The 56,186-nt window shown below is 71.7% G+C and carries 54 protein-coding genes, 1 tRNA gene and 3 pseudogenes (2 of these 58 cut by a window edge); 32 read left to right on the top strand and 26 right to left on the bottom strand.

The window, feature by feature from the left end:
- Positions 1–1,246, top strand: partial view of an FG-GAP repeat domain-containing protein gene (locus tag D7223_RS10825; protein ID WP_158610857.1) — the 3' portion only. It extends 683 nt beyond the left edge of the window; only the last 1,246 of its 1,929 coding nucleotides appear in the window; its start codon lies beyond the left edge, outside the window; the stop codon is at positions 1,244–1,246.
- 137 nt (positions 1,247–1,383) lie between these two features.
- Here D7223_RS10825 and D7223_RS10820 read toward each other — a convergent pair whose 3' ends face one another.
- Entirely contained in the window at positions 1,384–2,730 is a 1,347-nt protein-coding gene (locus D7223_RS10820; protein WP_120727723.1) for an extracellular catalytic domain type 1 short-chain-length polyhydroxyalkanoate depolymerase, read from the bottom strand.
- Positions 2,731–2,967: 237 nt separating this feature from the next.
- Between D7223_RS10820 and D7223_RS10815 the strand changes: the two genes are divergently transcribed.
- On the top strand, positions 2,968–3,945 hold the full coding sequence (locus tag D7223_RS10815; protein ID WP_120727721.1) for a PaaX family transcriptional regulator: 978 nt from the start codon (positions 2,968–2,970) through the stop codon (positions 3,943–3,945).
- 39 nt (positions 3,946–3,984) lie between these two features.
- Here the strand turns inward: D7223_RS10815 and D7223_RS10810 are convergent, their stop codons facing one another.
- Entirely contained in the window at positions 3,985–4,944 is a 960-nt protein-coding gene (locus tag D7223_RS10810; RefSeq protein ID WP_120727719.1) for a zinc metalloprotease, read from the bottom strand.
- 226 nt (positions 4,945–5,170) lie between these two features.
- Here D7223_RS10810 and D7223_RS10805 point away from each other — a divergent pair, with 226 nt between their 5' ends.
- Positions 5,171–5,560 carry a hypothetical protein gene (locus D7223_RS10805; protein WP_120727717.1) on the top strand — a complete coding sequence of 130 codons (390 nt, stop codon included), beginning with the start codon at positions 5,171–5,173 and terminating at the stop codon, positions 5,558–5,560.
- A 6-nt stretch (positions 5,561–5,566) separates the two neighbouring features.
- Here D7223_RS10805 and D7223_RS10800 read toward each other — a convergent pair whose 3' ends face one another.
- Complete coding sequence (locus tag D7223_RS10800; protein WP_238161798.1) at positions 5,567–6,316, bottom strand: TIGR03089 family protein; 750 nt, start codon at positions 6,314–6,316, stop codon at positions 5,567–5,569.
- Positions 6,317–6,461: 145 nt separating this feature from the next.
- Between D7223_RS10800 and D7223_RS10795 the strand changes: the two genes are divergently transcribed.
- Positions 6,462–7,505 (top strand): hypothetical protein, encoded by a 1,044-nt coding sequence (locus D7223_RS10795; protein WP_120727713.1) that lies wholly within the window; start codon positions 6,462–6,464, stop codon positions 7,503–7,505.
- 45 nt (positions 7,506–7,550) lie between these two features.
- On the opposite strand, the gene ligD (D7223_RS10790) is transcribed toward D7223_RS10795, so the two are convergent.
- Positions 7,551–8,462: a non-homologous end-joining DNA ligase gene (ligD, locus tag D7223_RS10790; protein WP_120727711.1), complete on the bottom strand. Its 912-nt coding sequence runs from the start codon at positions 8,460–8,462 to the stop codon at positions 7,551–7,553.
- Positions 8,452–9,393 (bottom strand): non-homologous end-joining DNA ligase, encoded by a 942-nt coding sequence (gene ligD / locus D7223_RS10785; protein ID WP_120727709.1) that lies wholly within the window; start codon positions 9,391–9,393, stop codon positions 8,452–8,454. The genes ligD (D7223_RS10790) and ligD (D7223_RS10785) overlap by 11 nt, the downstream gene beginning before the upstream one ends.
- Positions 9,394–9,478: 85 nt before the next feature.
- Between ligD (D7223_RS10785) and ku the strand changes: the two genes are divergently transcribed.
- The 7 genes from ku (at position 9,479) to D7223_RS10750 (ending at position 14,930) form a co-directional block, all read left to right on the top strand.
- Positions 9,479–10,489, top strand: coding sequence for a non-homologous end joining protein Ku (gene ku / locus D7223_RS10780; protein ID WP_120727707.1), 1,011 nt, complete (start codon positions 9,479–9,481; stop codon positions 10,487–10,489).
- Between the two features lie 101 nt (positions 10,490–10,590).
- Positions 10,591–10,983, top strand: coding sequence for a MerR family transcriptional regulator (locus D7223_RS10775; protein ID WP_120727705.1), 393 nt, complete (start codon positions 10,591–10,593; stop codon positions 10,981–10,983).
- Positions 10,953–11,300, top strand: a complete 348-nt coding sequence (gene trxA, locus D7223_RS10770; protein WP_120727702.1) for a thioredoxin — start codon at positions 10,953–10,955, stop codon at positions 11,298–11,300. The genes D7223_RS10775 and trxA overlap by 31 nt, the downstream gene beginning before the upstream one ends.
- Before the next feature lie 203 nt (positions 11,301–11,503).
- A complete protein-coding gene (locus D7223_RS10765) occupies positions 11,504–12,163 on the top strand; it encodes an FKBP-type peptidyl-prolyl cis-trans isomerase (protein WP_120727700.1) in 660 nt (219 codons plus the stop codon).
- Between the two features lie 151 nt (positions 12,164–12,314).
- A complete protein-coding gene (locus tag D7223_RS10760; protein WP_120728171.1) occupies positions 12,315–13,139 on the top strand; it encodes an SCO6745 family protein in 825 nt (274 codons plus the stop codon).
- 32 nt (positions 13,140–13,171) lie between these two features.
- Positions 13,172–13,837, top strand: a complete 666-nt coding sequence (locus tag D7223_RS10755) for an HAD family hydrolase (protein WP_120727698.1) — start codon at positions 13,172–13,174, stop codon at positions 13,835–13,837.
- A 76-nt stretch (positions 13,838–13,913) separates the two neighbouring features.
- Entirely contained in the window at positions 13,914–14,930 is a 1,017-nt protein-coding gene (locus D7223_RS10750; protein ID WP_120727696.1) for an NADPH:quinone reductase, read from the top strand.
- Positions 14,931–15,117: 187 nt separating this feature from the next.
- On the opposite strand, the gene D7223_RS10745 is transcribed toward D7223_RS10750, so the two are convergent.
- Positions 15,118–16,752 carry a fatty acid--CoA ligase gene (locus D7223_RS10745; protein WP_186832427.1) on the bottom strand — a complete coding sequence of 545 codons (1,635 nt, stop codon included), beginning with the start codon at positions 16,750–16,752 and terminating at the stop codon, positions 15,118–15,120.
- Between the two features lie 98 nt (positions 16,753–16,850).
- Here D7223_RS10745 and D7223_RS10740 point away from each other — a divergent pair, with 98 nt between their 5' ends.
- The gene (locus D7223_RS10740; protein WP_120727692.1) at positions 16,851–17,342 is read left to right on the top strand and encodes an NUDIX domain-containing protein; all 492 of its coding nucleotides are present in this window, start codon (positions 16,851–16,853) and stop codon (positions 17,340–17,342) included.
- Between the two features lie 186 nt (positions 17,343–17,528).
- Here the strand turns inward: D7223_RS10740 and D7223_RS10735 are convergent, their stop codons facing one another.
- Positions 17,529–19,193 (bottom strand): MDR family MFS transporter, encoded by a 1,665-nt coding sequence (locus D7223_RS10735; protein WP_120727690.1) that lies wholly within the window; start codon positions 19,191–19,193, stop codon positions 17,529–17,531.
- Between the two features lie 103 nt (positions 19,194–19,296).
- The gene (locus tag D7223_RS10730; protein WP_120727688.1) at positions 19,297–19,848 is read right to left on the bottom strand and encodes a type 1 glutamine amidotransferase domain-containing protein; all 552 of its coding nucleotides are present in this window, start codon (positions 19,846–19,848) and stop codon (positions 19,297–19,299) included.
- A 114-nt stretch (positions 19,849–19,962) separates the two neighbouring features.
- Here D7223_RS10730 and rfaE2 point away from each other — a divergent pair, with 114 nt between their 5' ends.
- Positions 19,963–21,726: a D-glycero-beta-D-manno-heptose 1-phosphate adenylyltransferase gene (rfaE2, locus tag D7223_RS10725; protein ID WP_120727686.1), complete on the top strand. Its 1,764-nt coding sequence runs from the start codon at positions 19,963–19,965 to the stop codon at positions 21,724–21,726.
- Positions 21,723–22,601, top strand: coding sequence for a glycosyltransferase family 2 protein (locus D7223_RS10720; RefSeq protein ID WP_120727684.1), 879 nt, complete (start codon positions 21,723–21,725; stop codon positions 22,599–22,601). Before rfaE2 ends, D7223_RS10720 begins: the two co-directional genes overlap by 4 nt.
- A 35-nt stretch (positions 22,602–22,636) precedes the next feature.
- On the opposite strand, the gene D7223_RS10715 is transcribed toward D7223_RS10720, so the two are convergent.
- From D7223_RS10715 to D7223_RS10705, 3 genes are read right to left on the bottom strand one after another with little or no spacing between them, the layout of a single operon-like run.
- Positions 22,637–23,761 (bottom strand): glycosyltransferase family 9 protein, encoded by a 1,125-nt coding sequence (locus tag D7223_RS10715; protein WP_120727682.1) that lies wholly within the window; start codon positions 23,759–23,761, stop codon positions 22,637–22,639.
- Between the two features lie 7 nt (positions 23,762–23,768).
- The gene (locus D7223_RS10710; RefSeq protein WP_120727680.1) at positions 23,769–24,320 is read right to left on the bottom strand and encodes an Hsp20/alpha crystallin family protein; all 552 of its coding nucleotides are present in this window, start codon (positions 24,318–24,320) and stop codon (positions 23,769–23,771) included.
- The gene (locus tag D7223_RS10705) at positions 24,317–24,826 is read right to left on the bottom strand and encodes a DUF2231 domain-containing protein (RefSeq protein ID WP_120728170.1); all 510 of its coding nucleotides are present in this window, start codon (positions 24,824–24,826) and stop codon (positions 24,317–24,319) included. The genes D7223_RS10710 and D7223_RS10705 overlap by 4 nt, the downstream gene beginning before the upstream one ends.
- A gap of 148 nt (positions 24,827–24,974) precedes the next feature.
- Here D7223_RS10705 and D7223_RS10700 point away from each other — a divergent pair, with 148 nt between their 5' ends.
- The 4 genes and pseudogenes from D7223_RS10700 (at position 24,975) to D7223_RS10685 (ending at position 27,297) form a co-directional block, all read left to right on the top strand.
- Positions 24,975–25,592, top strand: coding sequence for a pyridoxamine 5'-phosphate oxidase family protein (locus D7223_RS10700; RefSeq protein ID WP_120727677.1), 618 nt, complete (start codon positions 24,975–24,977; stop codon positions 25,590–25,592).
- A gap of 100 nt (positions 25,593–25,692) precedes the next feature.
- Complete coding sequence (locus tag D7223_RS10695) at positions 25,693–25,974, top strand: DUF4190 domain-containing protein (protein WP_120727675.1); 282 nt, start codon at positions 25,693–25,695, stop codon at positions 25,972–25,974.
- A gap of 168 nt (positions 25,975–26,142) precedes the next feature.
- A pseudogene (locus D7223_RS10690) lies at positions 26,143–26,592 on the top strand (SRPBCC family protein); the annotation flags it as partial.
- Between the two features lie 336 nt (positions 26,593–26,928).
- Positions 26,929–27,297, top strand: a complete 369-nt coding sequence (locus D7223_RS10685) for a hypothetical protein (RefSeq protein ID WP_120727671.1) — start codon at positions 26,929–26,931, stop codon at positions 27,295–27,297.
- A gap of 91 nt (positions 27,298–27,388) precedes the next feature.
- Here the strand turns inward: D7223_RS10685 and D7223_RS10680 are convergent, their stop codons facing one another.
- Positions 27,389–27,673 carry a hypothetical protein gene (locus D7223_RS10680; protein WP_120727669.1) on the bottom strand — a complete coding sequence of 95 codons (285 nt, stop codon included), beginning with the start codon at positions 27,671–27,673 and terminating at the stop codon, positions 27,389–27,391.
- Positions 27,674–28,020: 347 nt separating this feature from the next.
- On the opposite strand from D7223_RS10680, the gene D7223_RS10675 reads away from it, so the two are divergent.
- The 4 genes from D7223_RS10675 to D7223_RS10660 all read left to right on the top strand — a co-directional run bounded on the left by D7223_RS10675 (position 28,021) and on the right by D7223_RS10660 (position 29,962).
- Positions 28,021–28,563 carry an alpha/beta fold hydrolase gene (locus D7223_RS10675; RefSeq protein ID WP_120727666.1) on the top strand — a complete coding sequence of 181 codons (543 nt, stop codon included), beginning with the start codon at positions 28,021–28,023 and terminating at the stop codon, positions 28,561–28,563.
- Between the two features lie 256 nt (positions 28,564–28,819).
- On the top strand, positions 28,820–29,335 hold the full coding sequence (locus D7223_RS33005) for a hypothetical protein (protein ID WP_186832292.1): 516 nt from the start codon (positions 28,820–28,822) through the stop codon (positions 29,333–29,335).
- Positions 29,336–29,415: 80 nt separating this feature from the next.
- Positions 29,416–29,652 (top strand): winged helix-turn-helix transcriptional regulator, encoded by a 237-nt coding sequence (locus tag D7223_RS10665; protein WP_147252613.1) that lies wholly within the window; start codon positions 29,416–29,418, stop codon positions 29,650–29,652.
- A 106-nt stretch (positions 29,653–29,758) separates the two neighbouring features.
- On the top strand, positions 29,759–29,962 hold the full coding sequence (locus D7223_RS10660) for a hypothetical protein (protein ID WP_120727662.1): 204 nt from the start codon (positions 29,759–29,761) through the stop codon (positions 29,960–29,962).
- Positions 29,963–29,966: 4 nt separating this feature from the next.
- On the opposite strand, the gene D7223_RS10655 is transcribed toward D7223_RS10660, so the two are convergent.
- Entirely contained in the window at positions 29,967–31,931 is a 1,965-nt protein-coding gene (locus D7223_RS10655) for a multicopper oxidase family protein (RefSeq protein ID WP_120727659.1), read from the bottom strand.
- Entirely contained in the window at positions 31,928–32,356 is a 429-nt protein-coding gene (locus D7223_RS10650) for a DUF6220 domain-containing protein (protein ID WP_202864613.1), read from the bottom strand. Before D7223_RS10650 ends, D7223_RS10655 begins: the two co-directional genes overlap by 4 nt.
- Positions 32,357–32,497: 141 nt before the next feature.
- Here D7223_RS10650 and D7223_RS10645 point away from each other — a divergent pair, with 141 nt between their 5' ends.
- The 3 genes and pseudogenes from D7223_RS10645 to D7223_RS33455 all read left to right on the top strand — a co-directional run.
- Positions 32,498–33,733: a sensor histidine kinase gene (locus D7223_RS10645; protein ID WP_120727657.1), complete on the top strand. Its 1,236-nt coding sequence runs from the start codon at positions 32,498–32,500 to the stop codon at positions 33,731–33,733.
- 11 nt (positions 33,734–33,744) lie between these two features.
- A complete protein-coding gene (locus D7223_RS10640; protein WP_238161841.1) occupies positions 33,745–34,407 on the top strand; it encodes a response regulator transcription factor in 663 nt (220 codons plus the stop codon).
- 169 nt (positions 34,408–34,576) lie between these two features.
- Positions 34,577–34,764: pseudogene (locus D7223_RS33455) on the top strand (site-specific integrase); the annotation flags it as partial.
- Between the two features lie 356 nt (positions 34,765–35,120).
- On the opposite strand, the gene D7223_RS10630 reads toward D7223_RS33455, so the two are convergent.
- Together D7223_RS10630 and wrbA are read right to left on the bottom strand one after the other, a co-directional pair.
- Positions 35,121–36,545, bottom strand: a complete 1,425-nt coding sequence (locus tag D7223_RS10630) for an MFS transporter (protein WP_120727653.1) — start codon at positions 36,543–36,545, stop codon at positions 35,121–35,123.
- Positions 36,546–36,573: 28 nt separating this feature from the next.
- A complete protein-coding gene (wrbA, locus tag D7223_RS10625; protein ID WP_120727650.1) occupies positions 36,574–37,200 on the bottom strand; it encodes an NAD(P)H:quinone oxidoreductase in 627 nt (208 codons plus the stop codon).
- A gap of 95 nt (positions 37,201–37,295) precedes the next feature.
- Between wrbA and D7223_RS10620 the strand changes: the two genes are divergently transcribed.
- Entirely contained in the window at positions 37,296–37,736 is a 441-nt protein-coding gene (locus D7223_RS10620; protein ID WP_120727648.1) for a MarR family winged helix-turn-helix transcriptional regulator, read from the top strand.
- 175 nt (positions 37,737–37,911) lie between these two features.
- On the opposite strand, the gene D7223_RS10615 is transcribed toward D7223_RS10620, so the two are convergent.
- Positions 37,912–39,357 carry a DHA2 family efflux MFS transporter permease subunit gene (locus D7223_RS10615; RefSeq protein WP_158610856.1) on the bottom strand — a complete coding sequence of 482 codons (1,446 nt, stop codon included), beginning with the start codon at positions 39,355–39,357 and terminating at the stop codon, positions 37,912–37,914.
- A 98-nt stretch (positions 39,358–39,455) separates the two neighbouring features.
- Here D7223_RS10615 and D7223_RS10610 point away from each other — a divergent pair, with 98 nt between their 5' ends.
- From D7223_RS10610 to D7223_RS10600, 3 genes and pseudogenes are all read left to right on the top strand, one after another.
- A complete protein-coding gene (locus D7223_RS10610; protein WP_120727645.1) occupies positions 39,456–40,082 on the top strand; it encodes a TetR/AcrR family transcriptional regulator in 627 nt (208 codons plus the stop codon).
- The gene (locus D7223_RS10605; protein WP_120727643.1) at positions 40,079–40,657 is read left to right on the top strand and encodes a hypothetical protein; all 579 of its coding nucleotides are present in this window, start codon (positions 40,079–40,081) and stop codon (positions 40,655–40,657) included. The genes D7223_RS10610 and D7223_RS10605 overlap by 4 nt, the downstream gene beginning before the upstream one ends.
- A gap of 108 nt (positions 40,658–40,765) precedes the next feature.
- A pseudogene (locus D7223_RS10600) lies at positions 40,766–42,027 on the top strand (IS701 family transposase).
- Between the two features lie 154 nt (positions 42,028–42,181).
- Here D7223_RS10600 and D7223_RS10595 read toward each other — a convergent pair.
- Positions 42,182–42,255: transfer RNA gene (locus tag D7223_RS10595), tRNA-Thr, on the bottom strand.
- Positions 42,256–42,401: 146 nt separating this feature from the next.
- Between D7223_RS10595 and D7223_RS10590 the strand changes: the two genes are divergently transcribed.
- On the top strand, positions 42,402–44,186 hold the full coding sequence (locus tag D7223_RS10590) for a metallophosphoesterase family protein (protein WP_238161795.1): 1,785 nt from the start codon (positions 42,402–42,404) through the stop codon (positions 44,184–44,186).
- Between the two features lie 107 nt (positions 44,187–44,293).
- On the opposite strand, the gene D7223_RS10585 is transcribed toward D7223_RS10590, so the two are convergent.
- From D7223_RS10585 to tmk, 6 genes are all read right to left on the bottom strand, one after another.
- Complete coding sequence (locus D7223_RS10585) at positions 44,294–45,133, bottom strand: PSP1 domain-containing protein (protein ID WP_120727641.1); 840 nt, start codon at positions 45,131–45,133, stop codon at positions 44,294–44,296.
- 69 nt (positions 45,134–45,202) lie between these two features.
- Entirely contained in the window at positions 45,203–45,889 is a 687-nt protein-coding gene (locus D7223_RS10580) for a hypothetical protein (RefSeq protein WP_120727638.1), read from the bottom strand.
- Positions 45,889–46,194, bottom strand: coding sequence for a hypothetical protein (locus D7223_RS10575; RefSeq protein ID WP_120727636.1), 306 nt, complete (start codon positions 46,192–46,194; stop codon positions 45,889–45,891). The genes D7223_RS10580 and D7223_RS10575 overlap by 1 nt, the downstream gene beginning before the upstream one ends.
- A 1-nt stretch (position 46,195) precedes the next feature.
- Entirely contained in the window at positions 46,196–46,525 is a 330-nt protein-coding gene (locus D7223_RS10570; RefSeq protein ID WP_120727634.1) for a YbaB/EbfC family nucleoid-associated protein, read from the bottom strand.
- A gap of 122 nt (positions 46,526–46,647) precedes the next feature.
- Complete coding sequence (locus D7223_RS10565; protein ID WP_120727632.1) at positions 46,648–47,856, bottom strand: DNA polymerase III subunit delta'; 1,209 nt, start codon at positions 47,854–47,856, stop codon at positions 46,648–46,650.
- On the bottom strand, positions 47,856–49,919 hold the full coding sequence (gene tmk, locus D7223_RS10560; RefSeq protein WP_238161840.1) for a dTMP kinase: 2,064 nt from the start codon (positions 49,917–49,919) through the stop codon (positions 47,856–47,858). The genes D7223_RS10565 and tmk overlap by 1 nt, the downstream gene beginning before the upstream one ends.
- 414 nt (positions 49,920–50,333) lie before the next feature.
- Here tmk and D7223_RS10555 point away from each other — a divergent pair, with 414 nt between their 5' ends.
- Positions 50,334–51,542, top strand: a complete 1,209-nt coding sequence (locus D7223_RS10555; protein WP_120728166.1) for an amino acid deaminase/aldolase — start codon at positions 50,334–50,336, stop codon at positions 51,540–51,542.
- A 139-nt stretch (positions 51,543–51,681) separates the two neighbouring features.
- On the opposite strand, the gene D7223_RS10550 is transcribed toward D7223_RS10555, so the two are convergent.
- Positions 51,682–52,287, bottom strand: a complete 606-nt coding sequence (locus D7223_RS10550; protein WP_120727628.1) for a TetR/AcrR family transcriptional regulator — start codon at positions 52,285–52,287, stop codon at positions 51,682–51,684.
- Between the two features lie 225 nt (positions 52,288–52,512).
- On the opposite strand from D7223_RS10550, the gene D7223_RS10545 reads away from it, so the two are divergent.
- Positions 52,513–53,829, top strand: coding sequence for a D-arabinono-1,4-lactone oxidase (locus D7223_RS10545; RefSeq protein WP_120727626.1), 1,317 nt, complete (start codon positions 52,513–52,515; stop codon positions 53,827–53,829).
- 74 nt (positions 53,830–53,903) lie between these two features.
- Here the strand turns inward: D7223_RS10545 and topA are convergent, their stop codons facing one another.
- On the bottom strand, positions 53,904–56,186 hold the 3' portion of the coding sequence (topA, locus tag D7223_RS10540) for a type I DNA topoisomerase (protein WP_120727624.1). It continues 564 nt past the right edge of the window; only the last 2,283 of its 2,847 coding nucleotides appear in the window; its start codon lies off the right edge, out of view; the stop codon is at positions 53,904–53,906.

The following is a 56,186-nucleotide window of genomic DNA, read 5'->3' as shown; positions in this document are numbered from 1 at the left end:
CGCCGAGCAGCTCGCCACCGCCAAGAAGTCCCTGTTGCAGTTGCTCCTGCTGGCGGTGACCGACGAACTGGTCGCCGCACCCAACCGGCAGTTTGTGCTCCACGTGCACAACAACGCCAAGGGTGTCGAGGTGAAGCTGGCGTCGCAGGTCGCGCTGAACGCCCCCGACGAGCAGCTCGACCAGGCGTTGAAGGACTTCATCTTCACCGGTGGCGCGGCGGCCAACAAGCGTGACGAGGACATCGCCGCGGCCAAGGAGCTGGCCGGATACGTGACGCAGATCACCAAGATCCGCGATGACGCCAGGACCGACGGTTACTCACCGAACCTGCTGGCCGCGGCCGAGCGGGCGCTGGCCGACAACACCCTGGTGGCGACCCAGACCTTCCTGCTCAAGGGGCAGGAGGATGCCCGGGCACTGGACGTCGTGTTCCGGCAGAAGCGCACCTGGGACTTCGACGGGAACAAGAAGCCGGACATCGTCGCGGCCGACTCCGCCACCGGCATCCTCTGGCTCTACAACGGCAAGGGCGACGGCACGCTTCTGGGCACCCGGACGAACATCGGCACCGGTTGGGCCAAGTGGACCGCGGTCTTCTCGCCGGGCGACTTCAACGGTGACGGTCTCAACGACGTGATCACCCGGAGCGCCGCCGGGGAACTGCTCCTCTACCGGGGCAACGGCACGGGCCGGTGGCTCAACGGCACGGCACCCGACAAGATCGGCAGCAGCGGCTGGCAGGCGTTCACGTCGATCTTCTCACCCGGTGATTTCAACGGCGACGGCTTCGCCGACGTGATCGTCCGCAACTCGGCCGGCCAACTGAAGCTCTACCGCGGCAACGGCCGGGGCGGCTGGCAGAACGGCACCGCACCCGACACGATCGGCACCAGCGGCTGGAACCAGTACACCGCGATGTTCTCGCCGGGCGACTTCAACGGTGACGGCTTCGCCGACCTGATCGCTCGCAACTCGGCGGGCGAGCTGAAGCTCTACCGCGGCAACGGCCGGGGCGCCTGGCTGAACGGCACCGCACCCGAGACCATCGGCACCGGCTGGAACAAGTGGAACATGATCTTCTCCTCCGGTGACGTGAACAGCGACGGCCGCGCCGACGTTATCGTCCGTAACTCCGCCGGCGAACTGCGTCTCTACCGCGGCAACGGCAAGGGCGGTTGGATCGACCCGACCTCCAACATCCTGATCGGTCGCAGTGGCTGGAGCGCCTTCAAGTTCGTCTTCTGATCGACGAACACGCCCGGACGCCGCCACCCCCGAGCAGGGGGTGGCGGCGTCCGTCCTTTGGGTGGTTGGCGGATGAGTCGTAGGCCCGACCACCCGCCGGCTGGATGACCACCGGGGATGGGTCGGGGCCGGCGGCGTCAGGCGACGGTGCAGGGCGCGCCGTTGAGGCTGAACGACGCTGGGCGGGCGGGGTTGCCGGTGTGGTTGGCCTGGAAGCCGATGGTCACCGAGCCGTTGACCGGGATGGCGGCGTTGTAGGCGACGTTGCGGGCCGTCACCTGGCCGGAGTTCGGGGAGTAGGAGGCGTTCCAGCCCGAGGTGATGGTCTGCCCGCCGGGCAGGGTGAAGACCAGGGACCAGCCGTTCACCGCGCTGCTACCGGTGTTGGTGACGGTGATGTTCTCGGTCAGCCCGGTGTTCCAGGCGTTGACCGCGACGGTCACCGCGCAGGCGCCCGAGCCGGGCGGCGGCGTGGTCGGGTTCGGCGGCGGCGTCGTGGGGTTCGGCGGCGGCGTGGTCGGGTTCGGCGGCGGCGTGGTGGGGCCGGGCGGGCTGGTCAGGCCGAAGAACTGGATGGCGGACAGCGCCATGCCGGCGGACGGCAGGCTGTGCCCGGCGCCCTGGATGCTGTACGCCTCGACCTGGACGGTGCCGGTGGAGTCGGCGTACCTGCGCCGGTTCCAGTTGGCCTGGGGCGTGTCGGTGGAGGTGGGTGTCTGACTCAGCCCGAACACGTTCGTCCACTGCTCGATGGTCTCCTGCAACAAGGAGTACGGCACCAGCGTGTCGTTGGTGCCGTGCCACACCTGCACGCGCGGGCGGGGTCCGGAGTAGCCCGGGTACGCCTGGCGGACCGCGTCACCCCACTGCTGCGGGGTGCGGTTCATGGTCCCGCCGGTGCACTGGCTGCCTCCGGGCGCGTAGTCCGCGGCGTTGAGAAAACAGTTGTACGGCACTCCCATGAACGCGGCACCGGCCTTGAACAGGTCGGGGTAGAGGGCCAGCATGTGGTTGGTCATCATGCCGCCGGACGAGCTGCCGGTGGCGTAGACCCGGTCCGGGTCGGCGGCGTACTGCTGTTGCACGTGGCGGACCATCGAGACGATCGACACCGGGTCGCTGCCGCCGCCCCGACGTTTGGCGGCGTCGGACCAGACGTCGAAGCAGTTGCCGAAGCCGGCCTGCTGGGTCGCGGACGGGTAGATCACGATGAATCCGTACTGGTCGGCCAGCCGGGCGAACTCGCTGCCCGAGTAGAAGCCGGGACCCGATCCGCCGCAGCCGTGCATGGCCACCACGGTCGCCGGCCGGGCCGGGCGGTTGTCCGGCACGTAGACGTGCATCCGCATCCGGCCCGGGTTGTCCCCGAAGCTGGTCACCTCGGCCAGCGAGGCCGCGTACGCGGGTCGGAACGCGGGCACCACCAGGCCGGCCGCCACCAGCGACCCGGCCAGGGCGAACAGCAGTTTCCTTCTGATTCTCAACGGACGACTCCTTCGATCACCTGCACGGGGTGCGCGATCCGCTCGCGGGGCGCCCGACTCCCGCGGTGATCACGCCTCTGGCTCTGGCTCGCCCTGCCCGGCTCGGTGCGGCGTCGTATGGCACTTAGTTTCCCCCTGGGTCACACAAGTGTCAATCGATGTAATTCGATCAAGGTGTATGGGCCGCGCCCTCCGTCTACAGTCGGCACACCGTCCCCGAGGCCAGCAGGAGCGCCGGTGGCAGGCCCGTTCGACATCGAGGAGATCTACCCCGACGGCGGGGACCAGCCGCTCCGGCTGCCCCGGCGGCAGGTCGGCAACTCGTCCCAGGGCGTCACGGTGACCCTGCTGGCGGACTACACCGTGCGGACCCGTGCCGTGCTCCCGTCCGCCGCACTCGTCGCGCTGCTCAGCGAGATGGGGGTGACCCCGGCCGGCGCGCGCACCGCGATCAGCCGGCTGGCCCGGCGGGGCGTACTGGAGGGCAGCCGGCAGGGCCGGCACAGTTCCTACCGGCTCAGTCGCGTCGCCGCCGCCAACCTCTCCGCCGGAGGCAACTGGATCGTCGCCTCCACCACCTCGGCGACGGCCTGGGACGGGCGCTGGACGATCGTCGCCTTCTCACTGCCCCAGGACCGGAGCACGCAGCGGCGGGCCCTGCGCGGGCAGCTCCGCTGGCTCGGCTACGCGCCGCTGTACGACGGGCTGTGGATCTCGCCGTACGAGCTGACCCCACTCGCACGGGCGCAGCTCGACCAGCTCACCGACGGCGCCGTCACGGTTTTCCGCGGCGAGCAGGTCCCGGTGGCCGCGGCCGGCCACCGTGCCCCCATCGACGCCTGGGACGTCGCGGCGATCGACCGGCACTACCAGGACTTCCTGCACCGCTGGACACCGCTGGCGCCCCGGGTGCGAGCCGGCCAGGTCGACGGCGCGGCGGCGGTACGGGCGCGTACCGAGGTGATGGACACCTTCCGGCGCTTCCCCATCCTCGATCCGCGACTGCCCCTGGAACTCCTTCCGGCGGGCTGGCTGCGGGAACCCGCCCGGGAGCTGTTCGCGGCGGTCTACGACGGCCTCGCCGCGCCGGCCGAACAGCACGTGCGGGCGGTCGTCGCGCGGTTCACCGACCGCGCGACGACCGGCATCCGGGCGCACAGCACCGCCGACCTGCTCGCCGGCGTACGCGACGACGCCGACGCGAAGGGGCGCTGACGGGCCGCCGCGTGCGACCCGTCAGCGCCCCGCCGGGAACTACTTGCCGCCGCCGGCCCGGAAGGCCACCCAGGCGTCGCTCATCCGGTCCGCCTGCCCCGGGGTGAACATGTTCATGCAGGAGTCCTGCGTGTAGTCCATGAAGTTGTGGATCGGGTCCAGCCCCGGCGCGGCGCAGCTGTCCGCACCGACCGGGCAGTCGAAGTTCGGTGCCGCCTCGCGCGGGGTGTCCGCGACGAAGTCGCCAGCGGCCGAGCAGCCGTGCGCGAAGGTGTGCTCCAGCATCAGCCAGTGCCCGACCTCATGGGTGAGCGTGTCACCAAGGGCGTACTTGCCGGCGGTGCCGCCCGGCATCGACTCGTCCAGCAGCACCACGCCGTCGATGTAGTCCCGGCCGTTGTTGTAACCCTTCGGGAAGTACGCCCAGCCGAGCAGGCCACCACCGATGTTCGCCGCGTACACGTTCAGGGTGCGGGCGTCGCCGGTGTACAGCGCCTTCTTCATGTCCCGCTCGTTCTTGCCGGGCACCACCGTGTACCAGTCGCTGTTCACCGTCCAGGTGGTGTCGACCAGGTCGAACCGGAACGGCGTGTCGGCGGCGTCCGGGGCCGTGGCGCCCGAGAACGAGTCGTTGAGCACCGTCATCTGGTCGGCGATCAGCGTGCTCCACCGGGCCTTCTCGGCGTCGGTGAACTCGTTCTCGCCAATCATGTGGAAGACCGTCGGCACGGTGACGCTGCCGTCAGGCAGCCGCGGCGCGTCCTTGATCACGCCGTACGCGTTGGCCTCGTTCTTCGAGTACAACTCCGGCTCGTTGACAGTGGCGCCCTCGGCCACCCGGGCCACGTCGTGCCCGTGCGGGTCCGGCTCGCACTCCGCGACGCCGGACGGGACGGTGACCGGCGCCGCCGCCACCGCGCCGTACGCGCCGCCGGAGGAGAGCAGCGTCGCGGCGGTGGCGGTGAGCACCGCCATTCGGAAGAGGGGTCTCCTGTGCATCGGTGCACCTTTCGGAGGAGGGAGGCGGTGCGGGGTCGACGCGGGGTCGCCACGGTGCGGATCGATGGCGTCGTCTCTCGGTATGAGAACACGTGCCGAGCACCGGCAAAAGGGCCTACGAGCAGGGCTTTTACCCGTGTAACGGCAGGGCTTCCAGGGACGCTGTTGAGGGGTTCGAGCACCGAATGGGATTGCCGCGCGGGGGTCCTGCTGCTTGGGTGTCCCCATGGCGGGCTTCATCATCCTGGAGGACGGCCGCGCGTTCGCCGGCGGCAACCGGGGCATCGACCTGGCGCTGGAATACCTGGCCGCCGAACTGCCGGACGGGCCGTTCCGCAGCTGGCTGCTCGACCAGCGGGCGAAAATCCGGGGCATGGGCCTGACCAGCGTGGACCTCCGGGAGCTGGCACCGGACAACCGCGAGGTCTTCTACCGCGCGGTCCGTGCTGCGGCGGTAGGGGTGCGCGACCGCGACCCGGAGTTCGCCGAGTTCTTCGACCATCTGCCGGAGATGATCCGCCGCTGGGAGGCCGGCGAGCCGCCGGAGGAGTACAACCCGCACATGCGGGCCCTCATCCCACCCACCGGTGACCGACGCGGGCCCGGCTGGGAGTAGCGCCGCTCAGAGCACGTGGGTGGCCCGCTCGGCGGCCCGGTGGGCGGCGGCGGTCGCGGCGTCCGCGCAGAGGACCACCGACGCGCCGGCGGACAGCGGGGCGAGCAGCCACTTCAGTGGTTGCTCGTGCTCGGTCGCGTCGACCAGCAGCCGGTCACCGGCCCGCAGGCCGATCTGCCCGGCGACCTCGGCGGCGAGACTCCCCCACGCGCCGTAGCTGGTGCCGTCCGGGGTCGCCGGGTCCGACGCGCGGACGGCGGCGTACGCGGGTGCGTCGTCGCCGTGCCGCAGCACCTCGGTCGACCAGTCCAGCCACCCGGCCGGCACGTCGGCGCGCGGTACCGGCCCGGTGCCGACCAGGTAGCGGTGCGCCCCCTCGGGTACGTCCTCCAACCAGTCGTCCAGCCGTTCCGGCGTCACGAACACCGCGTCGTACGGCCGGTCACCGCCCGGCTCGAGCACCGGCAACCCGGCGGTGGCGCGCGGCCGGAACGACACGGCCATCCCGACCGACCAGGCACCCAGCAGGACCGCGGCGGTACGCCAGTGCGGCGGCAGCAGCACCGCCACCCGGCTGCCAGGGGCCAGGCCGCAGCCGTCACGCAGCAGCCCGGCGCAACGGGCCGCCCAGTCGCCCAACTCGCTCGCGCCCAGGTCGACGCGCTCACCGGTGGCGTCGTCCAGGTAGGTGAGCAGCGGCTCGACGGTCGCGGTGATCCCGTCGGGACCGGCGGGCACGGGAACGTGAGTGGTCACGGCACATCTCCCCACAGGCGGTACGGCCAGTTCACCCTATCGGTGCCACCCGTCGACTTTGGTCGACGTCCGGTAGTCCGACAGCCGTATCGCCGCCGCCACCCGGCCCGGCACGGTGGGGGAACCCGGGGGGAGGAACACGACGATGACCGATCCACACGGCGCTCCGGCCGGCTGGCGACGGCTCGCACCGGCGGTGACGCTCCTCTTCCTCGCCCCGTGGGCGGCCGAATGCTCGTGGGGTGGCTTCGCGGTCACCGACATGCTCTTCGTGATCGTCGTGCTGGCCCCGATGTACGGCGGCGCGGCGCTGCTGATCCGGGAGGCGGCCCGGCGTACCGGCGGCGGGTGGCCGATGATCGTGCTGCTCGCCGCCGCCTTCGGCGTGGCGCAGGCCGGTCTGGTCGACCAGTCCCTGTTCAACCCCGACTTCCTCGCCGACACCGAGTTCGCCGACCTCCAGGCGGCGGACCGGACCCGGGTGCCGGTGCTCGGCATCAGCGCCCAGGAGGCGCTCAGCTACCTGGGCAACCACGTCGCGCTCACCATCTGCGCGCCGATCGCGGTCGTCGAGTCGTACCTCTCCCCGGCCCGGCGGCAGCGGCCCTGGCTGCGGACCCCGGGCCTGGTCGGGACGGTCGCCCTCTACCTGGCGGGCAGCCTCTTGATCTTCTCCGACGACTCCGGGCGGAAGGGTTTCGTGGCCGCACCCGGGCAACTCGTCGGCGCCGCGGTGGTGGTGCTGGCCCTGGTCGCGGCGGCGGCGCTGCCCCGCTGGCGTCGCCGGCCGCCGCGGGCCGGGGCCCGTCCGGCGCCGCGGGCCCGGTGGGTGGTGACGGCCGTGCTGATCGCGTACGTCGGCGTGAACCTGGTCTCCGGCTGGCCCGCGGTGGCCGGGTGGGTCGCCGTCGCGGCCCTGCTGGTGACGGTGCTGGCCCGGTGGTCCGGGCGCACCGGATGGCGGCAGCGACACGTGCTGGCCGGTGCCGGCGGGGCGCTGCTGGGGGCGTCCACGCTGGCCTACCTGATCCCGCCGTACGCGGCGGCCTCCCGCACCGAGGCACTGGTCAGCGACGTGGCCGTGAGTGTGGTCGCGCTGGCCCTGCTCACCGGCGCGTCCGCCCGCCTGCACCGCCGCCCGCCGTCGTCGCGCGCGGGCACGCCCGCACCGGCGGAGTGCGGGCGTTAACAAGGGGCCCTTCCTCTACCGGAGGCGTTAAGAAGGGGCCCTTCCTTACGCCGGGAGCTGCGGGCCGGCGGTGAGCAGCGGCGCGAGCAGGTCGCCGTCCCGCTCCACCCGCTTCAGCACCTCCGAGGCGGTGTACGGCTTCGTCGCCGGTCGCTTCCCGGCCGCCCCGGCGGCCACCTCGTCCCAGGTCAGCGGCGTCGACACCGAGGGTGCCGCCTGGGCCCGCAGCGAGTACGGGGCGACCGTCGTCTTCGCCGCGTTGTTCTGGCTCCAGTCGATGAAGACCTTCCCGGGCCGCAGGTTCTTCGCCATCCGCGACACGATCAGCTTCGGGTGTTCCTTCTCCAGCTCCTGGGCGATCCGCCGGGCGTAGCCGGAGACGAGATCGGCGTCCTGGGTGCCGCTGATCGGGCAGCAGAGCTGCATGCCCTTCTTGCCGGACGTCTTCGGGTACGAGTCGATCCCGTCGGCGGCCAACCGGTCCCGCATCAGCACCGCCACCTGGCAGCACTGCCGCAGCGTGGCCGGCGCACCCGGGTCCAGGTCGACCACCATCAGGTCCGGGTGCTCGCCGACCTTCCACTGCGGCGTGTGCAGTTCCAGCGCGGCGAGGTTCGCCAGCCAGACCAGGGTGGGCAGGTCGTCGGCGACGACGTAGTCGATGGTCTCCCGCCCCTTCGTCGAGCCGGGCGCGGGCAGGGTCTCCACCCGTACCCAGTCGGGGGTCGCGGCCGGGGCGTTCTTCTCGAAGAACGACCCGCCGGTGACCCCGTTGGGGAACCGGATCCGGGTCAGCGCCCGGTCGGAGAGGTGCGGCAGCAGCACCGGGGCGATCCGGGTGTAGTAGTCGATCACCTCGCCCTTGGTGAAACCCACCTCCGGGAAGAGGACCTTGTCCAGGTTGGACAGCTCCAGGGACCGGCCCTGCACGTCCACCCTCAGCCGCTCACCCGGCATCCTCGACCTCCTCGGCGGGCTTGTCCGGCCGCAGCCGCAGCACCCGGGGGAAGCGCAGCCGGCCGTCCGGGGTGCGCTGGCCGTACTTCACCTCCACCACCACCCGGGGAGTTACCCAGATCGCCCCCCGGGCATCCTCGCGCGGCACGTCCCCGGCGAACGGCGACGCGCCGGTCCGCAGCGGCTCCAGCTCGCGCAGCAGTTCCCGCTCGATCGCCGCGCCGATCCCGCCGCCCACCCGTCCCCGGTAGGTGAGCCGGCCGGCCGGGCCGGGCACGCCGACCAGCAGACCGCCGATCTTCCGCGCGCCGGGTCGCCAGCCCCCGACCACGAAGTCACCGGTGACCTCCAGCTTGACCTTCACCCAGTCCGGCGAGCGCACCCCGGGCCGGTACACCGAGTCGACGCGCTTGGCCATCACCCCCTCCAGGCCGTGCTCGCCGGCCGCGGAGTAGGTGGCCGGGCCGTCCGGGAAGACCGGCGGCACCGCCCACCGGGCCGCGCCCAGTCCAAGGCCGTCCAGCGCCGCCCGCCGCTCGTGGTACGGCCGGCCGGTGAGGTCCGTACCGCGCAGCCGCAGCACGTCGAAGATCATGTACGTGACGGGGATGCTCGCCGCCAGCCGGGCCGCCTTCGCCGCGTTCCGCACGTGCATCCGCTCGGCCAGGGCGGTGAACGACGGTTGGCCGGTCTGGTTGAACAGCACCACCTCGCCGTCGAGCAGCACGTCGTCGACCTGCTCGGCCAACGGCACCAGCTCCGGGTACGCGGCGGTGATCTCCACACCCGAACGGGCGTACAGGTGGGGGTGGCCGCCGGAGATGTCGGCGATGGCCCGGACCCCGTCCCACTTGAACTCGAATGCCCAGCCGGCACCCGCCGGGAGCTGCCCGGTCATCGCGAGCATCGGCTTGAGCGGCGCGCCGGGCACGATCCGACTGTAGTAGCCGGCCGAACACCTCGCGTGGAGTTCGATCGGATGCGAGCATGGTCGATACCGGGGAAGGGAGTACGAGATGCGGGCGATCTGGAAGGGGGCGGTCTCGTTCGGGCTGGTCTCGATCGCGGTGAAGCTCTACTCCGCGACCGAGGAGAAGGACATCCGTTTCCACCAGGTGCACCGCGAGGACGGCGGTCGGATCCGCTACAAGCGCACCTGTCAGATCTGCGGCGAAGAGGTCACCTACGACGACATCGCCAAGGGGTACGACATCGGTGGCGGCGAGATGGTGATCCTGACCGACGACGACTTCGCCGACCTGCCGCTGACCAGTTCACGGGCGATCGACGTGTTGGAGTTCGTGCCCGCCGAGCAGGTCGACCCGATCCTCTACAACAAGGCGTACTTCCTGGAGCCGGAGGGCACCGCCACCAAGCCGTACGTGCTGCTGCGTGACGCGCTGACCGACTCCGAGCGGGTGGCGATCGTCAAGGTGGCGCTGCGCCAACGGGAACAGTTGGCCACCCTGCGGGTCCGCGAGGGCGTGCTGCTGCTCAACACGATGCTCTGGCCGGACGAGATCCGGAAACCGGACTTCGGTTTCCTCGACGAGGACCTGAAGGTGCGCCCGCCGGAGCTGGCGATGGCCAGCTCGCTGATCGACTCGATGGCCGGCGAGTTCGAGCCGGACGCCTTCACCGACGACTACCGGGCCGCGTTGCAGGAGGTCATCGACGCGAAGGTGGAGGGCCGCGAGGTCGTCCAGCCGGAGGAGGTCGAGGAGGCCCCGGCGGCGGCGGTGGACCTGATGGCGGCCCTGAAGGCGTCCGTGGAACGGGCCCGGGCGGCGCGCGGCGAGGCACCCGAGCGCACCGGTGGCGGTGGCGGCGAGCCGACGCCGATCTCGTCGGCGCGCTCGGCGCAGAAGAAGGCCGCCGAGAAGAAGGCCGCCAAGGCCCCGGCGAAGAAGACCGCGCCGAAGAAGACGGCGGCGAAGAAGGCCGCCCCGAAGAAGACCGCCGAGGCGGAGAAGAAGGCCCCGGCCAAGAAGGCCGCCCCGAAGAAGGCCCCCCGCAAGACCGCCTGAGGTGTCCGGAAGGTCCCCGCGGTCGCGCGGCGACGACGGTTGCCTTGACGCCGGTGGCAAGGTCTAGCGTCGGTCGCGACGCCACCGGCGAGGGAGGTCGGATGCTGATCGGCGAGTTGGCGGAGCGGGCGGGTACGAGCACCCGCGCGCTGCGCTACTACGAGACGCACGGGCTGGTCCGGGCGGCCCGCTCCGCGAACGGCTACCGGGTCTACGACGAGGCCGAGCTGCACGTCGTACGTGAGATCCGGGCGCTGCTCGCGGTGGGCTTCGGCCTCGACGACATCCGCCCGTTCGTGGCGTGCCTGCGCGCCGGAAACACGTCCGGGCACGTCTGTCCCGATTCGGTGGCGGTGCTCCGCCGGAAGCTGGCCGAGGTCGACGCCGGCATCGAGCGGCTGCACGCGGTCCGGCAGGAGTTGCGGGACCAGCTCACCCACGCCATCGCCCTTCGGGAGGAAACATGCTTGAGACTGCGCGGACCGGCTCGCTGACCGTCGTCACCGACGACACCTTCGCCTCGGTGGTGCTGGCCGCCGACCGGCCGGTGGTGGTGGACTTCTGGGCGGAGTGGTGCCCGCCCTGCACGGCCATCTCCCGCAGCCTGGCCGAGCTCGCCGAGGAGTTCGCCGGCCGGATGATCGTGGCGACCCTCGACACGGACGAGAATCCGGAGACCACCCGCGCCCACGGTGTCATGTCACTACCCACCCTGCTGGTGTTCCACCGGGGCGAGGTCGTCGGGTCGATCGTGGGAGCCCGCCCGAAGCACCACCTGCGCCAGTCCCTGAGCCGGCACCTGGCGGGCTGAGCCGCCGGCCGAGCGACCCGTCAGGCAATGTTCTGCCGGGCGGGTGGCTCGGCCGCCCGGCCGGGCGTGATCCCGGGGCGGGAAGCGGACATTCGGCGGTGGCCGGAGCGGCACGAAGGGCGTCCGGCCGGGTACCGTGTGCGTCGGCCTTTCCCCCGGCACCCGGATGCCGGTCACCCACCTTCGAGCAGGGAGTCGACGCCGTGAGCGAGCGTACGCAGAACCGGGCCCAGAAGTCGGAGCGGCGACTGGCCGCCCAGCTCGCCGAGCAGAAGGCGGCCGAGGCGAAGCGCCGCCGGCAGGCGTGGGCCGGTGGACTCGCCGGTGTCGCGGTGGTGGCCGTACTGATCACCGTCTTCGTGATCGTCGGCCGTGGCGGCGACGACGACGCCGCCGACCAGGCCGGGTCCGCTCCGACGGGCGCCCCGTCGGCGTCGGCGTCGGCGTCGGCCGCCCCCGCGGGTGCGGGTGCGCCGCTGCCGGAGGGTGCCGACCCGGCGCTGAACACGCAGCCGACGGTCGAGGCGGGCGAGGGTGAGCTGTCCAAGCTGGTCGTCACGCCGCTGATCAAGGGCACCGGCCCGGCCGTGAAGAAGGGCCAGACGATCACCACCAACTACGTGGGCGTGTTCTACGCCGACGGCAAGGAGTTCGACTCCTCGTGGAGCCGGGGCGAGCCGGCCAGCTTCCCGATCGGCGTCGGCCAGGTCATCCCGGGCTGGGACCAGGGCCTGGTCGGGGTGAACGTCGGCAGCCGCGTGCAGCTCGACATCCCGGCCGAGCTGGCGTACGGCAAGGACGCCTCCGGCGGTCGCCCGGCCGGTCCGCTGCGCTTCGTCGTGGACATCCTCGCCGCGCAGTGACTCCGCCCGACGCGCCGGTTCCCGTCGTCGGGGCCGGCGCGTCGGCCGATCGTGATGCAGTTGCCCACAGAGGGCTTCCGGCCCGTCACCCGGCGGCAGTAGGTTGGGCGACGTGACGGCGCTGGACGACCTGGGGCAGACCGCCCGGCTGATGTGGACGCACTACGAGCCGGTGCACGCGGTCACCTATTTCCACCCGCGTTCCCGCGCGGCGACCGAGGCGATCGGGCTGCGAGGCTACTGGCGGGGCTACTTCGCCGGCCGCGCCGCGCCGCTGGGCGCGGTCGACGCCGCGCCGGTGGTCGCCGCGTTCTTCAGCTTCGCCCCGCCGATGGTCGCCCGCGCACTGCCGTCGGTGTGGAGCCTGGCCACGCCCGAGGAGGCGCTGCGGGCCCGGCTCACCGGGGCGGTGCAGGCGCTCGCCGAGTTGACCTACGAGCTGCCCGAGGCGCACCTGGTCGAGGCCGCCGAGCTGCTGGAGGCCGCCGCCGGGGAGGTGGACACCGCCGGCCGGGTGCTCGGTGCGGCGAACGCCGCCCTGCCGCGCGGTGAGTACCCGCTGGCCCGGCTCTGGCAGGCCGCCACCACGCTGCGCGAGCATCGGGGCGACGGGCACATCGCGGCGCTGGTCGCCGCCGGCCTCGACCCGGCGGAGACGCTGGCCTGGAAGGTCGCGCTGGGCACCGATCCGGTGAATCTGCTCGGCCGGGGCTGGACCGAGGAGCAGTGGACGGCGGCCCGTGACCGGCTCACCGGGCGGGGCTGGCTGACCGCCGACGGCGAGCCGACCGCCCACGGTCGGACCACGTTCGACGCGGTCGAGGACGCCACCGACGTCGCCGCCGCGCGACCGTGGCGGGTCCTCGGCGCGGACCGCGTCGACCGGCTGCGGGAGCTGCTGGAGCCGATCGCCCGCGCCGCGCACACCGTCATCCCGGCGGACAGCCCGATCGGTCTGCCCGCGCTGCGGAGCTGACCGGAGGACGCCGGTCGGGCAGGATGGGTCCCGTGGCGGATGCGGTGATCTTCGACCTGGACGGCGTGATCGTGGACTCCGAGCCGGTCTGGGAGGAGGTCCGGCGCGCGTACGTGGCGGCACACGGCGGCACCTGGCAACCGGACACCCAGCGCCGGCTGATGGGCATGAGCACCGGCGAGTGGGCCGAGTACCTGAGCGGGGAGCTGGGCGTCGACCGGACCGCCGAGCAGGTCGCCGCCGAGGTGGTCGAGGAGATGACCCGACGGTACGCGGCCCGCGTACCGCTGATCGACGGCGCGGACGACGTGGTGCGCCGGTTGGCCGTACGGTGGCCGCTGGGGTTGGCCAGTTCGTCGCCGACCCGGCTGATCGCGGCGGCGCTGCACGCGACGGGCCTGACCGACGCGTTCGGCGCGACCCTGTCGACCGAGCAGACCGCGCGGGGTAAGCCGGCGCCGGACGTCTACCTGGAGGTGGCGGCCCAGCTCGGGGTGGACCCGACCCGCTGCGTCGCCGTGGAGGACTCCTCCAACGGGGTCCGCTCGGCCGCCGCGGCCGGCATGGTGGTGGTGGCGGTGCCGCACGGGGCGTACCCGCTGGACCCGGACGCCGAGGACGCGGCGACGGTGGTCCTCGGCCGGATCGGCGAGCTGACCCCGGAGACGGTGCACGATCTCCGGGTGCCCCGGGCATGAGCGCGAGCGGGCCGGGTACCGCAGCCGACGGCGGACCGCGCAACGGCCCCGCCGGGTCGCAGGTGAGGGGACTCCGATGAAGGCGATCGTGTACGAGCGCACCGGCGACGCCTCGGTGCTGCAACTGGTGGACCGGCCGGTACCCGAGCCGGGCCCGGGTGAGGTGCTGGTCCGGATGGCCGTGTCGGGGGTGAACCCGACGGACTGGAAGGGCCGCCGCCAGTGGCCGTTGCCGGCCGGGTGGCAGATCCCCGGGCAGGACGGCGCCGGCGTGGTCGAGGCGGTCGGCGCGGGCGTCGACGCGCAGCTCATCGGCGAACGGGTGTGGATCTGGGAGGCCGCCTGGCAGCGGCCGTGGGGCACCGCCGCCGAGTACACGGTGGTCCCGGTCCGTCAGGCGGTACGCCTCGGTGACGCCTCGTTCGACCTGGGCGCGTCCCTGGGCATCCCGTTCCTGACCGCGCACCGGTGCCTGACCGCCGGTGAGTACATGCCGGAGAAGCTGCACGCCGGCGCGCTCGGTGACCACACGGTGCTGGTGCAGGGCGGGGCGGGTGCGGTGGGCAACGCCGCGATCCAGCTCGCCCGCTGGGCCGACGCCTGTGTCATCGCCACGGTCAGCAGCGCGGAGAAGGCACAGCTCGCGGCGGCGGCCGGCGCCGACTTCGTGATCAACTACCGGGAACAGGACGTGGTCGAGGAGGTCCGCAAGATCGCCCCCGACGGGGTGCACACCATCGTCGAGGTGGCCGCCACCCAGAACGCCGCCGCCGACGCGCAGCTGCTGCGGCACGGCGGCGCGGCCTGCGTGTACGCCGACGACGGCGGCGACACGGTGACCCTGCCGATCCGGCCGCTGATGACGCACAACGCACGGTGGCAGTTCGTCCTCGTCTACACCGAACCGAAGGCGGCGAAGGCGCAGGCCCTCGCCGACGTGGCCGCGGCGGTCGCCCAGGGCGCGGTACGGGTCGGGGAGGATGCCGGCCTTCCGCTGCACCGCTACCCGCTGGCGCGGACCGTGGCGGCGCACGAGGCGGTGGAGAACGGCGCGGTCGGCAAGGTGCTGATCAGCACCACCGACGAGCAGTGACGGCAGAACCGGACGAATTTCCCCGTCATCGGGGCAGAGGCGAACAACTTTCGCAAGAATGACGTTGCGGGTCGCCCCGCAGAAAGCGGGCGGCCCCGGCGCGGTGCGAACGCCGGGGCCGCCCTCTGGGGAGGGATGTTAGAGGGGTTGCCCCCTACCCTCACCGGCGACGGTGCGCCGAAAAACGTTACGGGACCGCCAACTCCCGTACGGACAGGCCGCCCTCGGCGTACCGGGAACGGACGACCTTCTTGTCGAACTTGCCGACGCTGGTCTTCGGGACCGCGTCGATGACCGCCCAGCGCTCCGGCAACTGCCACCGGGCGACCGAGCCGGCCAGGAACTCGCGCAGGTCCTCGGCACCGGCCGTGGCGCCCTCCCGGAGCACCACCGTGGCCAGTGGACGCTCGCCCCACTTGTCGTCCGGTACGCCCACCACGCAGGCCTCGACCACGTCCGGGTGGGCCATCAGCGCGTTCTCCAACTCCACCGAGGAGATCCACTCGCCGCCGGACTTGATCACGTCCTTGGCCCGGTCGGTCAGGGTGATGTAGCCGTCCGCCGACAGGGTGCCCACGTCGCCCGTACGCAGCCAGCCGTCCCGGAACTTCTCCTCGTCGGGCACGTCGTCCCCGACGTACCGTGCGGTCACCCACGGCCCACGGACCTCCAGCTCGCCGACGGACGTCCCGTCGGCGGGCAGCGGCTCGCCCAGCGGTCCGACGATGCGCGCCTCCACCCCGGCCGGGATCCGCCCCTGCGTGTAGCGGTAGCGCCAGGCCTCGTCACCGGTCGCCCCGGCCGGCGGGCGGGCCACCGAGCCCAGCGGAGACATCTCGGTCATGCCCCAGGCGTGGATGACCTCGATGCCGTGCCGCTCGGCGAAGGCGTGCATCAGCGCGGGCGGGCAGGCCGAACCGCCGACGATCACCTCCTTGAGCGAGGAGGTGTCCACGTCGTGGCCGTCCAGGTGGGCGAGCAGGTCGTTCCAGATGGTGGGTACCGCGCCGGCCAGCGTGGGCCGCTCGGCGACGATCATGTCGGCGATCGGGGCGGCCTGGAGGAAGCGGTCGGGCATGATCAGCGACGCGCCGGACAGGAACGCCGCGTACGGCAGCCCCCAGGACATCGCGTGGAACATCGGCACGATCGCCAGTTCGCGGTCGGTCGGCCCGAGCCCGAAGCCCTCCGGCATGCAGATCTGCAACGAGTGCAGATAGATCGACCGGTGCGAGTAGGCCACACCCTTGGGGTTGCCGGTGGTTCCGGAGGTGTAGCAGAGCGCGGCAGCGTCGCGTTCGTCCAGCTCCGGCCAGTCGTAGGTGTCCGGCCGGTCGGCCAGCAGGGCGTCCCAGTGGTGTACGGCGATCCGGTCGCCGGCCGCCGCGACCAGCGGGGCCGGGTCACCACCGCCGACCACCACCACGTGCCGCACCGTGGTCATCTCGCCGATCACCCGGGCCAGCAGCGGGATGAGCGTCGAGTCGACCAGCACCACCCGGTCCTCGGCGTGGTTGGCGATGTAGGCGACCTGGTCCGGGAAGAGCCGGATGTTGAGGGTGTGCAGCACCGCGCCCATGCTCGGCACGGCGAAGTAGGCCACCAGGTGCTCGTTGTTGTTCCACATGAAGGTCGCCACCCGCTCGTCGCCGGTGACGCCGCACTCGGCACGCAGCGCGTGGGCCAGCCGGGCCGCGGTCCGGCCCACCTCCGCGTAGGTCATCCGGCGTGGCTCGGCGCCGGTCCAGGTGACGACCTCGGCCGTGCCGTGCACGGTGGTGCCGTGGGTGAGGATGCGGGAGACCTGCAACGGGGCGTCCATCATCGTGCTACGCATGGGTAACAAGCTAGTGTCGCCGGTCACACGTTGGGAACCCCGGAATCCCGAACGTCGGGGCGCGGTCCTCGTAAATTGTCCGGGTGAGTATCTCCTGGGCGGAGTCGTACGTCGGGCAGCTGCGCGCCCTGGCCGGTGACCGGACGCTGATGTTCGTCGGCGCCCGGGCCGTGGTGCGGAACACCGCCGGACGTGTCCTGCTGATCCGCCGCTCGGACAACGGCCAGTGGGCGCTGCCGGCCGGCGCGATGGAGCTGGGCGAGTCGATCGCGGACTGCGCGGTCCGTGAGGTCCGCGAGGAGACCGGGCTGCGCGCCCTGCGGGTCAGCGCCTTCGCCCTCTACACCGGGCCGGACCGCACCAGCACCAACATGTACGGCCACACCTACCAGATCTTCACCACGGCGTTCCAGGTCGAGGAGTGGGACGGCGAACTGCTCCGGGTCACCGACGAGACGATCGACGCCGGCTTCTTCCCCCGCCACCAGCTCCCCGGCCCGCTGTCGGCCAGCGTCCCGGAGACCCTCGCCGACCTCGACGTCTTCGAGCAGACCAATCGCCTGCTCCTCAAGTAGCACCCGCCCGCCCCGCCCCGCCCCGGCCACCCACACCTGCGGCACCCTTTGCTCTGCTTCAACCCACGCACCGGTCCCGGCACGAAAGGGGTGCGTCCGTTGAAGCAGAGCAAAGGGTGTGCGGGGCGGGTGTGCCGGCGGGCCGCCCACACCCGGGCAGTGGCGCCGGGCTCCGCCGGGTGCCGGTCAGAGCAGTGTCTGGCTCTTCGACTCCATGTCCGCGGCCGCCTCCGCCTTCGACTCCTTGGCCAGCGGCTTGCCGCCCGCCGCCGGAGCCTCGCCGCCCAGGCCGTCGGTGCCGCCGGTGGCGCCCTCCGGACCGGCGCCGCGCAGCTTCTCGTTGGGCAGGGCGAGCGTGACCAGGACGGCCAGGATCGCGATCAGTCCGGTGGTCAGGAACACCAGGTGCAGGGACTCGACGAAGGAGAACTGCACGGCGGCGCGGACCGGGGCGGGCAGCGCCAGGATGGTGGCCGGATCGTTGATCGAGACGTCCGCGCCACCGCCCCCGACCGCCGCCCGCTGCTCCGGCGGCAACTGGGCGACCGCTCCGGGCAGCCGGTCGGCCAGTTCACCGTTCAGCCGGGAGGTGAGCACGGCGCCGAGGATCGCCACCCCGAAGGAACCGCCCAGCGACCGGAAGAACGTCGCCGAGGAGGTGCCGGCGCCCAGGTCGCGCATCGACACCGCGTTCTGCACCGCGAGGATCAGCGACTGCATGCACAGGCCCAGCCCGACACCGATCACCACCATGAAGCCGAACGCCGCCCAGAGCGAGCTGTCCACCTCCAGCCGGGTGAAGAGCAGCATCCCGACCACGAGCACCGCCGCCCCAGCCACCGGGAACCACTTGTACCGGCCGATCCGGCTCATCGCCCGCCCGGTCAGCACCGAGGTGACGATGATGCCGGCCATCATCGGCAGCATCAGCAGACCACTGCGGGTCGGTGAGGCGCCCTTGACGATCTGAAGGTAGAGCGGGATGAAGATGATCGACCCGAACATCACCAGACCGAGCACGAAGCCGGCCGAGTTGGCCAGCGCGAACGTGGGACTGCGGAACAGCCGCAGCGGAAGGATCGGCTCGGCCACCCGGGCCTCCTGGAGGACGAACAGCACCCCGAGCACCGCACCGGCCACGAAGAGCCCGATGATCACGCCGGAGCCCCAGGCGTACTCGTTGCCGCCCCAGCTCAGCGCCAGCAGCAGGCTGCTCACCCCGGCCACCAGAAGCCCGGCACCGAGCCAGTCGACCGAGTGGTCGCGGCGGGTGAACGGGATCAGCCGCATCACCCGGGAGCACACCACGATGGCGAGGATCGCCAGCGGCACGTTGATGTAGAAGATCCACCGCCAGTCGGTCTCCGCGAAGTACCCACCGACCAGCGGGCCGGCCACCGAGGAGACGCCGAACACGGCGCCGAAGAGCCCCTGGTAACGACCTCGCTCCCGGGGCGACACCACGTCCGAGATGATCACGAACGCCAGGGTCATCAGACCGCCGGCGCCCAGCCCCTGGATGCCCCGGGTGACGATCAGCTGGGTCATGTCCTGGGACAGACCGGCAAGCAGCGAGCCGAGCAGGAAGGTGCCGATCGAGAAGAGGAACACCGGACGACGCCCGTACAGGTCGGCCATCTTCCCGTACAGCGGGGTCGAGGCGGTGGACGCGAGAAGGTACGCGGTCACCACCCAGGAGTAGTGGTTGATGCCGCCCAGCTCGCCGACGATGGTCGGCAGGGCGGTACCCACGATCGTCTGGTCGAGCGCGGCCAGCAGCATGCCGGTCATCAGTCCGATCATGAGCAACCGGATCTGACGCCGGTTCAGTACCGGGGCTTCGGTGGTCATCCCGCATTCTTTCCCTCCCGACCGCGAACATGCCCGCACATCGCGAAAACCCCGCCAGACCTCGTGATCGACGAGGCCGGGCGGGGTCGGGACGCGGGACGGGTCAGGAGCGGGGCCGGGCGAACTCCTCGACGATCGCGGCACAGAAGGCGGGCAGGTCGTCGGGATTGCGGCTGCTGACCAGACCGCCGTCGGTGACCACCTCCTCGTCGATCCACTGGGCGCCGGCGTTGGTCAGGTCGGTTCGCAGACTGGGCCAGCTGGTCATCCGCCGGCCCTGGACCACGCCCGCCTCGATCAGCGTCCACGGGCCGTGGCAGATCACCCCGACCGGCTTGCCCGCGTCGAAGAACGCCCGCACGAACCGGACCGCGTCCGCGTCGGAGCGCAGGAAGTCCGGGTTCGCCACCCCGCCGGGCAGCACCAGGGCGTCGTACCGTTCGACGTCCGCCTCGGTCACGGTGACGTCCACGTCGTACGTCTTGCCGTGGTCGAGATGGTCGAAGCCCTGGATCTGACCCGGCGCGAGCGAGACCAGCTCCGCCGTGGCGCCCGCGTTCTCCACCGCCTCGCGGGGCTGGACGTACTCGACCTCCTCGACGCCGTCGGCGGCCAGGAAGGCGATCCGCTTGCCCTGAAGTGTCGTCGTTGCCATGTCGGTACTTCTCCTCTCCGGGGTACCTTCCGATCCTTCCCGGCACCCGGTGTCCGAAACGCGGCGACGATCACGGCAGGTTTGATCCCCCGGGCCCGGGGGACGCCGCAGGGCATGGCAGGAGCAGCAGCGGAGAAGCGCCGGCTCGCCAGTGTGGTGGAGAGCTGGCGGGGCCGACCCGTACTGATCCTCGGTGACGCCATGCTCGACGAGTGGCGCTTCGCCGAGTCCGACCGGCTCTGCCGGGAGGCGCCCGCACCCGTCCTCACCCTGCGCCGCCGCATCTCCGCGGCCGGCGGGGCGGCGAACACCGCGGTGAACGTGGCCGCGCTCGGCGGCCGGGCCGCCCTGGTCGCGCCGGTGGGCGCGGACGCCGCCGGGGACGAACTGCACGACTGCCTGGACCGGGCCGGTGTCTGGGACCGCACGGTCAGCCTGCACGGCCGGCCGACCGCCGTGAAACGCCGGATGCTCGCCGGCAACCAGATCCTGCTGCGGGAGGACTCCGGCGACCCGGACGACCTGCTCGACGAGGAGGGCGTGACGCGGCTGCTGACCGCGCTGGACCGCGCCACCGAGGAGTTGCGCGCCGCCGGTGGCGAGGCACCCACCCTGGTCGTCTGCGACTACGCGCTGGGCGGGCTGCCGACCGGCGTACGCGGGTGGCTGGTGGCCAACCGCGACCGTTACGCCACGGTGGCGCTCGACGCGCACGACCTGGCCGACTGGCGGGGGTTGGCTCCCACCGTGGTGACGCCGAGCTTCGCCGAGGCGAGCCGGCTGTTGGCCCGCGCCGCCGCCGGTTCCACCCGGCCGGTCGGCACCGACCTGCACCTGGATCACCCCGACGGCGAGGTTTCCGACGGGCCGTCCGAGCTGACCGTCGGCGTCGCCCCCGGCGAGGGTGCGGCCCGGCTCGGACCCACCGGTGAACCGACGCCCGGCGAGGGCCGCGTCGCGATGACCGGCGACGGCCTCAGCGTCACCGGGACCGGGGTGACCGTCAATGCCGGCGCGGGCGACGAGGTGGACCGGGCGACGCTCGCCGAGTCCCGCCTCGCCGAGCTGCGGGAGCACACCGGCGCCGAGGTCGTCGCGGTCACCCTGGACACCGACGGCGCGGTGGTCGGCGGGCCGGACGGCGAACGCCGGCGCAGCCACAGCACCCCGGTGCCGGCGAGCCACGCGGTGGGCGCGGGCGACGCCTACCTGGCGGCGATGACGCTGGCGCTGGCCGCCGACGCGCCGCTGCCGACCGCCGCGCAACTGGCTCAGCTCGCCGCCACGATAACCGTCTCGGACACCGGCACCTGCGTGTGCCGGCGGGAGGATCTGCTGGCCGCGTTGGACGCTCCGCGCGGGACCGCCGACCGGTCGACCCCGGTGGGTGCGGAGGAGCTGGCGACCATAGTGGACGAGCACCGCCGCGCCGGCCGGTCGGTGGTGTTCACCAACGGCTGCTTCGACGTGCTGCACCCGGGCCACGTCCGCTACCTGGCGCAGGCGCGGGCGCTCGGCGACCTGCTGGTGGTGGCGGTCAACTCCGACGGCAGCGTACGCCGGCTCAAGGGCGCGGACCGGCCGGTGAACCCGGTGGAGGACCGGGTCACCCTGCTGGCCGCGCTGGCCTGCGTGGACCACGTGGTGATCTTCGAGGAGGACTCCCCGGCCCGGCTGATCGAGGTGGTACGCCCCGACGTGTACGTCAAGGGCGGCGACTACCCGCCGGAGATGGTGCCGGAGGCGCCCCTGGTGCGGCGGCTGGGCGGGCAGGTCCGCACCCTCGGGTACGTGCCGGACCGGTCCACCTCGGCGATCATCGACCGGATCAGGTCGCACGGGCAGGACGTCTCCTCTCCGGTGGCGGGTCAGGCGTGAACCGGCCGCTCGACCCGGGCACACCCGACGGATTCCGCGCCGCGCGGCACCTGGATGTGCTGATCCCGACCCGCAACCGTCCCGCCGAACTCGCGGTCACCCTGTCCGGGCTGGCCGCCCAACAGGACGTACCCGGTTTCGGGGTGGTGGTCAGCGACCAGTCCGACGGCGAGGCCGCGTACCGGCATCCGGCGGCGGCGACCATGGTCCGGGCGCTGCGCCATCGTGGCCACCCGGTGCTGCTGACCCGCCGGCTGCCCCGGCGCGGGCTGGCCGAGCACCGGGCGGCGCTGCTGGCCGCCTCCGCCGCCCGGTACGTCCTCTGCCTCGACGACGACATCTGGTTGGAGCCGGACGCGCTGCACCGGCTGGTCACCGCGATCGAGGAGCTGGGCTGCGGTTTCGTCGGCAACGCGGTGCACGGGTTGTCCTATGTCGACGACGTACGGCCGGAGACGCACCGGCACTACGAGGAGTGGGACGGTCCGCCGACGCCGGAGCGGATCCGCCCCGGTACCCCGCAGTGGCAGCGGGCGTCCATCCACTCCGCGGCGAACCTGCTGCACGTGACCCGGACGGTGGACCTGCCGGCGGGATCGTGGCGGGCGTACAAGGTGTCCTGGATCGGCGGCTGCGTGTTGTACGACCGGGCGAAGCTGGTCGACTCGGGCGGGTTCGACTTCTGGCGGCGGGTGCAGGAGAAGCACCAAGGCGAGGACGTCGCCGCCCAGCTCGCCGTGTTGGCGCGCCACGGCGGCGCCGGTGTCCTGCCCAGCGGGGCCTACCACCTGGAATCCCCGACCACGGTCACCGACCGGGACGTGGAGGCGTGGGAGGTGGTGCTCGCCGACGAGGACACCCCGCAACCGGCGTGAGGTGTTAAGCGGGGGCCCTTCCTATGCATGAGGCGTTAGGAAGGGGCCCTTCCTTCGCTGTCCAGCAGCTCGCGGGCGGACTCCAGCACCTCGACGACCGGCACGTCGGCGACGAACGAGTCGCGGTGCGGGCACTCGCCGTCGCCGGGGCGGTGCGGGTAGATCCCGGGGGTGCAGTCGACGCCGCAGACCGGGCAGCGCACCGTCCAGGAACAGATCGGGCGGTGCCGGCCGCGCAGCGGGTTGGCCGTGTTGATCAGGTTACCGACCCAGAAGATGCCGACCGTCGGGGTGCCGACGGCGGCGGCCAGGTGCAGCGGTCCGGTGTCGTTGGACACCACCAGTTCACAGCCCGCGTACGCGCCGACCAGCCCGCCCAGGCTGAGGGTGCCCACCTGCGGGCGTACCGGCACGCCGGCCGCCGCGACCACCTCGTCCACCACCTCCCGTTCGCCGGGCGTGCCGGTGACCAGCACCTCGTACCCGTCGCCGTGCAGTTCCCGGGCCACCGTCCCGAAGCGGTCCGCCGGCCAGCGCCGACGGGTGTCGGAGGCACCGGGGTGCAGCGCCACCCGGGGCCGCCCGGCCGGGCCGAGCACTCGCGCCGCCTCGGCCCGGTCGGCGTCGGTGACCGCCAGCGTCGGCACGATCGTGGTGGCCGGGGCGCCCACCAGGGCGGCCACCTCCAGGTAGCGGATCACCTCGTGCTGGTAGTACACGTACCGGATCCAGCGGTCCAGTGGCGGCGCGTCCTCGGCGCGCAGCCCGGCGGTGACCCGGGCACCGAGCCGGGTGACCACCGGGTTGGAGTTGAGCCCCCCACCGTGCACCTGCAACGCCAGGTCGAAGCGCTCCTCGCGGGCCGCGGCCAGGAAGTCCTCCAGCGCCGACTCCGGCTCGCCGGGATCCGGTTGCCGGATCCCGGGCGCCGCCGGCACCACCAGGACGCGGTCCACCGGGCCGGGCCGGTCGCGCCAGAGCTTCGCGTGCCACGGCGCGCCGAGCAGCACGATCTCCGCCTCCGGGTACGCCGACCGCAGGGCGTCCAACGTCGGCAGGACGAAGATGAAGTCGCCGAGCGCGTTGGCGCGCAGCACGGCGATCCGCCGCACGTCGGGCACGCGCTCGACGGTCGGGCCGAGCAGGTTCGGGGTGGCCACGCGACCCCTACGGCCGGTCGACGTCGCCGAGCGCGGTGTCCGGACGGTGCAGTTCCCGGTCGGCGGCCGGGTCGAGCACGGTCGGCGTACCACCGGAGGAGCCGGTGTCGCGCGGCCCGGCGCGGCCGACGGTGATGGTGCGCGGCGCGGGCCGGGAGGCGCGCGGCAGGTGCACCCGGAGCAGGCCGTGGTCCATGACCGCGTCGATGGCGTCCGGGTCGACGCGGGACGGCAGGTCCACGCGGTACTCGAAGCCCCGCGTCTCGAACCCGCCCGGGATGCCGTGGTCGGCGTTGACCTCCGCCTCGGAGCGGGCCCGGACGCAGAGTTCCCGGTCGTCCAGCTCGACGGCCACCTCCTCGGGCGCGACGCCGGGCAGCCGGACGACGACCTCCCAGCCGTCCCCGGTCTCGCTCAGCTCCACGTCCGGCGGGCCGGCCCGCCCACCCACCAGTCGGCTCAGCTCGGAACGCAGCGACTGCAACTCGCCCATCGGGTCCCAGCCCTGCTGGCGGCCGCGCCAACCCCGGCCGAAACCGCCACTGCCCTGTTCGGTCATCGCTGTGCCTCTCCGATCCGCGTGGTGGTGGCCGCCGGCCGCAGCGAACTCGGCGCGTCCAGGCCGGCCTCCCGGTCGACGCCGACGCCGAGCCGGTCGACCAGTTCGCCGCCGAGCCAGGCACTGACGCCGAGGATGGCCAGCGCGACCACCTCGATGGCGATCAACGCGCCGCCGGCGGCCCGCGAGTCGGCGTTGAGCCGGACCACCCAGACCGCGGCGAACAGCAGGATCACCGCCACGTTGGCGGCGGCGTGGGTGAGCGCCACCCGCTTCGCCCGGGTCCCGGCGGGGATGGCCAGCAGGTCGAACGTGCCGGCGATCGCGGCCAGCAGGCCGACGACCAGGCCGACGGTGATGTTCCAGTACGCGACCTCGCCGAGGAAGTCCGGTCCGCCGACGGTGTCGACGAGGTCGAAGAAGACCGCGGTGACCAGCAGCCCGACCGGGAACATGACCAGCATCGGATGCACCGGGTGACCCAGGACCTTGAGTCGGCTCTCCATGACCGGTGCCTCCACTACTCGTGTCACCCGAGCTGGTCGCGTGAGGCCGTACCCCCGCTTCCGCGGGGGCAAACCTCACCGGTGACGCCGCCTAGACTTGCCGACGGTGGCGTGCCGCCACCGGGGTCAACGCTCGGGGGAGGATCACGTGACGGTGGAGATCAGCACGCACGAGGAGTTGCGCGAGCTGTTGGGCGCGCCGATGCCACGCGCCGTCACGAAGGAGCGGGTCCGCCTGCACGAACGGGACCGGCAGTGGCTGGCCGCCTCACCGTTCTGCCTGCTGGCCACCTCAGCCGCGGACGGCACCTGCGACGTCTCGCCCAAGGGCGACCCGCCCGGCTTCGTCCGGGTGCTGGACGACACGACGATCGCCGTCCCGGAGCGGCCCGGCAACAGGCGGGCCGACGGCTACCGCAACATCCTGGACAACCCCCACGTCGGACTGATCTCACTGATCCCGGGCCGCACCGACACGCTGCGGATCAACGGCCGGGCCCGCCTGGTCAGCGACGCGCCGTTCTTCGACGACATGGTGGTCAAGGGGCACCGGCCGATCCTCGCCGTCCTGGTGGAGATCGAGCAGATCTTCTACCACTGCGCGAAGGCGTTCCTCCGCTCGGAGCTGTGGCAGCCGGAGACCTGGACGCCGGACGTCCTACCGACGCGGCCCCGGCTCATCAAGGAGGTGGAGGCGCCCGCCGAGACCCTGGAGGAACTGGAGCGGCACTACGGCCCGGAGTACGCGAAGAAGATCTACGCCTGAGCCTCGTCCGGGGCGCGATCCGGAAGGATCTTTCAGGTTTGGCGAAGGATGCCGCCGGTAACAAGTTGACCCGCATCAACCGTTCACAGAGGAGTGTGTGATGGGTCAGCCCACCTACGTCGACCACAAGCAGTCCGGCGCGCCGGCCGCCGCCCGCGGCACCAACGTCATGGCCATCCTGGCGCTGGTGTTCGCCTTCGTCTTCTCCCCGCTCGGCATCGTCTTCGGCCACCTGGCCAAGAAGCAGATCCGGCAGACCGGCGAGCAGGGCGAGGGCCTCGCCAAGGCTGGTCTCATCCTCGGCTACATCTTCACCATTCTCGGTGTCCTGTGGATCGCCTTCGTCTTCATCGTGGCCGCCAACTCGGGCACCACGGCCTGACCGGGCGACGCGTTGTCGCGCCGGCCCTGGGGAGGCTCCGCGCGCGAACAGGCGCCATCGACCACCGCGGTTTCCGGTTGGGTGCCGCCGTCGGGGGTAGGAGTTGTCGCTGACGAGGACGGCTCCCGGAGCCGGGGAGCGGTTCGACCTGACGAGGAGGATTACCCGATGACCACCACGGTCGAGAAGTCCATCGAGGTCCAGGTCCCGGTCAGCACCGCATACAACCAGTGGACGCAGTTCGAGGACTTCCCCCGGTTCATGGGGGGCGTCCGGGAGGTGCGCCAGCTCGACGACGAGCGGATGCACTGGGTCGCCGAGATCGCCGGCGTACAGCGCGAATGGGACGCCCGCGTCCTGGAGCAGGTGCCGGACACCAAGGTCGCCTGGGCGGCCACCGACGGCGCGACCAATGCCGGCGCGGTCTACTTCTCCCCGGTCGGCGTGGACCGGACGATGGTCCGCCTGCACCTGGAGTACGAGCCGGAGGGCCTGCTCGAAAAGGCCGGCGACAAGCTGCACATCGTCGAGAAGCAGGCCGAGTCGGACCTGGAGAAGTTCAAGTCGTTCATCGAGAGCCGCGGCGCCGAGACCGGCGCCTGGCGGGGCACGATCGACCACGGCGTCGACGTCGGCACGCCGGGCGTCGCGGACGTCAAGCACCGCTCGACCAGCGACGAGGACGACGAACCCACCACCACCACGACCGAGTCGGAGTACCTGGTCACCGGCGTCCCGGAGAGTGGTGTCGCCTCTCACCCCGGCGCTGCCCACCCCGGTGCCACCGACCCCCGACGCGCGGTCTGACGCACCGACCCGCGTCCCTGTCCGGGACCCGGCCAAACCCCGCCCGCCATGTCGGCGTGACGGACCCGGCCGGGTCCTCGCGCGTACGTCGGGGGCCACCGAACCGGTGCCCCCCCGCCCGCCGGGCCGGGCCGTTATCCTTCCGCGATGACCGTGACGGTGGAGAGTCCGACGGGCGTCAACCGGTGGGTGTGGCCCCTCGCGCTGACCCAACTGCTCGTCCTGGCCGCGTACGCGTACGGGGCCGTGGCGTACCTGCTGACCGACGCCGAGTACTTCCCCGAGCAGTCCCCGCCGACCTGGGCGTGGCCGGCGGTCGCCGCCGTCGCCCTGGGGATCTTCCCGACCGTCGTCTTCCTGGCCTTGGCGGTGCCCACGCTGCGGTCGGCGTCGTTCCGCTCCGCCGGCCCCCGGTGGCGCGCATCGGCGGCGGCGCTGGTCGCGGCCAGCGTCGTCCTGCTGCTGGTGATGGCCACCCCGCCCGGCTGGGAACTGTTCGACTGGTATGTCGACTGACCTCGGTCCACCGGCCCGAGCCCGACGTGGAGCATCAGGACATCGGTCAGTATCTTCAGGCGGGGCTGGCGCGGGGTGGTGCGACGAAGGCTCAGTCGAGCGCTCGGTAGTCGGCCGGCGGTTCAACCAGTTCCGGGTGCTGGGTCCAGTACCTCTCCCCGTAGATCCGCAGCATCGCCCAATGCCATGCATCGTCATGAAAGACGAGTCCTCGGTACGGTGCGTCGCTGGCCTGGAAGGGATACTGCCGCAGGGCCGTTGCCTCAGCTTGGGTGGCGTCGAGACCCCCGTATCGCCGCATCACCCACGCGAAGCGTCGGCGTTCGTCGTGCAGGCACTGGACGTACTGGTCCTCGCTCCAGTCCCAGTCCGCCACGTCTTCAGCCTAAAGGGATGTCGCGTAACCCTGGCTGCTGTCTGTTGGGGACGATGCGGCGGGATCATGCCGTACCGCAAGCCCTCAGGCGGCAGCGACCTGCCGGACTGGAGAGAAGCCCTAAAACGTCGAAAACCGGGCCGTCCGCGCAGGGATCGAACACGCCCTGGCCGGGATGAAGTGCTTCACGATCCTGCGCGACTACCGCCGCGCCGCCCACACATTGGCCGACGCCGCTTCCGGCCTCGCCAACCTCCACAACATCATCCTCGTCGGCTGACCACCGGCCCGGTACCAGGCAACGCCTTCACCCGGTTACGAGGCGTCCCTTAGGTAGGGTCGTCCGCATGACTGACGCTGTCGTGATTCCCGGCGGCAAGTTCGGACCGGGCGCTCCCCTACTGATGTATGCCGGCGATGTGGCGGAACAGCGCGGCGCAACAATTCATCGGTACTCGTGGTCCCAGGAGTATCCGAAGCCTGATCAGCCGGAGATCGAGACCTGGGTCGACGGTGAGATCGCTCCACTGATCGACACAATCAGCGGTCGCCCGCTGCTGATCGGCAAGTCGCTCGGCACGAATGCGGCGGCGATTGCCGCCGAAAGAGCTTTGCCCGCCATATGGCTCACGCCTCTGCTCACCCTGCCGTGGGTGGCTGACGCGTTGGGCCGTGCGACCGCGCCATTACTGCTGGTGGGCGGCACTGCCGATAACGTGTGGGACGGTGACCTGGCCCGCCGGCTGTCACCTTACGCGCTAGAGGTGGAAGGCGCAGATCACGGCATGTACGTACCCGGCCCACTTACCGAGTCGATCGCAGTGCTCAGTCGAGTCGTGGGCGCCGTGGAGGAGTTCCTCGACGCGATTGGCTGGCCAAGCCAGCCGTAACCGCATGGCTGCCTCGATCTGCCGCGACGTCGGGTGACGGTGGTCTTCGCGGAGGTGAGCGGGAAATGGTCGAGGGCACGCCAAGAAATCACCAGCGCCGGTCGGTGTCGATCCTGCGGTTCCTGGTGGTTGAGCTGCGGATCCAGCTTCCGACATCTCTCACTGGCCTTGGTGGCGATTCGCCATTTTGAGGACTGGATGAGGACCGGGCCAGCAGTTCGAGGAGGTCAAGCCGGCCACGCCGCCGCTGCCACCGGTGCGGTTCGAGGGTCCGGCACTGTTCGACGAGGCGCGTCAGCCGTTCGACGACTACCACCAGCGCGCGTACGGTCGGCGGTTCGCCGGCAGGCTGACATCGATCGGAGCACCTCGGCGGCGCCGCCTCCGGCTGCCGGACGACGGCACGGGGCAGCGCGGGATCGCATTGGCTGATAGCGTGCGACGCACGTTAATCAACGGAAGGTGGTACATGAAAAAATCAATCCTCGGCTTCTTTGGGGCGGCAATGATCATTGCGGCAACTCTGACGGCGCCCTCGGCGGCCTCGGCGGAGCCGAGCGCCCAGATCCTGAAGTGCTGGCAGCCTCGGACGCCCACCAAGACTATCCCCAAAAGCCAATACTATACCTGCGTGATGGGAAGGCTCCATCTCTACCGCGCCTCCGACATGTACCATTTGGCCAGTTACGACGGCAACTGCGCTAACGACGTGTGGGTACGCAACCGCAGCACCACATTCTTTACCATGACCCAAAAGTGTGCAGGCACCTGATCAACCCCGGTGAAATCGTTGGCAACTGAGTGAGTTAGCACCTGTTCGGGTTATCTCGATGATTCGGAATACCTGAACAGGTGCCCACACCGTACGTGTTTAGCTCGTTGTGCAGATATGTCGACGACGCACGTCGCCTGCCCGGTCCCAAGGCCCGAATCCTCGACTGCCCGCTGGGGCGTACCGCCGAGGTCGTCGGACCTTGGTGGTCGCTGGAGATCCTGTATGAGATCTTCGACGTCCACACCCGGTTCGAGATGATTCGCCGCAACCTCGAGACGCCCGCCGATGTGTTGCGGGACCGCTCGGCGACCTGAGCGCCATGGGTCTGATCGAGCCCGTGGACGACGCCATGGACGCCGCGGCCAGGAATACCCACTGACCTCGCTCGGGCGTACGCTACGCCCGCTCCTGCTGGTCATCGTGGTTTGGGGAAACCACCGCCTGGCCCCGGCGGACCGCAGCGTCATCCTGGTCGACTCCGAGACCGGCGTGGAGGTGGACCCGGTCGTGGTCGACCGACGGACCGGTCGGCGGATCGACACGGAGGACGTGGTCTTCGCCCGTGGACCCAAGGCGAGCAAGATGGACGTCGCGCGGTACCCGCAGATCGTTGCGCGCCGCTGAGTCGTCACTGCGATGAGTGCCCGTGACCTGAGGGGTGTCCGTCACCGAACGGCGTCATGAACCCGTCGTACCGTACGTGCAGCATCATGCCCTGGTGAGCGTGTGGCAGGTTATGGCAGTGGTTCATCCAGATGCCCGGATTCGTGGCCCGGAACGCGACCTCCCACACCTCACCCGGACGCACGTCGAAGGTGTCCATCCACAGCGGACTGCCCGACGGCGGGCGTCCGTTGCGGGACAGGATCAGCACCGGATGACCGTGCAGATGCCAGGGATGGGTCTCCAGGCTGCGGTTGACCACGGTGAACCGTACGACATCGCCCTCGGCGACGAGTTCGTCAGGGATCGACGGATGACCGCGTCCGTTGACCGTCTGGGCGAACGCGGGGAATCCGTCGACCATGGCCAAGCCACGGTCCAGGACCAGCGTGAAGTTTCGGTTGGCCACCTCGTCACGTAGCGGCACCGGGACCGGGGTCCCGTAGCTGAGCAGGTCGAGTTCCGGCCACCCGCTGGTTTCCTGCACGGCCGTCTCGCCATCGGGGGCACCGGGGCCGGGCCGCAGCCACACCGCGGCGACGCCGTCGACGTGCAGCGCCACGGACGTCTCCGGCATGGCGAACACGAGGTCGTGCCGGCCGCCTGCGGGCAGCCGTACCGCGGTCCGGCTCGTCTCGTCGGGCCCGGACAGGTCACGACCGTCGACGGCGACCACCCGGAACGGGGTGCCCGCCAGCGCGAACCGGCGCGGATCGGAGTCGGTGTTGACCAGCCGAAGTCGTACCATCGCCCCCGCAGCCGTGACGTGCTCGACGCCCGCGACCGCCGCGTCGCCGTTGAAGGTGTGCACGGGCACGACCAGGTCGAGGGCGACGATGTCAGGCTCCACCCGCGGTTTCACGACGAGAACGCCGTAGAGGCCGCGGAGCACGCCGATGTGCGACGCGTGATGGGTGTGATACCAGTACGTCCCGACCTGGTCGGCACGGAAGCGGTAGACGAACGAAGCGCCGGGCTTCACCCCGTCCTGGGTGAGGTCGGGGACCCCGTCCTCACCGCACGGCACGTCGTAGCCATGCCAGTGCAGGGTCACCCCGCCGTCGATGTCGTGGTTGACCAACCTGACTTCGATGAGGTCGCCCTCGGTCGCGGTGATCTGCGGCCCAGGCGCCACGCCGTCGAAGGTCCAGGCGTGGACGTCCGCTCCCGACGGCAGGCGCACCGCGGCCTTTCGGGCGGTCAGCACGTGCGTGCGTCGAGCGCCGCCCGGCGCGGGGGCGTCCGGACCGCGCAGGTCGGCCACCGACAGGGTCGACCCACGAGCGGGACCGGGACCGCCGCCGTCGGTGATGTCCGTGGCGGCGGGCAGCACCGCCAGGCCCACGCCGGTGCCGGTCACGCCGACCGCGGCCACGCCACCCGCGACGCCGAGGAGGCGTCGGCGCGACACTTCCGGCCGAGGGTCCGGCGCCGCCTGCGCCGCGACGCCCGCGTCCGGTGTGCCGAGCGTGCGCGCGGTCACCAGGACGCCCACGGCCACCATCCCGACCGTGATCAACGCCACCGGCAGGGTCAGTGGATACCCGACGAGGTAGGTCACCGCGAACCCGGCCAACCCGGCGTACCCGGCGGAGAGCAACGCGACGACGCCTGCTGCGCCGACCGCGCGTCCGGGCGATCCCCGGTGTTGCGCCAGCAACACCGGTCCAGCTGTCACCAGGGCGGTCACCGAGGCCACCGCCAGCAGCGGCATCCCGAGCAGTACCTTCTCCTGGACGAACCACCAGCCCCGCCCGGCGAGCGCCGTCACCGTCGCCGCCTTGCCCACCGTGAACACCATCGCCACGGCGAGCAGGACCAGTGCGGGTCTGGCCCGGCCCCGCGCCGCAGTGACGCCGGCGGCCGACCATGCGCCGGCGCCCAGCAGTGCCCAGGCGTGGTCCAGGACCGTCAACGCGGTCGTGGTCACGACCGGGTGGCCCTGAACTCGGCGCGCTGCCACGCCAGCTGACGCGACTGCAGCACGACCCGCAGCGTCACGCCGAGGATGGCCAGCCCGTTGACGGCGTGCAGACCGAAGATGAGGTGTCCCGCCTCGGAGCCCTCGCCGAAGGACTTGGCGATCTCGAAAATCAACGACTGCATGAGCACCAGCCCGGCCGCAAGGCCCATCGTGCCGATGAGCCGGCCGGGCACCCGGGCGAGTGCGGCGACGACGACGCTCACCACAGCGACCAGGAGGATGACGTACCCGAGCGCGCGGTGCGGCGAGAAGGCATCCTCCCTCGGCGCGGTGTCGAACGCGCCACTGGCGGCCAGGTAGAACTGGACAACCTCGGCGAGCAGCAGCAGCGAAGCCAGACCCGCGAAGAACTTCTTCATGGCACCGATCATGGTCTCGACGGTGCCCGCCGCGCTTCGGGCGACGCGTGGCACCTGCTACGCAGATCCGCGTAGGAGAAGGCGATCCGGATACGTCACAGGGCGTAGTTGACCGCGTACCAGGGCACGGAATCCATGTCGTAGGATCGCCCTATGGACCTGCCGGTGGCGCCGAAACGGCTGCGCGCCTGGCTCGTTCGTCGCCCTTCCTGGTTCTCGGACGTTCTCTTGGCACTGTTCGTCACCGTGATCCAAGTCCACAGTGTCGGCGATTACGGCGCCGTTCTCCCCGAGCCGATCGCTCGACCTGCCTCGGACTTCGGGTATGCCGGCTACGCCCTGGTGGTGCTGAGCGGCGTGGCCATCGTCGCCCGCCGCCGGTGGCCGGTCGCGGTGTTCGCGATCACGGCGGCGGCAAGCCTGGTCTACTTCGGCCTCGACTACCCCGACCGGATGTCCTGCCTCGCCCTGTTCGTCGCCCTTTACACGCTCGCCGCCTACGGTGACGGACGCCGCTCGCTGCTGATCGCGAGCACCGGCACCGTCGTGCTGGCCGTCGGCTGGTTGGTCGCCGGTGCGGACGTCGAGCCGGAGGCGGCCGTGGGCTGGGTGTTCTTCCGCATCGGGGCGTCGATCATCAGTACGGTGCTAGGGGAGTCGGTCCGGTCCCGCCGGGTCATCGCCGCCGAGGCGCAGCGGCGGGCCGAACTCTCCGAACGCTCCCGGGAGGAGGAGACCCGGGCCCGGGTGGACGCCGAGCGGCTGCGAATCGCGCGCGAGGTCCACGACACCGTCGCGCACGCCATCGCGATCATCAACGTGCAGGCCAGTGTCACGGCGCACGTGCTGGACAAGCGGCCGGACCAGGCCCGTGACGCGCTGCGCGCGATCGAGCAGACCAGTTCCCGGGCGCTGCAGGAGATGCGTGCCGTGCTCGGCGTCCTGCGCGCGGACGACGGACGCGAACCCCACCCCGGCCTCGACCAGGTCGACGCGCTCGCGCACAAGGCCCGCGACGCCGGACTCGACGTCACCGTCGAGCAGACGCTGGGTGCGGCGCCCCTGCCGAGCGCGGTGAGCAGCGCCGCCTACCGCATCATCCAGGAGTCGATCACCAACGTGATCCGCCATGTCGGCCCGACGCGGGTGCTCGTGCTGATCGAAACCGCGCCTGACGCCCTGCGCATCCGGGTGGCCGACGAGGGCACTGGCGACCGGGTGCTCGTGCCGGTGGGTGCCGGCGGTTCGTCATCGACCGGCCGCGGGATCATCGGCATGCGGGAACGCTGCCAGCTGCTGGGCGGCGAGCTGCACGCGACCGCCCGTGCCGACGGCGGCTTCGAAGTCTCCGCCCGACTGCCGATCGTCCCGGTCGGATCGCGTCCGTGAGGCCCGCGCCGATCAAGGTGCTGCTCGCCGACGACGAGCGACTGGTCCGCTCCGGTTTCCGGCTCCTGCTCGATCTGGAGGACGACATCACGGTGGTCGGCGAGGCCACCGACGGCGCCGAGGCCGTCGAACTGACCCGTGCCACCCGTCCCGATGTCGTATGCATGGACATCCGGATGCCTCGCCTGGACGGGATCCGGGCCGCTGGCCAGATCGTCGAGACGCCGGGGATGGAACAGGTCAGGATCCTGATCCTCACCACCTACGACACCGACGAGAACGTGTTCGCTGCCCTGCAGGCGGGTGCGAGCGGTTTCTTGCTGAAAGATGCCGGCCCCGCCGAACTGCTGCACGCCATCCGGGTCATCGCCGCCGGGGACGCCCTGCTCGCCCCGCGGGTCACCCGTCGGCTCATCGGCCAGTTCGCGACGCAACGCAAGGCCGCGAAGGCGGGCGAGGACCGGCTCGCGGTGCTGACCGACCGCGAACGCGAGGTACTCGCTCTGGTGGCGCAGGGTCTGAGCAATTACGAGATCGGGGTCGCCCTGTTCCTCAGCCCGGCCACGGCGCGTACGCACGTCAGCCGCACGATGGGCAAGCTCGGCGCGCGCGATCGCGCGCAGCTGGTGGCCATCGCCTACCAGACCGGGCTGGGACAGTTCACCGAGCACTAGGCCCGTTGCCTCCCGCTGAAAGAAGCAGGACAGAGTTCACGTCGGCACCCGATCCGACAGCCAGCATCGGGGCATGAGAAGCCTGCCCTCGGTGTCCGGTCCGTGGACCTGGTCGACCCAGCCACCTTCGTCGGCAGCGACGTCCGAGCCGACAGCAGCGATCTCGACGCGCAAGACTGTCGCCACCCTGATCGACAAGGAGGCCGACGCCACAAGCGCCGCCGCGCAGCTTGGGCACGCCACCGAGCAGGTCACCAACAAGCACTACATCGTCAAGCCCGCTCTCGCCCGGACAGCTCCGACATTCTCGAACAGCTTGGTGCAGGTCCGGACAGTAGTGGGACCCAAACCTCATGATCGCGGAAGGGCCGGGCCAAGTAGACCCTGCACGCCCGCTGGCAGGTGGGCGGAACCTGGTCGCCGGTAGGCGTTTGGGGGGGTCGGGGGCCGATTCAGAGCCGCATCGATGAGAACGCGGCCCTGACCAGCGATGATGCTGGTCAGGGCCGCTTTGAGCCGCTCGACGGAATCGAACCGTCGACCTACGCTCCTCGACCGTCGCCCTTACTGGCTTGTCACTAGTCCTCACGATCGAGCGTTGACCTGCACCGGCGCGGCCGGCCACTGATCAACGTTTGCCGCAGGCCACTAGCCGTTTCCATGAGTTCCCCAGGGATGAACGGGAGGTCGAGCATGAACGCCCGGGACGCGGGTCAACTCCGCTGCCACCTGGGCAACAGCAAACTGACCAAGGCGATCGCCAGGGCAACTCCGACCGCCAGTCCGAAGACGAGCTCGTATCCGGAGGCCAGAGCATCGGGGGAGGAACTCCCATTGTGGTGCGAGGCTGCGCGGGCCGCGGCCGCAGTAGCGAACACCGCCAGCGCCGCCGAACCGCCGACCTGGCTGGCCGTGTTGGCCAGACCACCGACGATGCCGGCGTCGCGCGGCTCGACGTTGGCGGTCGCCGACGCCATCAACGTCGGGAAGACCAGGCCGATGCCGATCGCCACAAGCAGTGTCGGACCCAGAACGCTCGCCACGTAGTGGCTGCCGACGCCCGCCTGCGAGAGCCAGGCGAACCCCGCTACGAAGCACGCGCACCCGGCCAGCACCAGCAGACGCACGCCGGTCTTCGGCAGCCAGCCTGCGGCGAGCCGCGCCACCACGACGAACATGACCGCTGCCGGTGTCTGTCCCAGCCCGGCGTCGAGCGCGCGGTAGCCCAGCACGTTCTGCATGAAGAGCGAGGTGAAGAACCACATCGCGATGACGATGCCACCGAACAGGAAGAGCATCGCGTTGCTGACCGCCACGCTGCGGTTGCTGAACAGCCGGAGCGGCATCATCGGCGCCGTGGCGAACCGCTTCTCCACCACCAGGAAGATCACCAGCAGGAGGACGCCGGCCACGATCGGGACGAGCACCCGCGCGGATGCCCACGCGTGGTCGGCGGTCTCCATCACTCCGTAGATCAGTGCCGCCAGCCCGCTCGTACCGGTGATCGCACCGGCCAGATCCAGCGCTTCGCGGCGACCGGGCAGCACGGTCAGCGACCTCATCGCCACCGCGATCAGCAACGCCCCGATCGGCACATTGATCAGGAACACCCACCGCCAGGACAGGCCCGTCGTCAGCACACCGCCGGCAACCGCACCGACCATGCCGCCGACGCCACCGGCAGCGGACCACGCTCCGAACGCCCGGGCGCGCTGCGCCCCCTCCGAGAAGCAGGTGCTTATCACGGCGAGGGTGGCCGGGGCCAGCATCGCGCCGCCCAGGCCCTGCGCGGCGCGGGCGGCGACCAGCATCTCCGCGCTGGTCGCCAGGCCCGAGACCAGGCTGGCCAGCGAGAACAGGGCGAGCCCGGACACCAGCATGCGGTGGTGACCGAACAGGTCGGCTGCGCGGCCGCCCAGGAGCATGAAACCGGCGAACGCCAGGACATAGCCGTTCACCACCCAGGACAGTCCCATGTCCGTAAACCCGAGATCCCGCTGCACCTCGGGCAGCGCGACGTTGACGATCGACACGTCGAGAATGACCATGAACTGGCAGGCGCACACCAGCGCGAGAACCTGCCAGGCCGGGCCGGTGTAGGGCTTGATCGCCTGGACGTCGGCACGGGTACTCGTCATGACTTCCTCCGCCTCATCGGACTACACCTCAGGCACTCTGCGCAGCGCTTACGACGAGGGGCGTGCCCTTCAACCGGACGGCGAAGTTGGCTAGCCGCTGGCCCTGGTAGCGGGCAGCATCGAGGGCCGCCGCGTCGGCGCCGTCACCCCCGGTCGCGACGGTGCCGTAGGGGTTGCCACCGGCGGCGTAGACCGTTGCGTCGGTGAAACCGGGCGGCACGATCAGCGCGCCCCAGTGGTAGAAGACGTTGCCCAGGGCGATGATCGTGGCCTCGCTGCCGCCGTGACGGTTGTAGGCCGAGGTGAATGCCGTCACCGGCTTGTCGGCCAGGACTCCGTCGCGCCACAGGCCGCCGGCCTGATCGATGAACTGCTTGAGCTGCGCGGCGGGCGTCCCGAACCGGGTCGGCGTGCCGAACGCGTACGCGTCGGCCCACGCCAGGTCGTCGAGCTGGGCCACCGGAACCGAGCTGGTGGCGTCTAGATGCTGACGCCACAGCGGATTCTGATCGATGGCCCCGGCGGGGGCCAACTCGGCGGCCCGGCGCAACCGCACCTCGGCTCCGGCCGAGGTGGCGCCCTCGGCGACGGCCTCAGCGAGAGCGTGGACCGTGCCCGTCGAGCTGTAGTAGAAAACTGCGACCTTCACCGTCATGTCGACTCCTCGAGACTGTGTAGCATTGCTTATGCGCGTAATAGTTACGCGCATAATCTTATGCGCGTAACGAATACTGTTGTCAAGGAGGGTCCATGGATCCCGAGTACGCCGAAGCCCTCAACCAGGGAATCCGCCTGCTCAGCCTGCGCCACCGGACCCGGGCGGCGCAGTTGCTGGCCCCGCTCGGCCTGCACGCCGGTCAAGAGGCCGTACTACTCGAACTCGACCGGACCGGCCCGCTGATCCAGGCTCAGCTCAGCGAAGCGCTGGGCTGCGAGCCGCCCAGCGTCACGCTGATGACTCGTAAGCTGGAGGCCTCCGGCCACATCCGGCGCACCCCTGATCCGGCCGACAAGCGCGCCACCGTCGTAGCGCTGACCGACAGCGGCAAGGCGCTGGCCGACCAGATCCGGAAGTTGTGGGTCACCCTCGCGGAGGAGACGATCCGCGACCTGCCCGCCGCGATGCTGAAGCAGCTGCCCGGCATCCTGCACACCATGTCCACGAACGTCGACGGCAAATCGTCTGCCTAGTCAGTACCTGCCGCAGCCGCACGAAATCTGATCGGCTGCACGCGTCACCAGGGTTCCGGGGGCGCAGGCATGAAGACGGCCGCGGCGTTGATCATCGATGGTCTGTGAGGACAACCGAAGATCGTGCGGGTGGGTAGCGGCACTCGAAGCGACATCGCTCCACCGGGTGGATGGATCAACGGTCGGCTGGTGGCCGGCGTTTATTGGTGACAGTGAGGGCGGCGAGGGCGGCGCCGGCGAGCGCGATTGCTGCGCCGATCTGGAGGGCGTATGTGAGGCCGTCAAGGAGCGCGACTGGGTAGGGGTTCTGCTGGGCGAGGCGGTCGGTTAGACGGTCGAAGGTGAGGGTGCTGAGTACAGCCAGCCCGACCGCGCCGCCAACCTGGAGGGTGGTGTTGACCAGGCCGGAGGCGAGTCCGGATTCGGCCTCTCCGCCAAGGTCCTGGGTGGCGGCGGACAGGGCGGCGACCGCGGCCAGGCCAAGTCCGGCGCCCCACAGCAGGCTGGGGACGAGGAAGTCGGGGGTGTAGGTGCTGGTCGGCTCGAGGCGGGAGAACCAGAACATGCCGCCGCTGAGCAGCAGCATGCCGGTCACCAGCGGGAGTCGCAGGCCGGTGCGGGGCAGCAGTTGTGAGCAGATCGCGCTTGCGGTGAGGCTGGCTGCGGCCAGTGGCAGGTAGGCCAGGCCGGCCTCGCGGGCACTGTCGCCGTGTACCTGCTGCAGGTAGAGGGTGAGCAGGAAGAACGTGGCAAGGAGTACGGCCCCGAGGAGCGTGTTGACCGCGTTGCCGGCTGCCAGATTGCGCAGCCGGAACACGTCCAGAGGCACCAGGGGCTGCCGGACCCGGCGCTCGACGAGGATGAACAGGGCCAGCAGCACGGCGCTGGTGGCGAAACCGCCGAGGACGAGAGGAGCGGTCCAGCCGTCGGCCTCGCTGCGGACCACCGCGAGCACCAGCGCGACGAGGGCCGCGGTGATCAGCGCAGCACCGGGCAGGTCCAGACGTGTTTCGGCACGCGGCGCCTCGTGGGGCACCCGAGCGAGAACGCCGACGAGCACGGCGGCGCCGATGAACAGGTTGATGTAGAAGATCCAGGGCCACCCCGGCCCGTCGGTCAGGAAGCCACCGAGCAGGACACCAACCGCTCCGGCGACGCCGCTGATCGCACCCCAGACGCCGAGTGCGACCGCGCGTCGACTGCCGGTGAAGGCACGGGTGAGCAGGGCGAGGGCCGCCGGGGACAGCAGTGCTCCTCCCACACCCTGCGCGGCGCGACCAGCCAGCAGCAGACCCGGAGACGTGGCCAGGCCACACGCCAGGGAGGCGATGCAGAACAGGATCAGGCCCGCCAGGAACACCGTCCGGCCGGCGAAGAGGTCGGTGAGTCGGCCGCCCAGTAACAGCAGCCCACCGAATGCCAGGACGTAGGCGTTGATCACCCACTGCAGGTCGCTACCGGCGAAGCCCAGGTCCTCCTCGATGGCGGGCAGCGCGATGTTCACGATGGTGGCGTCCAGCACCACCATGAACTGCGCCGCCGCCAGCAACACCAGCACCAGCCATCCGGATCTCAGGGCGGGCCGTTCGGTGGTCCCGACGGCAGGGGAATTGGTGGTCATGGGCCTCTCCAGGCTCGAAGCGGCTCTCCAGCAGGTGCTGGAGAGCTGACGATGCGCTAGACTATCCATCAAGCAGATGATGGACAAGGAGGTGGGGTATGCCGACCAGCCGGACGTCCGTCCCGGTGCCGCGCGAGCGGGGCGCGGGAAGCGGCGCGCAACGGCGCCAGGAGATCGTGGCCGCGGCTCAGCGCCTGATCGCGGACAAGGGATTCGAAGGACTCCGGGTGCGCGAGGTGGCCGACCGGGTCGGCATCAACATCGCCACCCTGCACTACCACTTCCCGAGCAAGGAGGCGCTCGTCACGGCCGTCGTGCAGGACATCGTCGGCCGCCTCGACCGGGTGCCGGCCGGCGACGTCCAGCCCCCACCACCACGCGAACACCTGGCCGGCCACCTGCACCACGTACTGGACCAGTTCGAGCGCCACCGCGAACAGTTCGTGGTGCTCAACGAGCTGTACAACCGCGCCATCCGAGACGAGGCGCTGCGCCGGGTGCTCCAGGCCAGTGACACCGCCTGGACGGACTACCTCGTGCCGATCCTGCGGGCCGGCCGCGACAACGGCCAACTCCGCGCGGACCTCGACCCGGTGGCCGCCGCGACGCTGATCACCGGGTTCTTCAAGAGCCTGCTGTTCCACCTCGGCCTGACCCCGCAAGGCGCCCGCCAGGCGGCGGACGAACTCCTTCGTGGCCTCGACTCCCAGGAGACACCCCGATGACAACTGCCGCGCACACCGGACGACCCGCGACCCGCAGGGGACGTCAGCTGTCCCAGATCGCCCTCACGGCGGCCGTCACGGTCGCCCTGGCGGTCGTGACGGGCGTCTCCGCTGGTCTGAACCTCACACAGTGGCTGTCCTACGGCCTGGCCGTCAGCCTCGTGCTCTGGGTCGGCGGCGCCGTCAGCGGTCAGATCCTGCTGGCCCGCCTCCTCGACCGGGGCACCGGCGAGCAGGTCCTGGACTACCTCCGGCAGCTCCTGTGGATCATTCCCCGGGTGTATGTACCCCTCGGGTTCGTCGCCGTCGCCTGCGGCCTGGCGCTGGTCACCCACACCGGCGAAAGCTACCTGCAACCCCGGGTGCTGATCCCCCTCGCGCTCTACGTCCTCACCGCCATCGCCGGCTCCGCCATCAGCGCGCCCGGCTACCTCAAGCTGCTCCGCCTAGCCGACCAGCACGGCCCGGACCACCCCGCCGTTCGCCAACGGCTGCAACCTCTCGCCTGGCTCAACCGCATCGAACTGGCCCTCGTCGTCGGAGTCGGCTTCACCCTGCTGGCCAGCGCGATCTAACGCTCCAACGTCGCTTGGCTTCGGTGTTGGACGTGGCGTGGGCATGAGGACGGTCACCGAGTTGATCATCGATAGTTTGTGAGGACAGTCGAAGATCGTGCGGTGGGCGTGGGTCACAGCGTAGACAGCCCTGCCGGGTGGCGAATCGTCCTGGACGAGGCGGTGACGCGCGTCGCTGCCCGGTTCGCGCGGGTGGACCCACGCGCGACGGCCGGGCAGTTCGTGGAAGGGCTGCTGTCGAAGGTGGAACGTAAGACCTGCTGGTCGCTAGCGGAGCGGGCAGGTCACGGTGATCCGCAGGCGATGCAACGGCTGTTGCGCACGGCGGTGTGGGACGCCGACGCCGTGCGCGACGACGTGCGTTCGTGGCTGATCGAACAGCTCGGCCATCCCGACGGGGTGCTGGTGACCGACGAGACCGGGTTCCTGAAGAAGGGCGTGTGCTCGGTCGGGGTGCAGCGGCAGTACACAGGCACCGCAGGGCGAATCGAGAACAGCCAGGTCGGTGTGTTCCTGGCCTACGTGGCACCCGCCGGGCGGGCGATGATCGATCGCCGGCTCTACCTCCCGGAGACGACCTGGTGCGACCGGCCTGACCGCCTCGCCGCCGCCGGCGTGCCCGACGACGTCGGGTTCGCGACGAAGCCAGCCCTCGCCCGGCAGATGATCGCCGCCGCGATCGAGGCTGGTGTCCCGTTCGGGTGGGTGACCGGCGACGAGGTCTATGGCGCCGACCCCGGCCTGCGCGCTCACCTGGAACACCGCGGGATCGGCTACGTCCTGGCCGTCGGCTGCGACCGACGCGTGGCGGTCAACGACGGTCGCATCCTCGTGCGTGTTGACGACCTCGCCGCCCGGATCCCCACCGCCGAATGGCAACTGCACAGCTGCGGACCCGGAGCGAAAGGTCCTCGCGACTATCTGTGGGCGTGGATCACCACCGCCATCCGGCCCGGTGAGCATCGGTGGCTGCTCATCCGCCGTAACCGCACCACCGGAGAGTTGGCCTTCTACCTGTGCTGGTCACCACGTCCGATGCCACTGCACACCCTGGTCCGGGTGGCCGGCTCCCGCTGGGCATTGAGGAGTTGTTCCAGACCGGCAAAGGCCAGGTCGGCCTGGACCATTACCAGGTCCGCGGCTGGACCGGCTGGCACCGGTTCGTCACCCTGGCCATGCTCGCCCTGGCCGTCCTGACCATCCTCGCCGCCACCTCGCAGCAGCCCGACGCCGATCCCACGATCATCGCGTTGACCGTCGCCGAGATCCGCCGCCTCCTCAATGCCTTCGTCATCGCCGCATCGCTACCGCCAGAGCACACGCTGCGCTGGTCGATCTGGCGGCGAACAACCCAAGCCACGAAGGCGTAGACCGCTCCGGCCCATGCAGCCACCCGCCCGGCGCGGCGCGGAAAAGGCTGATCGCGCGGGATGCGGACCATCGGCGGACCGGCACGGCCGGCGGTGCCGTCGTCGACCTTCAGAAACGGCGAAGCCCAGGTCGTTGACCTGGGCTTCTTCACCGAGCCGCCTGACGGAATCGAACCGTCGACCTACGCATTACGAGTGCGTCGCTCTAGCCGACTGAGCTAAGGCGGCAACGATCGTCAAGTGTAGTGCACGCCTCCCGCCCCGGCCGAACGGGATACCCACGGCCGACGCGCCGCCGACGTCGGCCGGACAGACCGCACGATCGGACGTACACCGGACAGCACCCCCGGCGCGCCGGTACTACGCTCCGGCGGATGAACGACCACCCCGCCGAGCGTCCCGCACCGAACGCGCCGGCCGGCGACCAGGCCGGACCGCACGCCAGTGAGGCGGCCGGTGGGCGCGCGGCGCGTCGCCCGCGCAGCACCGATCCGCGGGAGCTGGGCTTCACCCCGCGCGGGCCGGTGCCGTGGCTCGCGCCGTTCCTGCTGATCAGCACCGGCATCCGTACGCTGCTCGCGTTGCTCTTCGGGGCGTACCTGGACAAGCGGGAGTTGCAGAACTCCCTCGACGCGAAGATCGCCCGGCAGGTCGGGCCGGACGGCGGGTTGTGGTTGGACTACGTGGCCGACCTGGGTGACGGCTTCAACGCCACCTACTCGGTCGCGTACCTGCTGGCGCAGCCGGAGCTGGAGGTCGACGGCCATCGGCTGCCGCGCGCGCAGACCCTGGTGATGGGCGGCGACCAGGTCTACCCGTCGGCGGCGTTCGAGGCGTACGAGGACCGCTGCAAGGGCCCCTACCAGGCCGCTCTGCCGGTCACCCCGCCCGAGCGGCCGACGCTGTTCGCGGTGCCCGGCAACCACGACTGGTACGACGGGCTGACCGCGTTTCTCCGCCTGTTCGTCCGGACCCGGGACCGGCACTTCGGCGGGTGGGACACGGCGCAGACCCGCTCGTACTTCGCGGTCGAGCTGCCCGCCGACTGGTGGCTGCTCGGCCTCGACGACCAGTCCGGGTCGTACCTGGACGATCCGCAGCTCACCTACTTCGACACGGTGGCCGAGCGGCTGGGGCCGCAGAGCCGGGTGATCCTGGCCGTGCCGGCGCCGACGTGGGTCAAGGCCGTCGACCACCCCACGGCGTACGACTCGATCGACTACTTCGTCCGCACCATCGTCGCGCCGACCGGGGCGCAGGTACGGCTGCTCGTCTCCGGCGACCTGCACCACTACGCCCGGTACGCCGGCCCGGAGCGGCAGCTGATCACCTGCGGGGGCGGCGGCGCGTACCTCTACCCGACGCACAAGCTCCCGGAGCGGATCGAGGTGCCGCCGCGGGACACCCTGGCCCGGCGCGCCAGCGCCTCCCACCCGTACGACCTGGCGGGCCGCTACCCGGATGCGGCGCGGTCCCGCCGGTACGGCTGGGGGATCTTCGGCCGGCTGCCGCTGCGCAACCCGGGTTTCACCACGTTGCTCGGCACCCTGCACACGCTGCTGATGCTGGCGATGGCCGGGGTGGCGTCGCACGGGGACGGGACCGACCAGCGCCTGTTCAGCGTGCCGCTGGTGGTGATGTTGCTGGTCACGCTGCTGGGCGCGGCCTTCTTCGCGAAGCCGCCGAGCGCGGGCGGCAAACGGCACGCGCGGCACTGGATCCTCGGCCTCCTGCACGGGGCGGCACACGTCGGGTTGGCCGCGGCGGGCACCTGGGCGTGGCTGGCGCTGCCCTTCTACGACTGGCCGTGGCCGCTGCCGGTGGCCGCCGCGGCGGTCCTCTACGGCCCGGTGATCGGGTTGGTGGCGAGTCAGGTGGTGGCCGCGTACCTGCTGGTCGCGAGCGCGTTCGGGGTGAACGTCAATGAGCTGTTCGCCGGCCAGGGCATCGAGGACGCGAAGGCGTTCCTGCGGATGCGCGTCGACCCGGACGGCACGCTGACCGTCTACCCGATCGCGGTGGACCGCGTCTCCCGCGGCTGGCAGGTGAACCCCGACCAGTCCCCCCGGTCAAGCTGGCTGGCCCCGAAAACCCCCCTGACCCCCCGCCTGGCCGAACCCCCCATCCACATCTCCGAACCAGCCCCACCACAAAGTTGATCAAGAGGTTTGCGTCAGCAGAACGGCGAATCCTGACGCAAACCTCTTGATCAACACGGCGGGGGCCGGGGGGCCGGGGGGGCGGGGGGCCGGGGGGCCGGGGGGGGTTAGGGGTTGTGGCGCTGGTCGTGGGACTGGCGGGAGCCGCAGACGTCGGCGCGGGAGCACAGGGAGCGGGAACCGTCGGCGTCCATGCGTACGGTGACCGCGTCTCTCGGGACGCTGTGGCCGACCACGCGGCCGTCGCCCTCGGGCGTGGTCACCCGGGTGCCGACGGCCGGGGCGGACTCCTGGAAGCGCTGGTAAAGGGGATGCTCGTACTTCAGGCAGCACATCAGCCGGCCGCACGCCCCGGAGATACGCAGCGGATTCAGCGGCAGGTCCTGGTCCTTCGCCATCCGGATGGTCACCGGCTCGAAGTCGTTGAGGAACGTGGCGCAGCAGAGGTCCCGGCCGCAGGAGCCGATGCCGCCCTGCACCTTGGCGGAGTCCCGGGCGGAGAGCTGGCGCAGCTCGACCCGGCAGTGCAACGTGGCGCCCAGGTCGCGGACCAGCGACCGGAAGTCCACCCGGTGCGGCGCGGTGAAGTAGACGGTGCTCCGTTCGCCGCTGCCCTCACTCCCAGCGAGCACGTGGTCGACGGCCACCACCTTCATCGGCAGGCCGTGCTCCCGGATCAGCCGTTTCGCGGCGACCTTCGCCTCGGCCTTGCGGCGGCGCAACGCCTCGTCGCGGCGCAGGTCCTCGTCCTGGGCGAGACCGGCCAGGCGGGGGAAGCCCCCGGTCTCCTCGGACACCCACTGCGCGGCCCAGACACACTCGGCCACCTCGGGCCCGTCGTCGGTCGGCACCAGCACCTTGTCACCGACCTGTGGGCGCAGGTCCCCCGGGTCCAGGTAGTAGAGGCGCCCGTACCGCTGGAAACTCACCGCGCAGAGCATGCCCATGCCACTCACCCTACGTCCGTCGTCCGGTCCCGGCCCGCCGGCGTCGCGGTACGACTACCCGGCGCAGTGTCACCAGCCGACGCGGGTCGGCGTGTCGTAGTGGGGGCGCTCGGCCACCGGATTCCGCCACCGGGACTCGGCCAGGCTGGGTGCCCACTGCCGCAGCAACGTCTCCGCCCCGTCGTAGGCGACGCAGAGCACCGCCAGCACCCGGGCCGCGATCTCGGCCGCCTCGACCCCGCCCGGCGTGAACGACGAGCCCCGGCCGGCGCCGCCGACCGTCACCGACGTGGCGGCGACGACCGCCACCGCCTCGGCCGAGCGGAGCACGTCGGCGAGGGCCCGGGCCAGCGCGAGCCGGCTGCCCTCCACCCAGGCGGCGAGCGCGTCGGCGTAGCCGGCGGTGGACTCCAACCGGCCCACCAGGCTCTCCGGCCCCTCGTCGAGGTGATGCAGCAGGGCGGTGCGCGCCTGCCCGTACGCGGCGGCGGCCGGCCCGGACCAGAGCACCGGGTCGGTCAGCGTGGCGGACACCTCGTCGTACCCCCGGACGAGCCGGCGCACCGCGTGCCCGGCGCCGGCCAGCGGCGCCGGGTGCAGATCGACGAAGCCGCGCACGGCCTCGCCGGGGAGCACCTGCATCCGGCGCAGCAGCGGCCACACCCGGTGCCCGTCGGGGGCCCCGGCGGCGAGCAGCGTGTCGACCCGGCGCAGCAGGTCGAGGCCGGGCTCGGCCAGCCGGTCCAGCGCGTCCATCACGACTCCCCGGCCAGCCGCCGGCGGGCGGCCCGGTCGACCTCGGTGTAGCGGTCGGCCGCCTCCCGGACGGCGGACGCGGCGGCGGCGAGCCGGTGCGCGGCGGTGTGCGCCTCCCGGGCGCGGTCACCGGTGGCAGCGGTCCACTGCCGGTGCAGGGCGCGACCGATCTCCCCCGGGCGGCCCGGGGTGTCGGCGCCGAACGCGGCCTGCGCCGGGTCGGCCGAGGTGACCGTGCGGGAGAGCCCGGCCAGGGTCTCACCGGCCAGGTCGAGTCGGGTGGCGAGGCCGCGCAGGTCCTCCATGTCACGCCCCCGCGAGCGGCCGGTAGGCGGTGAACGTCTCGTTGTGCAGCTTCTCCCGCGCCCACTGGGCGGCGTCGGCGGCGGCGGTCACGGCCGCCTGCACGGACGAGGCGACGTCCCGGGGGTGGCGGTTGTGCAGCGGGCCGAGGAAGCGCACGTCGGTGATCCGGCCACCGGCCGTCACCACCACCTCCACCAGCCCGTCGGGGGAGCGGACGGTGACCTCGACCGTCGTGACCGCCTGGTCGAACTCGGCCTGGAGGGACTCGATCCGGCGGTAGCGCCGCACCGCCTCCTCGATCCAGGACTCGTCGATCTCCCCCCGCGACATCGGCGGACTCCTCCCGGATGAAACTCACTCAGCGTGCCGCCACCGTCACCACGGCACACCGGACCGTACCGCACAGCAATCGCACGTGTCGATGCCTGTGGACGGCCGGGGTCAGCCGGGGGTCAGCCCTTCCAGAGGGAGAGCATCATCGCCTCGACGGCGATCCGGGGCTTGACGTTCGCCTCGATCGCCGTCCGGCACTCCAGGACCGCCTCCAGCCGGCGCAGCGCACCCTCCGCGTCCCACTTCCGGGCGCCCGCCTCGGCGAGGTCCGCGGTGTCGGTGTGCACCGGCGCGACGGGGGCGCGCAGCGCCATGGTGAGCGCGTCCCGGTAGAAGCCGGCCAGGTCCACCAGGGCCCGGTCCAGCGCGTCCCGCTGGGCCCGGGTGGCCCGGGACTTCTGCCGCCGCTCCAGGTCCTTCAGCTGCCCGGCGGCACCCCGGATCGCGCCGGCCGCGCCCCGGCCGGTGCCGCCCGCGCCGAGCGCGGTCTCCAGCGCGGCCCGCTCGGTCGCGTCGCTCTCCGCGACCGACGCCTCGGCCTCCGCCTCGGCCGCCTCGATCAACGCCGACGCGGCGTCGAAGGCGGCACCCACGCCGGTCAGCCGGCGCGGCACCGCGAGCACCGCCTCCCGGCGCTTGCGGGCCTCCGGGTCGCGGGCCAGCCGCCGGGCCCGCCCGACGTGCCCCTGCGCCGCCGCCGCCGCCCAGCGCGCCACGTCGGGCGCGACGCCGTCGCGTCGGGCCAGCACCTCGGCCACCGCGTCGGCCGGCGGCTGCCGCAACGGTACGACCCGACAGCGCGACCGGATGGTCACCGAGATGTCGTCCGGGTGCGTGGACGGCGCGCAGAGCAGGAAGACCGTACGCGGCGGCGGCTCCTCGATGGCCTTGAGCAGCGCGTTGCCGGCGGCCTCGGTGAGCCGGTCGGCATCCTCGATCACCACCACCTGCCAGCGCCCGCCGGACGGGGTGCTGGCGGCGCGCAGCACCAGTGCCCGCATCTCGCCGACGCCGATGGACAACCCCTCCGGGACCACCAGCCGCACGTCGGCGTGGGTACCGCCGATGGTGGTGTGGCAGCCGGGGCAGTCGCCGCAGCCGGTGCCGTACGCACACTGCAACGCCGCCGCGAAGGCGCGCGCCGCGACCGAGCGACCGGAGCCGGGCGGGCCGGTGAAGATCCACGCATGGGTCATCCCGGCTCCGGGGTCGCCGCCGCCCTCCTGCGGTGGCGCGGCGCGCAGCACGTGGGCCGCCGCGGCGGCGGCGCGGCGCAGCGTGTCGACCGCCTCGTCCTGCCCGACCAGGTCGGCGAAGACGTCCGCCATCAGGTCCGGTGCTCCATCGTCACCAGCTCCGAGTCGGATAACTCCGGCTGCACCGAGGTGTCCGGACCGCTGGCCGGGCGCGGGTGCACGATGCCACCGGGCGCGCCGAGCATGCCCTCGACCCGGGCGGCGACCAGGCGGGCCAGTTCCTCGGCCGGGAGGGAGGCGTCGAGCACCAGGTAGCGCTTCGGATCGTTCGCGGCGAGGTCGAGGAAGGCGTACCGGACCCGCTCGTGGAACGTGACGGACTCGGCCTCCAGCCGGTCCGGGCCCTCGGTGCGCTCGGCCACCCGGGAGAGCCCGGTCCGGGGCTCGACGTCGAGGAGCACCACCAGGTCGGGCTTGAGCCCGCCGGTGGCCCAGGAGGAGAGCCAGGAGACCTCGTCGACCGGGAGCGTCCGCCCGGCCCCCTGGTACGCCAGCGACGAGTCGACGTAACGGTCGCTGGCCACCACCGCGCCCCGGACCAGGGCGGGCCGGACCACGGTGGCGACGTGGTGCGCCCGGTCGGCGGCGTACAGCAGGGCCTCGGCGCGGGGCGAGGGCGCGTCGGAGCCGGGCTGCCCGAGCAGCAACGAGCGGATCCGCTCGCCGACGGCGGTGGCCCCGGGCTCGCGGGTGACCACCACCTCCCGGCCGTTGTCGCGGAGCCGGTCGGCCAGCAGGGCGAGCTGGGTGGACTTCCCGGCGCCCTCGCCGCCCTCGAAGACCACGAAGAGACCGGCGGAGACGAACGGCTCGGCCGGCATCAGCGGACGGCCCCGGATCGAGCCCCAGAGGTCGGCCAGGACGGGAACGCCCTTCTTGTCGTCCATCTGGCCGAACGCACTGATCCCGGCGAAGATGCCGGCGGCACCGGCGGCGAGCAGCAGCAGCCGGCTGGACGAGATCGAGACGCCCAGGTCGGCTATCGCGAACTCCCGCGACCCGCCGACACCGGCGAGCAGGCTACTCAGGCCGATGGCCAGGATCAGCACCAGTCGGGTGCCGATCTGCACCACCGCGAAGACCCGGCCGCGTACCTCGTCGGCGATCTCGCCGCCGAGCAGGGTGGTGCCGGAGAGGAAGGCCATGCCGGCCCCGGCACCGACCAGGATCGCGCCCACCATCGCCATGGACAGGTGGATGGCGAAGGCCAGCGTCATCACCGAGGCGCTGGCGAGCACGATGCTCATGCCGAACCAGCGTCGCCGGGACATGTCCTTGACGATCAGCGGACCGAGCCCGATGCCGACCGCCAGGCCGATGAAGATCGCGCCGAAGAGCAGGAAGAAGGCGGCGTCGCCGGCGCCGAGCGAGTTGGTGAAGAAGCGCGCGGTGCCGATCACGATGCCGCCGCCGGCGAACGCGCCGAAGATGCCCAGCACCAGGCCCCGGACCAGTGGAGTCTTGCCGATGAACTTCCAGCCCTCGGTGAACTGGCGCAGCATGCTCTGCTCGGTCTGGCCCCGCTCGGCGGCCTGGCCCTGGCTGATCTCCTTGATCCCGAACGCCACCACCACCGCGGTGGCCAGCCGGGAGAAGGCGTTGAACCAGAGCGCCAGTTGGGCCGGCTCGGCCCAGTCGGGTGGGTTCCCGGTCACCGCACCCCGGACGGCGGCGTCCAGCGCGGCGAGGACCAGTGCGGCCAGGACCGGGGTGAGCCCGTACGTGGTGATCAGCGTGAGCTGGTTGGCGGCCTCCAGCCGCGCCCGCGGGATCAGGTTGGGGACCGCGGCCTCCTTGGCCGGGATCCAGAGCAGGGTGAGCGACTCGATCAGGAACGTCGCGACCGTCGCCCAACCGACCACCACCGCCCCGCTCGCGCCGAGCAGCGCGACCATGGGGATGGAGGCGAACAGCAGGAACCGCAGCACGTCACAGATGACCATGGTCCAGCGCCGGTCGAACCGGTCGGCGAGCACGCCGGCGATCGGCCCGAGCACCAGCGCGGGCAGCAGCCGGATGGCGATCACGCCACCGAAGGCCGCACCCTTGGCCGTACTCCCCTCGACCTGGGCGGCGGCGAAGACCGAGGTGGCCAGGAGGCCGAACCAGTCGCCGAAGGAGGCCGCGCCGAGCACGATCCAGAGCCGGCGGAACGGCTGGATGCGCAGCACCGAGCGGATCGCCGCGTAGCCCGAGTGGTCGGGCTGTCCGGCGGCGGGCTGGCCGCCTCCCGACGGCGGCGAGTCGGACGTGGGCGCGCCGGACGGTGCCGCGTCGGGCTGGGCCGCGAAGGGCTGGGCCGCGTCGGACTGGTTTCCGGACGGCGACACGCCGGGCGACTCGCCGTTCTGCTGGTTCTCGATGGCCCTACCTCCACGTGGCGGCCCATCGCTGGGCATTCCCGGTGGAACACTCTAGACCCGGCGGGAGGGCTCCCCCGCCGCGACATTCTCCTGCTCGCCGAGCCTAGGCCGCCGCGACCCGCATCCGCAGCCCGGACGGAAGCGAGGGTATTTCGCATTGACCCCCGGGCAGTTAGCGTGCACACCGTGGCCACCGAAAGCGACAAACTTCGCGCGCGCCTCGAACGGGCGACCGCGCACCTCGACCCGCCGTACGCCGTCGTCGACCTGACGGCGTACGACGCCAACGCGGCGGCACTGGTCGACCGCGCCGCCGGCAAGCCCCTGCGGGTGGCGAGCAAGTCCGTCCGCAGCCGCGACCTGCTCCTGCGCGCGCTTGGCCGCCCCGGCTGGCGGGGCGTGATGGCCTTCACGCTGCCCGAGGCGATCTGGCTGGTCCGGTGCGGCGTGACCGACGACGCACTGGTGGCGTACCCCACGACCGACCGGGGAGCGCTTGCCGAGCTGGCCGCCGACCCGGCCCTCGCCGCGGCGGTGACCCTGATGGTCGACCACACCGACCAACTCGACCTGGTGGACGCCGTCGTCGCCCCGGACCGGCGACCCGACCTGCGGATCTGCCTCGACCTGGACGCCTCCTGGCGGCCGCTGCGCGGACGGGTGCACGTCGGGGTACGCCGCTCCCCGGTGCACAGCGCGCGGGCAGCCGGCGCCCTCGCCGCCACCGTCGCCGGTCGCCCGGGCTTCCGGCTGGTCGGCCTGATGTCGTACGAGGCGCAGATCGCCGGCCTGGGCGACGCGCCGCCGGGGCGGGCGGTGCTCGGCTCGGCGATCAGGCTGGCCCAGCGCGGTTCGTACCGTGAGTTGCTGGCCCGCCGGGGTGCGGCGGTGGCGGCCGTACGCGAGCACGCCGACCTGGAATTCGTCAACGGCGGCGGCACCGGCAGCGTGGCCGCCACCAGCGCCGATCCCGCGGTCACCGAGGTCACCGCGGGCTCCGGCCTGTACGGGCCGACGCTGTTCGACGCGTACCGGGCCTGGCGCCCCACCCCGGCGGCGTTCTTCGCCTGCGCGGTGGTCCGCCGACCCACCCCGGAGATCGCGACCGTGCTCGGCGGCGGCTGGATCGCCTCCGGCCCGGCCGAGGCCACCCGGCTCCCCCGGCCGTGGCTCCCCACCGGGCTGAAGCTGATCGGCACCGAGGGGGCCGGCGAGGTGCAGACCCCGCTGGCCGGACCGGCGGCCGGGACGCTCCGGGTCGGCGACCGGGTGTGGTTCCGGCACGCCAAGGCCGGCGAACTCGCCGAGCACGTCAACGAGTTGCACCTGGTGGAGTCCGACGCCGTGGTGGCCACCGTGCCGACGTACCGGGGCGAGGGCCGGGCCTTCCTCTGACCGCGACGCCGGCCGTGACGCCGGCCGTGACGCCGGCCGTGAACCGTGGCCGGGCCGCCGGAAGGGTGCCGGCGGCCGGGCCACGCGAGGAGGGACGCCGCCGACCGGGCCGGTTGCGGACGGTCCGGGCGGCCTGCCCTCAGGCGGGTTGGGTCGCGCCGGTGCGCTCGTCGGCCTGCCGACCGGCGGTGGGGCGGGCGTCGACCTGGCGGTGCAGGTATTCCCGGATCAGCGCCTTCGCCTCGGTCAGCACCCGGTCGTCACCGTCGGTCCGGCGGCGGAACGCCAGCTTGATCAGCGCGTCGGCCGCCTCGACCGCGATCTCCAGGTGGAACCGCAGCTCGGGGACGTCGGTCAGCCCGAACCGCTCGGTGAGCACCCGGGCCAACTGGTCCGCGATCACGCCGTTGTTGTCCCGCTGCTCGTCGAGCAGGTGCAGGTCCACCACGTCGCCGAAGTGCAGGGTACGGAATCCGGGGACGGTGCGGTGCATCGTGATGTATTCGTCGATGCCCGCGTCGACCCCGTCCCACCAGTGGGTCAGGTCGTCGGAGGCGAACCGCTCGTCGAGCCGCTGGAGGTAGGACTCCATGGTGCGCAGGGTCAGCGCCTGCACGATGGCCCGTTTGTCCGGAAAGAACTGGTAGACCGACCCGATCGCCACCTCGGCCCGCTCGGCGAGCAGCGTCGTGGTCAGTCCCTCGTACCCGACCTCGTCGACGAGTTCGGCGCAGGCGTCCAGCATCCGCTGGACCCGCGCGACACTTCGACCCTGCACCGGAACGCGGCGCAGCGGTCCGGTCGTGGCGGCTGGTGTGGACACTCGAAGCCACCCCCCTTCGACGGATGAACATATCTACACGTCACGAGAGCGTGACTACCGGTATAACGAGCGGACCTCGATTGCGGTATTTACCAGGTAGAACGTTCCTGATATGAAGTCAGTTCATATTCATGTCGAGGAGCTTCCATGGCCGGTAACGCACCCTCCACCACCGCCTGGTCCAACTGGGCCGGCAACCAGCGTGCCACCGCCACCACCGTCCTCCACCCCACCACCCTCGACGACGTCGTCGAAGCCGTCCGGGCCACCGCCGCCGCCGGCGCGACGATCCGGGCGGTCGGCAGCGGCCACTCCTTCACCGCCGTCGCCGCCACCGACGACCGGCGGATGGAACTGACCGGACTGGACACCGGCACCCACGTCGACACCGAACGCCGACTCGTCACCGTACCGGCCGGCACCACATTGCGGACGCTCAACGCTCTGCTCGCCACGCACGGTCTCGCGCTGCCCAACCTCGGCGACATCGACGCGCAGACCGTCGCCGGGGCGATCTCCACCGGCACCCACGGCACCGGGGCCGGGTACGGCTGCCTGGCCACCTTCGTCGAGGCGCTCACCCTGGTCACCGGCACCGGCGAGGTGCTGCGCTGCTCCGTTGACACGCACCCCGACGTGCTCGCCGCCGCCCGCGTCTCGCTGGGCGCCCTCGGCGTGCTGACCGAGGTGACCCTGCGCTGCGTCGACGCCTTCGTGCTCCGCGCACACGAACGGCCCGCCCCGCTGGCCGAGGTCCTCGACGACCTGCCCGCCCTGATCGCCGGCCACGACCACGTCGAGTTCTACTGGTTCCCGTACACCGACCGGGTCCAGCTCAAGACCAACGACCGGGTACCCGCCGACGACCGGCCACTGCCCCGCTGGCGCGGCTGGCTGGACGACGACCTGCTGGCCAACCGGGTCTTCGCCGGGGCCTGCCGGCTCGGCCGCGCCGTACCGGCGCTCGCGCCGGCGATCAGCGCGGTCTCCGCGCGGGCCCTCACCGAACGCGTCTACACCGGCCGGTCCGACGCGGTCTTCTGCACGCCGCGCCGGGTCCGCTTCACCGAGATGGAGTACGCGCTCCCGCGCGACGCCCTGGTCCCCGCCCTGGACGCGCTGCGCCGCGTGGTCGACGGACTCCCGTTCAAGGTGCTGTTCCCGGTCGAGGTCCGGTTCACCGCCGCTGACGACGTGTGGCTCTCCCACGGCCAGGGCCGCGACTCCGCGTACATCGCCGTCCACCAGTACGTCGGCACACCGTACGAGCCCTACTTCCGCGCCTTCGAGGAGGCGGCCTCCGAGCTGGGCGGCCGCCCGCACTGGGGCAAGCTGCACTGGCGCGACGCCGACTCCCTGGCCGCCGCCTACCCGCACTGGCAGGACTTCCAGCGCATGCGTGACCGCCTGGACCCCGAACGGATCTTCCAAACCCCCCACCTACGCCGGGTCCTCGGCCCCTGACCCCGCTCTTCGACAGCTCGGAAGGGAACGGCCCGCCTGGAGGGGCCGAGATCTTCCAAGATCTCGGGGTTCGGTCACTCGGTGGACGTGGCCGCCTTGCGGGGGGCGGCCTTCTTCGCCGGGGCCTTCTTCGCCGTGGTGGTCTTGGCCGTGGTGGTCTTGCGGGCGGCCGTGGACGTGGTCGCCGCGGCCGTCTTCTTCGCGGCCGTCGTCTTCTTGGCGGCGGTCGCCTTCTTCGCCGGGGCGGCCTTCTTCGTCGCCTTCTTCGGCGCCGGACCCTTCGCCCGCTTCTCGGCGAGCATCTCCGAGGCCTCCTCCAGGGTCAGCGCCTCGGGGGTCTGGCCACGCCGGAGTGAGGCGTTGAACTCGCCGTCGGTGACGTACGGGCCGAACCGGCCGTCCTTGATCACCAGCGGCTTCTCGGTCAGCGGGTCGGCCCCCATCTCCCGCAGCGGTGGCGCGGCGGCCCGACGCTGGCGGGTCTTCGGGGCGGCGAGCAGGGCCAGCGCCTCGTCGAGGGTGACCGTGAACATCTTGTCCTCGGAGTCCAGCGACCGGAACTCCTCGCCCCGCTTCACGTACGGGCCGTACCGGCCGTTGTTGGCGAACACCTCGACCCCGTCGGGCGCGACGCCGATCAGGCGGGGCAGGCTGAGCAGCTTCAACGCCTGGTCGAGGGTGAGCGAGTCCGGCGTCTGCGAGCGCAGCAGCGAGGACTTGCGCTCGCCGCTGGACACGTACGGGCCGAAGCGGCCGGACTTGAGCACGATCGGCTCGCCGGTCGCCGGGTCGTCGCCGAGCTTGCGCTCGCCCCCGCCACCGAGGAACAGCTCGTGCACCTTCTCCTCGGTCAGCTCGTCGGGCGCGAGCCCCTCCGGGATCGGCGCCCGGTCGCCCTGGCCGCCGCCCTCCTCACCCTCGGTCGGGGGCGCGGCCGGGGCGCCGCCGGGCAGCTCGCGCTGGAGGTAGGGCCCGTACCGGCCGACCCGGACCACGACCTCGCGGCCCTCGTCGTCGGTGAAGAGGGGGATCGAGTTGACGCTGCGCGCGTCGATCTCGCTGAGGTTCTCGGTGACCAGCTTCTTCAGCCCACCCGCGTGGGCGATGGCCTGGTCACCGGTGCCGTTGCTGCTGCCGAAGTAGAACGCGGTGAGGAAGTCGACCGCGGCGTGGTCACCGCCGGCGATCTCGTCCAGCTCGTTCTCCATGCTGGCGGTGAAGTCGTAGTCGATCAGGCGCGGGTAGTGCCGCTCCATCAGCCCGATCACCGCGAACGCCAGGAACGTCGGGATCATCGCCTGGCCGCGCTTGGTGACGTAACCCCGGTCCTGGATCGTCTGCATGATCGAGGCGTACGTGGAGGGGCGGCCGATGCCCAGCTCCTCCAGGGCCTTGACCAGCGACGCCTCGGTGTAGCGCGACGGCGGCTGGGTGTGGTGGCCCTGCGCGGCCAGCTCGTCGGCGGTGAGCGGCTGGTCCTTCACCAGGTTCGGCAGGCGACGCTCCGCGTCCTCGGCCTCGGCGTTCTCGTCGTCGCTGGACTCGACGTACGCCCGCAGGAAGCCCGGGTCGGTGATCGTCTTGCCGGTCGCGCCGAAGTCGGCCTCCTCCTGCGCGGCGGAGACCGCGCGGATGCGGACCGAGACGCTGGAGCCGACCGCGTCGGTCATCTGGGAGGCGATGGTGCGCCGCCAGATCAACTCGTAGAGCTTGAACTCCTCACCGGACAGCTCCTTGGCCACGTCGCCGGGGGTGCGGAAGTTGTCCCCGGCGGGGCGGATCGCCTCGTGCGCCTCCTGCGCGTTCTTCACCTTGCCGGTGTAGCGACGCGGCTCCGGCGGCACGCTGCGCTCGCCGTACAGCTCGACGATCTGCCGGCGGGCCGCCGCGATGGCGGTCTCCGACAGGTTCACCGAGTCGGTACGCATGTAGGTGATGTAGCCGTTCTCGTACAGGCGCTGCGCGGTGCGCATCGTCTGCTGCGACGAGAACCGCAGCTTGCGGGCCGCCTCCTGCTGGAGGGTGGAGGTGATGAACGGCGCGTACGGGCGGCGGCGGTAGGGCTTCTCCTCGACCCGGGTGACGGCGAACGGCCGCCCCTCCAGGCGGGCCGCCAGCCCCCGGGCCCCGCTCTCGTCGAGGTGCACCACGCCGGCACCGGGCCGCACCCGGCCGGTGGTCGGCTCGAAGTCCTTGCCGGTGGCGATCCGGTCGCCGTTCAGCGCGACCAGGGTGGCGTTGAAGGTGCGCGGGCCCTCGCCCGCGTCCGCCACCGCCAGGGTGGCGAGGATGTCCCAGTACTCGGCGGTGCGGAAGGCCATCCGCTGCCGCTCCCGCTCGACCACGATCCGGGTCGC

The sequence above is a fragment of the Micromonospora endolithica genome (assembly GCF_003626595.1).
GTDB lineage: Bacteria > Actinomycetota > Actinomycetes > Mycobacteriales > Micromonosporaceae > Micromonospora > Micromonospora endolithica.
This window is presented reverse-complemented; position numbering and strand designations above follow the sequence as displayed.

Coding starts and splice junctions, on each gene's coding strand:
- D7223_RS10810 (WP_120727719.1), bottom strand. CDS start 4,944: ATGCACAGGAGACCCCTCTTCCGAATGGCGGTGCTCACCGCCACCGCC.
- D7223_RS10805 (WP_120727717.1), top strand. CDS start 5,171: ATGGCGGGCTTCATCATCCTGGAGGACGGCCGCGCGTTCGCCGGCGGC.
- D7223_RS10795 (WP_120727713.1), top strand. CDS start 6,462: ATGACCGATCCACACGGCGCTCCGGCCGGCTGGCGACGGCTCGCACCG.
- ligD (WP_120727711.1), bottom strand. CDS start 8,462: ATGCCGGGTGAGCGGCTGAGGGTGGACGTGCAGGGCCGGTCCCTGGAG.
- ku (WP_120727707.1), top strand. CDS start 9,479: ATGCGGGCGATCTGGAAGGGGGCGGTCTCGTTCGGGCTGGTCTCGATC.
- D7223_RS10775 (WP_120727705.1), top strand. CDS start 10,591: ATGCTGATCGGCGAGTTGGCGGAGCGGGCGGGTACGAGCACCCGCGCG.
- trxA (WP_120727702.1), top strand. CDS start 10,953: ATGCTTGAGACTGCGCGGACCGGCTCGCTGACCGTCGTCACCGACGAC.
- D7223_RS10760 (WP_120728171.1), top strand. CDS start 12,315: ATGTGGACGCACTACGAGCCGGTGCACGCGGTCACCTATTTCCACCCG.
- D7223_RS10750 (WP_120727696.1), top strand. CDS start 13,914: ATGAAGGCGATCGTGTACGAGCGCACCGGCGACGCCTCGGTGCTGCAA.
- D7223_RS10745 (WP_186832427.1), bottom strand. CDS start 16,752: ATGGACGCCCCGTTGCAGGTCTCCCGCATCCTCACCCACGGCACCACC.
- D7223_RS10735 (WP_120727690.1), bottom strand. CDS start 19,193: ATGACCACCGAAGCCCCGGTACTGAACCGGCGTCAGATCCGGTTGCTC.
- D7223_RS10730 (WP_120727688.1), bottom strand. CDS start 19,848: ATGGCAACGACGACACTTCAGGGCAAGCGGATCGCCTTCCTGGCCGCC.
- rfaE2 (WP_120727686.1), top strand. CDS start 19,963: ATGGCAGGAGCAGCAGCGGAGAAGCGCCGGCTCGCCAGTGTGGTGGAG.
- D7223_RS10710 (WP_120727680.1), bottom strand. CDS start 24,320: ATGACCGAACAGGGCAGTGGCGGTTTCGGCCGGGGTTGGCGCGGCCGC.
- D7223_RS10705 (WP_120728170.1), bottom strand. CDS start 24,826: ATGGAGAGCCGACTCAAGGTCCTGGGTCACCCGGTGCATCCGATGCTG.
- D7223_RS10695 (WP_120727675.1), top strand. CDS start 25,693: ATGGGTCAGCCCACCTACGTCGACCACAAGCAGTCCGGCGCGCCGGCC.
- D7223_RS10685 (WP_120727671.1), top strand. CDS start 26,929: ATGACCGTGACGGTGGAGAGTCCGACGGGCGTCAACCGGTGGGTGTGG.
- D7223_RS10675 (WP_120727666.1), top strand. CDS start 28,021: ATGACTGACGCTGTCGTGATTCCCGGCGGCAAGTTCGGACCGGGCGCT.
- D7223_RS10650 (WP_202864613.1), bottom strand. CDS start 32,356: ATGATCGGTGCCATGAAGAAGTTCTTCGCGGGTCTGGCTTCGCTGCTG.
- D7223_RS10645 (WP_120727657.1), top strand. CDS start 32,498: ATGGACCTGCCGGTGGCGCCGAAACGGCTGCGCGCCTGGCTCGTTCGT.
- D7223_RS10630 (WP_120727653.1), bottom strand. CDS start 36,545: ATGACGAGTACCCGTGCCGACGTCCAGGCGATCAAGCCCTACACCGGC.
- wrbA (WP_120727650.1), bottom strand. CDS start 37,200: ATGACGGTGAAGGTCGCAGTTTTCTACTACAGCTCGACGGGCACGGTC.
- D7223_RS10620 (WP_120727648.1), top strand. CDS start 37,296: ATGGATCCCGAGTACGCCGAAGCCCTCAACCAGGGAATCCGCCTGCTC.
- D7223_RS10615 (WP_158610856.1), bottom strand. CDS start 39,357: ATGACCACCAATTCCCCTGCCGTCGGGACCACCGAACGGCCCGCCCTG.
- D7223_RS10610 (WP_120727645.1), top strand. CDS start 39,456: ATGCCGACCAGCCGGACGTCCGTCCCGGTGCCGCGCGAGCGGGGCGCG.
- D7223_RS10605 (WP_120727643.1), top strand. CDS start 40,079: ATGACAACTGCCGCGCACACCGGACGACCCGCGACCCGCAGGGGACGT.
- D7223_RS10590 (WP_238161795.1), top strand. CDS start 42,402: ATGAACGACCACCCCGCCGAGCGTCCCGCACCGAACGCGCCGGCCGGC.
- D7223_RS10585 (WP_120727641.1), bottom strand. CDS start 45,133: ATGGGCATGCTCTGCGCGGTGAGTTTCCAGCGGTACGGGCGCCTCTAC.
- D7223_RS10580 (WP_120727638.1), bottom strand. CDS start 45,889: ATGGACGCGCTGGACCGGCTGGCCGAGCCCGGCCTCGACCTGCTGCGC.
- D7223_RS10575 (WP_120727636.1), bottom strand. CDS start 46,194: ATGGAGGACCTGCGCGGCCTCGCCACCCGACTCGACCTGGCCGGTGAG.
- D7223_RS10570 (WP_120727634.1), bottom strand. CDS start 46,525: ATGTCGCGGGGGGAGATCGACGAGTCCTGGATCGAGGAGGCGGTGCGG.
- D7223_RS10565 (WP_120727632.1), bottom strand. CDS start 47,856: ATGGCGGACGTCTTCGCCGACCTGGTCGGGCAGGACGAGGCGGTCGAC.
- D7223_RS10550 (WP_120727628.1), bottom strand. CDS start 52,287: ATGCTGGACGCCTGCGCCGAACTCGTCGACGAGGTCGGGTACGAGGGA.
- D7223_RS10545 (WP_120727626.1), top strand. CDS start 52,513: ATGGCCGGTAACGCACCCTCCACCACCGCCTGGTCCAACTGGGCCGGC.